Source organism: Actinoplanes nipponensis, assembly GCF_016862275.1.
GTDB classification, from domain to species: Bacteria; Actinomycetota; Actinomycetes; order Mycobacteriales; family Micromonosporaceae; genus Actinoplanes; species Actinoplanes nipponensis.
This window is the reverse complement of record NZ_BOMQ01000065.1, coordinates 1-56029: the sequence shown is the minus strand read 5'-3', so window position 1 is coordinate 56029 and position 56029 is coordinate 1. Positions and strand designations below refer to the sequence as shown.

49 protein-coding genes (1 of these 49 cut by a window edge) are annotated in these 56029 nt (G+C 73.6%); 31 read left to right on the top strand and 18 right to left on the bottom strand.

All coding sequences use genetic code 11. The features are described 5' to 3' along the window. The 3 genes from Ani05nite_RS28330 to Ani05nite_RS28320 form a co-directional block, all read right to left on the bottom strand. Positions 1-485, bottom strand: the start of a protein-coding gene (locus Ani05nite_RS28330; protein WP_203773569.1) for a type IV pilus twitching motility protein PilT. The gene continues 652 nt to the left of window position 1, outside the view; 485 of the gene's 1137 nt are visible here — the first part of the coding sequence; it begins with the start codon at positions 483-485; the stop codon falls past the left edge of the window. A 72-nt stretch (positions 486-557) separates the two neighbouring features. Continuing rightward, positions 558-2222 (bottom strand): GspE/PulE family protein, encoded by a 1665-nt coding sequence (locus Ani05nite_RS28325; RefSeq protein WP_203773340.1) that lies wholly within the window; start codon positions 2220-2222, stop codon positions 558-560. A 75-nt stretch (positions 2223-2297) separates the two neighbouring features. Continuing rightward, positions 2298-3263 (bottom strand): GlxA family transcriptional regulator, encoded by a 966-nt coding sequence (locus Ani05nite_RS28320; protein WP_239130704.1) that lies wholly within the window; start codon positions 3261-3263, stop codon positions 2298-2300. Between the two features lie 19 nt (positions 3264-3282). Here Ani05nite_RS28320 and Ani05nite_RS28315 point away from each other — a divergent pair, with 19 nt between their 5' ends. The 3 genes from Ani05nite_RS28315 (at position 3283) to Ani05nite_RS28305 (ending at position 6875) form a co-directional block, all read left to right on the top strand. Continuing rightward, positions 3283-4650: an MFS transporter gene (locus tag Ani05nite_RS28315; protein WP_203773566.1), complete on the top strand. Its 1368-nt coding sequence runs from the start codon at positions 3283-3285 to the stop codon at positions 4648-4650. A gap of 91 nt (positions 4651-4741) precedes the next feature. Continuing rightward, entirely contained in the window at positions 4742-5281 is a 540-nt protein-coding gene (locus Ani05nite_RS28310; RefSeq protein ID WP_203773336.1) for a snapalysin family zinc-dependent metalloprotease, read from the top strand. 571 nt (positions 5282-5852) lie between these two features. Further along, the gene (locus Ani05nite_RS28305) at positions 5853-6875 is read left to right on the top strand and encodes an IS30 family transposase (protein WP_203773334.1); all 1023 of its coding nucleotides are present in this window, start codon (positions 5853-5855) and stop codon (positions 6873-6875) included. An 855-nt stretch (positions 6876-7730) separates the two neighbouring features. Here Ani05nite_RS28305 and Ani05nite_RS28300 read toward each other — a convergent pair. Continuing rightward, positions 7731-8048: an STAS domain-containing protein gene (locus tag Ani05nite_RS28300; protein ID WP_203773332.1), complete on the bottom strand. Its 318-nt coding sequence runs from the start codon at positions 8046-8048 to the stop codon at positions 7731-7733. Positions 8049-8152: 104 nt separating this feature from the next. On the opposite strand from Ani05nite_RS28300, the gene fxsT reads away from it, so the two are divergent. Continuing rightward, positions 8153-10573: an FxSxx-COOH system tetratricopeptide repeat protein gene (fxsT, locus tag Ani05nite_RS28295; protein ID WP_203773330.1), complete on the top strand. Its 2421-nt coding sequence runs from the start codon at positions 8153-8155 to the stop codon at positions 10571-10573. Position 10574: 1 nt separating this feature from the next. On the opposite strand, the gene Ani05nite_RS28290 is transcribed toward fxsT, so the two are convergent. From Ani05nite_RS28290 to fxsA, 3 genes are all read right to left on the bottom strand, one after another. After that, a complete protein-coding gene (locus Ani05nite_RS28290) occupies positions 10575-12221 on the bottom strand; it encodes a putative bifunctional diguanylate cyclase/phosphodiesterase (protein ID WP_239130700.1) in 1647 nt (548 codons plus the stop codon). 77 nt (positions 12222-12298) lie between these two features. Continuing rightward, the gene (locus Ani05nite_RS28285) at positions 12299-13792 is read right to left on the bottom strand and encodes an aKG-HExxH-type peptide beta-hydroxylase (protein ID WP_239130698.1); all 1494 of its coding nucleotides are present in this window, start codon (positions 13790-13792) and stop codon (positions 12299-12301) included. Between the two features lie 8 nt (positions 13793-13800). Further along, positions 13801-14007, bottom strand: coding sequence for an FxSxx-COOH cyclophane-containing RiPP peptide (fxsA, locus tag Ani05nite_RS28280; protein ID WP_239130696.1), 207 nt, complete (start codon positions 14005-14007; stop codon positions 13801-13803). Positions 14008-14199: 192 nt separating this feature from the next. On the opposite strand from fxsA, the gene Ani05nite_RS28275 reads away from it, so the two are divergent. Both Ani05nite_RS28275 and Ani05nite_RS28270 read left to right on the top strand, forming a co-directional pair. Beyond that, the gene (locus Ani05nite_RS28275) at positions 14200-14424 is read left to right on the top strand and encodes a hypothetical protein (protein ID WP_203773326.1); all 225 of its coding nucleotides are present in this window, start codon (positions 14200-14202) and stop codon (positions 14422-14424) included. Further along, positions 14414-14809, top strand: a complete 396-nt coding sequence (locus Ani05nite_RS28270; protein WP_239130694.1) for a hypothetical protein — start codon at positions 14414-14416, stop codon at positions 14807-14809. The genes Ani05nite_RS28275 and Ani05nite_RS28270 overlap by 11 nt, the downstream gene beginning before the upstream one ends. 49 nt (positions 14810-14858) lie before the next feature. Here Ani05nite_RS28270 and Ani05nite_RS28265 read toward each other — a convergent pair whose 3' ends face one another. Further along, positions 14859-15143, bottom strand: a complete 285-nt coding sequence (locus Ani05nite_RS28265; RefSeq protein WP_203773324.1) for a DUF427 domain-containing protein — start codon at positions 15141-15143, stop codon at positions 14859-14861. A gap of 156 nt (positions 15144-15299) precedes the next feature. Here Ani05nite_RS28265 and Ani05nite_RS28260 point away from each other — a divergent pair, with 156 nt between their 5' ends. Genes Ani05nite_RS28260 through Ani05nite_RS28250 form a run of 3 tightly spaced genes read left to right on the top strand, consistent with a single transcriptional unit; the run spans position 15300 to position 18402 of the window. Then, entirely contained in the window at positions 15300-15884 is a 585-nt protein-coding gene (locus Ani05nite_RS28260) for a hypothetical protein (protein ID WP_203773322.1), read from the top strand. After that, the gene (locus Ani05nite_RS28255) at positions 15881-16942 is read left to right on the top strand and encodes a hypothetical protein (protein WP_203773320.1); all 1062 of its coding nucleotides are present in this window, start codon (positions 15881-15883) and stop codon (positions 16940-16942) included. Before Ani05nite_RS28260 ends, Ani05nite_RS28255 begins: the two co-directional genes overlap by 4 nt. Next, positions 16939-18402: a hypothetical protein gene (locus Ani05nite_RS28250; protein ID WP_203773318.1), complete on the top strand. Its 1464-nt coding sequence runs from the start codon at positions 16939-16941 to the stop codon at positions 18400-18402. The genes Ani05nite_RS28255 and Ani05nite_RS28250 overlap by 4 nt, the downstream gene beginning before the upstream one ends. On the opposite strand, the gene Ani05nite_RS28245 is transcribed toward Ani05nite_RS28250, so the two are convergent. The 3 genes from Ani05nite_RS28245 to Ani05nite_RS28235 form a co-directional block, all read right to left on the bottom strand. Beyond that, on the bottom strand, positions 18382-20187 hold the full coding sequence (locus tag Ani05nite_RS28245) for a SpoIIE family protein phosphatase (protein ID WP_203773316.1): 1806 nt from the start codon (positions 20185-20187) through the stop codon (positions 18382-18384). The genes Ani05nite_RS28250 and Ani05nite_RS28245 overlap by 21 nt on opposite strands. Positions 20188-20277: 90 nt before the next feature. Continuing rightward, positions 20278-21135: a bifunctional DNA primase/polymerase gene (locus tag Ani05nite_RS28240; RefSeq protein ID WP_203773314.1), complete on the bottom strand. Its 858-nt coding sequence runs from the start codon at positions 21133-21135 to the stop codon at positions 20278-20280. Between the two features lie 48 nt (positions 21136-21183). After that, complete coding sequence (locus Ani05nite_RS28235; RefSeq protein WP_203773312.1) at positions 21184-22197, bottom strand: beta family protein; 1014 nt, start codon at positions 22195-22197, stop codon at positions 21184-21186. Between the two features lie 109 nt (positions 22198-22306). Between Ani05nite_RS28235 and Ani05nite_RS28230 the strand changes: the two genes are divergently transcribed. From Ani05nite_RS28230 to Ani05nite_RS28195, 8 genes are all read left to right on the top strand, one after another. Further along, positions 22307-23605 (top strand): AAA family ATPase, encoded by a 1299-nt coding sequence (locus Ani05nite_RS28230; RefSeq protein ID WP_203773559.1) that lies wholly within the window; start codon positions 22307-22309, stop codon positions 23603-23605. A gap of 31 nt (positions 23606-23636) precedes the next feature. Continuing rightward, a complete protein-coding gene (locus tag Ani05nite_RS28225) occupies positions 23637-24005 on the top strand; it encodes a YbaB/EbfC family nucleoid-associated protein (RefSeq protein ID WP_203773310.1) in 369 nt (122 codons plus the stop codon). After that, positions 24002-24316: a type VII secretion target gene (locus Ani05nite_RS28220; protein WP_203773308.1), complete on the top strand. Its 315-nt coding sequence runs from the start codon at positions 24002-24004 to the stop codon at positions 24314-24316. The genes Ani05nite_RS28225 and Ani05nite_RS28220 overlap by 4 nt, the downstream gene beginning before the upstream one ends. Continuing rightward, positions 24313-25473 carry a WXG100 family type VII secretion target gene (locus Ani05nite_RS28215; protein WP_203773306.1) on the top strand — a complete coding sequence of 387 codons (1161 nt, stop codon included), beginning with the start codon at positions 24313-24315 and terminating at the stop codon, positions 25471-25473. The genes Ani05nite_RS28220 and Ani05nite_RS28215 overlap by 4 nt, the downstream gene beginning before the upstream one ends. Beyond that, entirely contained in the window at positions 25470-25796 is a 327-nt protein-coding gene (locus Ani05nite_RS28210) for a hypothetical protein (protein WP_203773304.1), read from the top strand. The genes Ani05nite_RS28215 and Ani05nite_RS28210 overlap by 4 nt, the downstream gene beginning before the upstream one ends. A 143-nt stretch (positions 25797-25939) precedes the next feature. Next, a complete protein-coding gene (locus Ani05nite_RS28205) occupies positions 25940-26359 on the top strand; it encodes a hypothetical protein (protein WP_203773302.1) in 420 nt (139 codons plus the stop codon). Further along, positions 26356-27588 (top strand): hypothetical protein, encoded by a 1233-nt coding sequence (locus Ani05nite_RS28200; RefSeq protein ID WP_203773300.1) that lies wholly within the window; start codon positions 26356-26358, stop codon positions 27586-27588. The genes Ani05nite_RS28205 and Ani05nite_RS28200 overlap by 4 nt, the downstream gene beginning before the upstream one ends. Beyond that, positions 27585-28667, top strand: a complete 1083-nt coding sequence (locus Ani05nite_RS28195; RefSeq protein ID WP_203773298.1) for a S8 family serine peptidase — start codon at positions 27585-27587, stop codon at positions 28665-28667. The genes Ani05nite_RS28200 and Ani05nite_RS28195 overlap by 4 nt, the downstream gene beginning before the upstream one ends. 3 nt (positions 28668-28670) lie before the next feature. On the opposite strand, the gene Ani05nite_RS41975 is transcribed toward Ani05nite_RS28195, so the two are convergent. Beyond that, a complete protein-coding gene (locus Ani05nite_RS41975; RefSeq protein WP_203773296.1) occupies positions 28671-29903 on the bottom strand; it encodes a hypothetical protein in 1233 nt (410 codons plus the stop codon). Positions 29904-30250: 347 nt separating this feature from the next. Between Ani05nite_RS41975 and Ani05nite_RS28185 the strand changes: the two genes are divergently transcribed. The 5 genes from Ani05nite_RS28185 (at position 30251) to Ani05nite_RS28165 (ending at position 35717) form a co-directional block, all read left to right on the top strand. Continuing rightward, positions 30251-30919, top strand: a complete 669-nt coding sequence (locus tag Ani05nite_RS28185) for a hypothetical protein (RefSeq protein ID WP_203773294.1) — start codon at positions 30251-30253, stop codon at positions 30917-30919. Positions 30920-31025: 106 nt separating this feature from the next. Beyond that, on the top strand, positions 31026-32168 hold the full coding sequence (locus tag Ani05nite_RS28180) for a polysaccharide deacetylase family protein (RefSeq protein ID WP_203773292.1): 1143 nt from the start codon (positions 31026-31028) through the stop codon (positions 32166-32168). Between the two features lie 59 nt (positions 32169-32227). Then, on the top strand, positions 32228-33238 hold the full coding sequence (locus Ani05nite_RS28175) for a 1-aminocyclopropane-1-carboxylate deaminase (RefSeq protein WP_203773290.1): 1011 nt from the start codon (positions 32228-32230) through the stop codon (positions 33236-33238). An 84-nt stretch (positions 33239-33322) separates the two neighbouring features. Beyond that, positions 33323-34945, top strand: coding sequence for an alpha-amylase family glycosyl hydrolase (locus Ani05nite_RS28170; RefSeq protein ID WP_203773288.1), 1623 nt, complete (start codon positions 33323-33325; stop codon positions 34943-34945). A 4-nt stretch (positions 34946-34949) separates the two neighbouring features. After that, positions 34950-35717, top strand: a complete 768-nt coding sequence (locus Ani05nite_RS28165) for an SDR family NAD(P)-dependent oxidoreductase (protein ID WP_203773286.1) — start codon at positions 34950-34952, stop codon at positions 35715-35717. 49 nt (positions 35718-35766) lie between these two features. Here Ani05nite_RS28165 and Ani05nite_RS28160 read toward each other — a convergent pair whose 3' ends face one another. Continuing rightward, on the bottom strand, positions 35767-36696 hold the full coding sequence (locus Ani05nite_RS28160; protein WP_203773284.1) for a hypothetical protein: 930 nt from the start codon (positions 36694-36696) through the stop codon (positions 35767-35769). Positions 36697-36796: 100 nt separating this feature from the next. On the opposite strand from Ani05nite_RS28160, the gene Ani05nite_RS28155 reads away from it, so the two are divergent. Beyond that, the gene (locus Ani05nite_RS28155; RefSeq protein WP_203773282.1) at positions 36797-41029 is read left to right on the top strand and encodes a PDDEXK-like endonuclease domain-containing protein; all 4233 of its coding nucleotides are present in this window, start codon (positions 36797-36799) and stop codon (positions 41027-41029) included. Here the strand turns inward: Ani05nite_RS28155 and Ani05nite_RS28150 are convergent. Next, positions 40977-42560, bottom strand: coding sequence for a restriction endonuclease (locus Ani05nite_RS28150; protein ID WP_203773280.1), 1584 nt, complete (start codon positions 42558-42560; stop codon positions 40977-40979). The two genes, Ani05nite_RS28155 and Ani05nite_RS28150, sit on opposite strands and share 53 nt — an antisense overlap. Before the next feature lie 378 nt (positions 42561-42938). Between Ani05nite_RS28150 and Ani05nite_RS28145 the strand changes: the two genes are divergently transcribed. The 3 genes from Ani05nite_RS28145 (at position 42939) to Ani05nite_RS28135 (ending at position 45931) form a co-directional block, all read left to right on the top strand. Continuing rightward, on the top strand, positions 42939-44705 hold the full coding sequence (locus tag Ani05nite_RS28145; protein ID WP_203773278.1) for an EAL domain-containing protein: 1767 nt from the start codon (positions 42939-42941) through the stop codon (positions 44703-44705). Between the two features lie 18 nt (positions 44706-44723). Beyond that, entirely contained in the window at positions 44724-45113 is a 390-nt protein-coding gene (locus tag Ani05nite_RS28140) for a cupin domain-containing protein (protein WP_203773276.1), read from the top strand. A gap of 356 nt (positions 45114-45469) precedes the next feature. Next, complete coding sequence (locus Ani05nite_RS28135) at positions 45470-45931, top strand: MarR family winged helix-turn-helix transcriptional regulator (protein WP_203773274.1); 462 nt, start codon at positions 45470-45472, stop codon at positions 45929-45931. A gap of 108 nt (positions 45932-46039) precedes the next feature. On the opposite strand, the gene Ani05nite_RS28130 is transcribed toward Ani05nite_RS28135, so the two are convergent. Then, complete coding sequence (locus Ani05nite_RS28130; RefSeq protein ID WP_239130692.1) at positions 46040-48214, bottom strand: TPM domain-containing protein; 2175 nt, start codon at positions 48212-48214, stop codon at positions 46040-46042. Positions 48215-48279: 65 nt separating this feature from the next. Between Ani05nite_RS28130 and Ani05nite_RS28125 the strand changes: the two genes are divergently transcribed. Together Ani05nite_RS28125 and Ani05nite_RS28120 are read left to right on the top strand one after the other, a co-directional pair. Continuing rightward, positions 48280-49365 (top strand): S-(hydroxymethyl)mycothiol dehydrogenase, encoded by a 1086-nt coding sequence (locus Ani05nite_RS28125; protein ID WP_203773272.1) that lies wholly within the window; start codon positions 48280-48282, stop codon positions 49363-49365. Next, the gene (locus tag Ani05nite_RS28120; protein WP_203773270.1) at positions 49365-49958 is read left to right on the top strand and encodes an MBL fold metallo-hydrolase; all 594 of its coding nucleotides are present in this window, start codon (positions 49365-49367) and stop codon (positions 49956-49958) included. Before Ani05nite_RS28125 ends, Ani05nite_RS28120 begins: the two co-directional genes overlap by 1 nt. 4 nt (positions 49959-49962) lie before the next feature. On the opposite strand, the gene Ani05nite_RS28115 is transcribed toward Ani05nite_RS28120, so the two are convergent. Further along, entirely contained in the window at positions 49963-51309 is a 1347-nt protein-coding gene (locus Ani05nite_RS28115; protein WP_203773268.1) for an MGH1-like glycoside hydrolase domain-containing protein, read from the bottom strand. 133 nt (positions 51310-51442) lie between these two features. Further along, complete coding sequence (locus Ani05nite_RS28110) at positions 51443-52510, bottom strand: DNA polymerase ligase N-terminal domain-containing protein (protein ID WP_203773267.1); 1068 nt, start codon at positions 52508-52510, stop codon at positions 51443-51445. A gap of 73 nt (positions 52511-52583) precedes the next feature. Here Ani05nite_RS28110 and Ani05nite_RS28105 point away from each other — a divergent pair, with 73 nt between their 5' ends. Further along, positions 52584-53249 carry a helix-turn-helix transcriptional regulator gene (locus tag Ani05nite_RS28105; protein ID WP_203773265.1) on the top strand — a complete coding sequence of 222 codons (666 nt, stop codon included), beginning with the start codon at positions 52584-52586 and terminating at the stop codon, positions 53247-53249. Here Ani05nite_RS28105 and Ani05nite_RS28100 read toward each other — a convergent pair. Further along, the gene (locus Ani05nite_RS28100) at positions 53246-53650 is read right to left on the bottom strand and encodes a VOC family protein (RefSeq protein ID WP_203773263.1); all 405 of its coding nucleotides are present in this window, start codon (positions 53648-53650) and stop codon (positions 53246-53248) included. The two genes, Ani05nite_RS28105 and Ani05nite_RS28100, sit on opposite strands and share 4 nt — an antisense overlap. Before the next feature lie 141 nt (positions 53651-53791). Between Ani05nite_RS28100 and Ani05nite_RS28095 the strand changes: the two genes are divergently transcribed. Further along, on the top strand, positions 53792-54901 hold the full coding sequence (locus tag Ani05nite_RS28095; RefSeq protein ID WP_203773261.1) for an FAD-dependent monooxygenase: 1110 nt from the start codon (positions 53792-53794) through the stop codon (positions 54899-54901). Positions 54902-55024: 123 nt separating this feature from the next. Beyond that, positions 55025-56029: cbb3-type cytochrome c oxidase subunit I (locus Ani05nite_RS28090; protein ID WP_203773258.1), on the top strand; the 1005-nt coding region annotated here is incomplete at its 3' end.

Here is a 56029-nt window from a genome sequence, read left to right as displayed (position 1 = left end):
TTGCCGGAACCGGTCGGCCCGGTCACCAGCACCAGGCCGCGGGGCAGGTGGGCGAAGCGGGACACCGAGTCGGGCATGCCCAGCTCGTCCAGCGGCTTGATGGTGTGCGGGATGGCCCGGAAGACGGCGCCGCACGAGTTGCGCTGGATGTAGAGGTTGCCGCGGAACCGCGAGACGCCGGTGATGCTGTGCGCGAAGTCCATCTCCTGCTCGCGCTCGAACGTCTGCCACTGGTGGGCGGAGACGGCGGCGCGGGCCAGCAGCACGGTGTCGGCCGAGTTGAGCTTGCCGTAGCCGGGCAGCGCGCGCAGAGTGCCGTCCACCCGGATCATCGGCGGGGAGCCGACGGTCAGGTGCAGGTCGGAGCCGCGGGCCTCGACGAGCGAGATCAGCATCTGGTCCAGCACGGCCAGGTCGTCCGGGCCGGGTCCGGCCGGGCCGACCGGTGCCGCCGGGGGCGGTACCTCATGGTCGAGCGTGTACATGAGCTGCACCGACAATCTCGTCGCGAAGTTTGACGCCACCTAGTTCGGCAGGGCGCCGGGCGGGTTTAGGAGTCAGATGGCGACGCGCGAGACCTCACGCAGCGACGTCAGCCCGCCCGCCGCCTTGGCCAGGCCGTCCGCGCGCAGCTCGTACATGCCCTGGTCGAGGGCCACCTCGCGGATCTCGTTGGAGGAGGCGCGGCGGATGGTCAGCGTCTCGATCTCCGGCGAGATCGGCATGACCTCGTGCAGCGCGATCCGGCCGCGGTAGCCGGTGTTGGCGCAGTTGCGGCAGCCCACCGGCCGGTACAGCGCATCCGGGATCTTCAGGTCCTGCACCGGCCAGCGGGCGCCCTCCAGCTCCTCCTCGCTCGGCAGGTACGCCTCCTTGCACCAGTCGCACAGCCGGCGCGCGAGCCGCTGGGCCAGCACGCAGTCCAGCGACGAGCCGACCAGGAACGGCTCGATGCCCATCTCGGTGAGCCGGGTGACCGCGCCCGGGGCGTCGTTGGTGTGCAGGGTGGAGAGCACCAGGTGACCGGTCAGCGACGCCTCGACGGCGATCTGGGCGGTGTTGCCGTCGCGGATCTCACCGATCAGCACGACGTCGGGGTCCGAGCGCAGGATCGCCGGGAGCACGGCCGCGAACGTCAGGCCGGCCTTCGTGTTCACCTGGACCTGGTTGACCCCGCGCAGGCGGTACTCGACCGGGTCCTCGACCGTGATCACGTTGATCTCCGGCTTGCTGATCCGGCCCAGGGTGGCGTACAGGGTGGTGGACTTGCCGGAGCCGGTGGGACCGGTGACCAGGACCATGCCGTGCGGCTTGGTGAAGGACTCCGCGAAGCGGGTCAGGTTGTGCTGGGTGAAGCCCAGCTTGTTCATGTCCAGGTCGATGCCGCCGGTGTCGAGCACCCGCAGCACGATCTTCTCGCCCCACACGGTCGGCAGGGTGGCGGTCCGCAGGTCCACCTGGCGGTCGCGGATCAGCGCGGTGATGCGGCCGTTCTGCGGCACCCGCCGCTCGGTGATGTCGACGCCCGACATGATCTTCAGGCGGGAGGTCAGCGCGGCCATGACCCCGCGCGGCACGGTGTCGAGCTCGTGCAGCACGCCGTCGATCCGGTAGCGCACCCGCATGTCGTCCTCGGTGGGCTCCAGGTGCAGGTCGGAGGCGCGGTTCTGGACGGCCTGCTCGATCAGGTTGTTGACGTACCGCACGATCGGCGCGTCGTCGGCGCTCTGCGCCTGGGCCGTCATCACCTGGTCGTCCAGCGAGGCGTCGGCCAGGTCGCCCAGGTCGCTGTCCTCGCGCTGCAGCCGCTCGATGATCCGGCGGACCTCGCTGCGGGCGACCACCACCGGGCGGATCGTCATGCCGGTGGAGGCGCGGACGTCGTCGAGGGCCACCACGTCGCCGGGGTCGGTGACGCCCACGACCAGCTCGCCGTCGTGCATCGCCAGCCCGAGCACCCGGTGCCGCAGCACCACGCTCAGCGGGATGCGCTTGAGCGCGGCCGGGTCGGGGGAGTAGCCGACCAGGTCGAGGGTGTTGATGCCGAACGCCGCCGCGGCCGCCTCGGTGAGCTGCTCCTCGGTGACGACCTGGTCGTTGATCAGGACTGCCCGCACCGACCGGCCGCTGCGCTGGGCCTCGTCGGCCGCGGCGTCCACCGCGACCGGATCGATGCCGATCTGCTTGAGCGCATCGAGCAGCGGGCGGAAGGTCTGGTCCATGTCATCCTCAGGGCAACGGCACGTTGGGGGTTCGTTGGTCCCATCGGCCCCTTCTGAGCATTTCTGAGGCCCTGGTCACGTCTGACGGAATGTCCGCCGGTACGCCGAGGGCGGCACCCCGATCGTCGCCTGCAGGTGCTGGCGCAGGGCGGTCGCGCTGCCCAGCCCGGAACGCCGGGCCACCAGGTCGACGCTCAGGTCGGTCGACTCCAGCAGCAGCCGGGCGTGGGCCACCCGCTGCTGGAGCAGCCAGCGGCGCGGGCTCAGCCCGGTCTCGTCGCGGAACCGGCGGGTGAACGTGCGCACGCTCATCCGCGCGTGCCCGGCCAGGTCCTCCAGGCTGACCGGCTCGGCCAGCCGGTGCAGCGCCCAGGCCCGGGTCGGCTCGGTGCCCGCGCCCACCGCCACCGGCACCGGCTGCTCGATGTACTGGGCCTGGCCGCCGTCGCGCCACGGCGACACCACGCAGCGCCGGGCCGCCTGGTTGGCCACCAGGCTGCCGTGGTCCTGGCGGATCACGTGCAGGCACAGGTCGACCCCGGCGGCCACCCCGGCCGAGGTCAGCACGTCCCCGTCGTCCACGAACAGCACGTCGAAGTCCCACGCGACCCGCGGGTACAGCCGGCGCAGCCGTTTGGCCCAGGCCCAGTGGCTGGCCGCGGCACGCCCGTCGAGCAGGCCGGCGGCGGCGAGCACCGCGGCGCCGGTGCAGATCGAGATGATCCGGGCGCCGCGCGCGTGGGCCCCCCGCAGCGCCGCGGCGACGGCCGGGGAGACCGTGCCCTCGGTCATCGCGCTGCCGCCGCTCACCCCGGGCACCAGCACGGTGTCGGCGGTGGACAGCGGGGCCAGGTCGTGGTCCGGGACGATCCGGAAGCCGCCGCGCTCGGGGCGTACCGGACCGGGGCCGTCGCCGCAGGTGGTCACCGAGTAGAGGAAGCCGTTGCCGGCGTCCCGCGCCGCGCCGAAGACCTGGGGTGGGACGCCGAGGTCGAAAGCGACCACGCCGTCGAGGGCGAGCATCGCCACGGAATGGGTCATGGCCCGATTCTTGCGCATCATGGCCTCCCGGCCACTCGTCCGTCCGGACCCGGCTCCGCACAATGATCGGGTGATCTCTCGCCGCCTCCACCCCGCCTGGCTCGTGGCCGCCGTCGCCTTCGTCGCGCTCGTCGGGGCCGCCGGCTTCCGCGCCACCCCGTCGGTCATGCTCCAGCCGCTGCACGAGGAGTTCGGCTGGTCGCTCGGCACGATCTCCGCGGCCGTCTCGGTCAACCTCCTGCTGTTCGGCCTCACCGCCCCGTTCGCCGCGGCCCTGATGGAGAAGCTCGGCCTCCGCCGAGTCGTGGCCGGCGCGCTGGTGCTGGTCTCGGCCGGCAGCGGGCTCACGGTGTTCATGCAGCAGAGCTGGCAGCTGATCCTCTGCTGGGGCGTGCTGGTCGGGCTGGGCACCGGCTCGATGGCGCTGGGCTTCGTCGCGGTCGTCGCCAACCGCTGGTTCGTGGCCCGGCGCGGACTGGTCGTCGGCGTGCTGACCGCCGGCGGCGCGGCCGGGCAGCTCGTCTTCCTGCCGCTGCTGGCCCGGCTGACCGGGGACCACGGCTGGCGGGTGGCCGCGCTCACCGTGGCGGCGGTGGCGCTGTCGGTGGTGCCGCTGGTCTGGTGGCGGCTGCGCGACCGGCCGGCCGACCTGGGCGTGACCGCGTACGGGGCCGGACCCGACGACGTCGCGTCGCTGCCGGTGGTGGCGCCGGGCAGCGCGGTGCGTACCGCCCTGAGCTCGCTGCGCCAGGCCGCCCGTACCCGGCCGTTCTGGCTGCTGGCCGGCGGCTTCGCGATCTGCGGCGCCACCACCAACGGCCTGGTCGGCACCCACTTCATCCCGGCCGCGCACGACCACGGGATGACCCAGACCACCGCGGCGAGCCTGCTCGCGCTGGTCGGGCTGTTCGACATCGCCGGCACCATCGCCTCCGGCTGGCTCACCGACCGGGTCGACAGCCGCTGGCTGCTGGCCGGCTACTACGCGCTGCGCGGGCTGTCCCTGCTGGTGCTGCCGTCGCTGTTCGCGGCGACCGCGCACCCGTCCATGGTGGTGTTCATCCTGTTCTACGGGCTGGACTGGGTGGCCACGGTGCCCCCGACGGTCGCGCTGTGCCGCGAGTACTTCGGGGCCCGCGGAGCGGTCGTCTTCGGCTGGGTCTTCGCCTCCCACCAGTTCGGCGCGGCGATCGCGGCCACCGGCGCCGGCCTGGTCCGGGACCGGCTCGGCGACTACGACGCGGCCTGGTACGGCGCCGGCGCCCTCGCGCTGACCGCGTCGCTGCTGTCGTTGTCGCTGCTGATCGGCCGGCGGCACCGCGACACCGGCCCGGCCGGCCCCGGCATCGGCCTGGCCTACCCGGCCGCCGTCATCACACGGTCGTAGGCATGAAGAGGTATGGCCGCAATCCATCGATAGACGTCGCTCTCTGGCTACGGTGTGGACACCCGTCCCACCACCCCCAGGGAGGTCCCCGATGCTGCGCAAAACACTGTCCGCCGCGCTGGCCACCATCGCCGTGCTGTTCGGCCTGCAGGTCGCCACCGCCGGCCCGGCCGCCGCGGCGCCCCGGATCCTGTACTACGACGCCAGCCAGGCCCAGGAATTCATCGCGGTCGTCAACCAGGGCGCCCAGATCTGGAACAGCCGGGTCACCAACGTGCAGCTCCAGCCCGTCCCGGCCGGCCGCACCCCGAACATCCGGGTGTACGCCGACAACGGCTGGCCCCGTACGTACTCGACGTCGCTGGGCAACGGACGCTGGTACATGGGTCGCGAGGCGGTCAACGACGGCTACTACCAGCCGCGGATCGCCGCGCACGAGTTCGGGCACATCCTCGGACTGCCGGACCGGCGGACCGGGCTGTGCGCGGATCTCATGTCGGGCAGTAGCGCGCCGGTCTCCTGCCGCAACCCGAACCCGAATGCTACGGAGGCTGCCACGGTGAACAACAACTTCCGGTCGGCGGGGGCTGCGGTGGCGGTGCCGGCTCGGGAGTATGCCTGGGTGGGTTGATTTTTCTTTCTTTTGGCTGTGGGGGTGCGGGCCTTGGTTGGGGCTCGCACCCTTTTGCTTGCACGCTCGGCGCTTGCCTTGGATTCTGCTGCCGTCCCTTCTTCGCCTCCGCCGTGCGTTCGGGGCGGTGCGCCCTTCGCTCTCTGCTGTCCGCCGCCGCCGTCCGCCGCCGCCGTCCGCCGCCGCCGCCGCCGTCCGCCGCCGCCGCCGTCCGCCGCCGCCGCCGCTGTCCGCCGTCGCTGTCCGCCGTCGCTGTCCGCCGCCGCCGTCCACCTTGCGCCGTCCGCCTTGCGCTGTCCGTTGTCCGCTGTCTGCGCCCGCCGCCGTCTGCCGTCGCCGTCCGCCTTCCTTCGCCTCCGCCTCCGGCGAATCTTGTGAAGTTGGTGGGGCGGAGCGGGCCCTCCCTTCACAAGATCGGGGCGGAGGTCGGCTGTGCGTGTGGTGCGGTGGGGCGCTGTGCGATTCGCGTGGGGGCTGCTGGTCGGCCTTAGGGATCTTGTGGAGTGGGGTGGGCCGGGGCGATTTCAAGGTCTGGTTGCAACACCCGCGTTTCTGCAGCTAGGAGTGGGTTGTGGCGAAGAGGTTGTCTGTGTGGGAGCGGGAACGGATCGGGTTGGGCCGGGCGGCGGGTGAGTCGATTCGGCAGATTGCCCGGTGTCTGGAGCGGGCGCCCTCGACGGTGTCGCGGGAGGTGGCCTGGTTCGAGAAGTACGGTCAGCGGTATCTGCCCTCGGCGGCGGACTGGGCGTGCTGGTTACGGCATCGCCGGCCGCGTCGGGTTGCCCGGCTGGCGACCGATCCGGTGTTGCGGGACCTGGTTCTGGCCGGGTTGCGCCGGCGGTGGTCGCCGCAGCAGATCGCCGCTTGGCTACGGATCGAGCATCCCGAACACCCGGAGTGGCATGTGTCGCACGAGACGATCTACCAGGCTATCTATCTGCAGGCCCGCGGGAATCTGCGCGCTGATCTGTCCCGGCAGGTGGCCCTGCGGTCCGGGCGGGCAACCCGCAGAGCCCGGCCCGCTGTCGCGGGGGCTATCCGTTCATCGCGGCCGTGGCTGGGCCTGAACATCAGCGCCCGGCCGGCCGAGGCCTGCGATCGGGCGGTGCCCGGGCACTGGGAAGGTGACCTGCTCGAGGGCACCCGCCGCGGTGGGCTGAACTCGGCGATCGCCACCCTGGTGGCACGGGCCACCCGGTTCGTCATCCTGGTCGGGCTACCCGAGGGCAAGGTCTCCGAACATGTCGTTGCCCGGTTGTCGGAGGCGATGGGCCGGCTGCCGGCGCGGCTGCGGGCGTCGCTGACCTGGGACCAAGGTTCGGAGATGGCCGCCCACCACCGGTTCAGCCTGGCCACCGACTGCCCGGTCTACTTCTGTGACCCGCACTCGCCCTGGCAGCGGGGGTCGAACGAGAACACCAACGGGTTGTTGCGGCAGTACTTCTCGAAAGGCCGCTTCGACTTCACCACCATCGACCAGGCCGGCCTGGACCAGGTCGCTGACGAACTCAACGGCCGTCCCCGGCAAACCTTGGGCTGGGCCAACCCCGCTGAGAAGATGGCCGAACTACTCGGTGTTGCAACCACCAGTTGAGCCCAAGCGGGCGTGCTACGGCTCAACAAGATCGGGCAGGGGGCAGGAGGCAGGGCAGGCAGGCAGGGCAGGCAGGCAGGCAGGGCAGGCAGGCAGGCAGGGCAGGCAGGGAGGGCAGGCACGCAGGGCGGGCAGGGCAGGCAGGGAGGGCAGGCAGGCAGGGGCAGGCAGGGGGCAGGCGGCCAGGCGGCGGGCGGGTCGAGCAAGAGGTCAAGGCGGGCGAGCTGTGCACTGAGCTGTGCGCGAGGTGTCGTGCGGTCGGTGGACGCGGCCGCGGGTCGGCTCGGGAATCTTGTGGAGCGGGGCGGGCCGAGTGGGCTGCGGCTTAACAAGATCGTGGCTGTCTCGGTGCTGGGAGGGGTGGGGCTGGGCTGTGGGGCGCTGTCGTGCGGTTGGTGGGGCGCGGCTGCGGGTCAGCTCGCGGATCTTGTGAAGCCGGGTAGGCGGAGCAGGCCGTAGCTCAACAACATCGGGACGGGCGGGCTGCGGCTCACCAAGATCCGGGGGGTCTACGTGCAGCGCGGCTCACGTGCGTGTTCCTGTGAGCGAGATCTTGAGGAGTAAGCCGGACGGAGCGGGCCGTCGCTCAACAAGATCGGTAGCTGGGGAGGTCGCGCGCCGGCGATGCGGTGAGCCGCGCCGCGCCGCGCCGCGCGGCGCCGCGCCGCGGGGACGTTGCCACGGATCGGCCTGGGCGAATCTTGTGAAGTTGGATAGCCGGAGCGGGCCCCAGCTCAACAAGATCTGAGGTAACGAGCGCTGAGCTGTCCGGGATGCAGCGCGGCGCCACGGCCCGGATCAAAGGGCGGGACGAGCCGGGCGAGTCAGCCACCGCACCGACCCGAAGCACCCTCGTCACTCCGTCAGCCCGACGACCTCCAGCAGCCCACTGAGCACCAGGATCTGCCGTACCCCCCGACTGGGGTGAGCCAGCCGGAACTCCACCCCCTCGTCCCGCGCCCGCTGGAAGCCGAAGATGATCGCCCCCAGCCCGGTCGAGTCGATGAAGGACAGCTCCGCCAGGTCCACGATGATCGCCCGGGGCCGGCCCTCCAGGGCCTCCACCAGACTGACCCGGACCTGATCGACCGTCAGGACGTCGATCTCCCCGTGCAGGCGCACGGTGACCACGTCGGCGTCGCGGTCGAGACTTGTTACGGCTTCCTCGGACACCGGGTCCTTTCCGTTCGGCGCAAGCTTCCGCTGTGGTGATGATTCCACGTACGGTAATCGGCACAACGACAGTAGATGGCCGAGTCACCAGTGGGGAGGGCGGCGTGCCGATCCGGGGTGGGCTGCCGCCGCGTAATCCGCGTTTCATCGGCCGGGAGGGGCTGCTCGCCGACGTGCGCGGGCTGCTCGGCACCGGGCCGGTCGTGTTGCTGCCCGCCGCCGAGCACCAGCTCGGCGGGACCGGGCGCACCCAGCTCGCCGTGGAGTACGCCCACCGTTACGCCGCCACCTACGACCTGGTCTGGTGGATCCCGGCCGAGCAGACCGCCGGCATGCGGGCCGCGCTGGTCGGGCTGGCCAGCGAGCTGCGGCTGCCCGAGGCCCGCGACATCAACCGTACGTTGGGCGCGGTGCGTGACGCGCTCAGCCGGGGCGAGCCGTACCGGAACTGGCTGGTCGTGTTCGAGAACGCGAACCGGCCCGAGGACATCAAGCCGTACCTGCCCAGCGGGGCCGGGCACGTGCTGGTCACCTCGCGCAATCCGCGGTGGACCTCGGAGGTCGCCCAGGCGGTGCCGGTGCCGGTGTTCGACCGGACGGACAGCGTGGACTTCCTGCGCCGGCGCTCCCCGGAGCTGTCCGCCGCGGAGGCCGAGCGGCTGGCCGAGGGCCTCGACGACGTGCCCATGGCGCTGGACCAGGCCGCCGCGGTGCGGGTGGCGACGGGCTGGAGCGTCGACGAGTACCTGCGCCGCTACCAGCGGCGGGCCGCCGAGCTGGCCTTCCCGACGCCCATCCGGGTGGCCTGGGGGCTGGCCGCGGACGCGCTGGCGGAAACCTCGCCGGCCGCCTTCCAGCTGCTCGAGCTGTGCGCGTTCCTGGCCAGCGCGCCGGTGTCGTGGGAGCTGCTCTGGGCGGCGCGCGGCGTGGTGCCGCCGGAGCTGGCCCGCACGGTACGCATCGAGCGGCGGCTCAAGGCGGCGCTGCGGCTGACCGGCCGGTACGGGCTGGCCGAGCTGGACCCGCCGGGCGACAACGTGCTGGTGCATCCGCTGGTCCGGGGCATGCTGGGCCAGCAGTTGAGTTCGGAGCGGCACGCCGCGCTGCTGCGTTCGGTGCGGGCCATGCTGGCCGCGGCCGATCCCGGCGACCCGGACAACCCCGCCCACTGGCCCCGGTACGCGGCGATCGTCCCGCACCTGGTGCACTCCGACGTGCTCGGCGCCGACGCCGAGGAGATCCGCCAGCTGGTCATCAACTGCATCCGGTTCCTGTACGCCCGCGGCGACTGGGACTCCAGCCGCGACCTGGCGGCGCAGGCGGTGGCGCGCTGGCGGGACAGCCTCGGCGAGACCGACGAGCAGACCCTCCTGGCTTCGTTCCACCTGGCCAACGCGTTGCGGGCGGTGGGGCGTACGGCCGACGCCCGGTCCCTGAACGCCCAGACGCTGCGCTCGCAGCGTGAGGTGCTCGGCGGCGACGACGAGACGACCCTGGCCACGGCCAACAGTGTCGGCGCCGACCTGCGGATCCAGGGTCACTTCGGGCAGGCCCGCCAGCTCGACGCGGACAACCTGGTGCGCTACCGCCGGCTGTTCGGCGAGAGCTTCCCGACCGCCCTGCGCTGCGCCAACAACCTGGCCGTCGACCTGCGGCTGCTGGGCGACTTCCGGGGGGCGCGGGCGCTCGACGAGCAGGTGCTCCGGCACCGGCAGATGATCTTCGTGGAGGGTCATCCGGAGACGCTGTCCTCGCGGGCCGGGCTGGCCTTCGACCTGGTCGGGCTGGGTGACTACGCCGGCGCCTCGGCGCTGCTGGCCAACGGGTACGCCGACGCGCTCGGCGCCGACCATCCGATGGCGTTGTGGGCCGGGCGGTTCGCGGCCATCGCGGCGCGCCGGCGCGGGCTGCCGCAGGCCCGCGAGCTCGCCGCGGCCAACGCGGAGCTGTACAGGCAGAAGTTCGGCGATCTGAACGTGGAGACGCTGGGCGCGCTGGTGTCGCTGGCCAACTGCGCCCGGGCGGACGGCGACCTCGACGAGGCGCACCGGCTGCTGGAGCGGGCGGTGGCCCGCTACCACGCGGTGCTGGGCGAGGAGCATCCGTTCACGCTGGCCGCGGCGGCCGACCTGGCCGGGGTGGTGCGGGCCACCGGCCGGTACGCCGAGGCCCGCACGATCGACGCCGAGGCGCTGGGCGGGTTGCGGCGCAGCGTCGGCGCGGATCACCCGTTCACGTTGAGCTGCGCGAACGGTCTGGCCGCGGATCTGCTGGCGCTGGGCGAGGCGCAGCAGGCCCGGGAGATCGCGCTGGACACCGTCGCCCGTTCCCGGTCGCTGCGCGGCGCGGCGCACCCGGACACCCTGGCCTGCGCGTTCAACGTCGCGCTGGACGCCGGCGACGAGCCGTCGATGCAGGCCGCCGCCGAGGAGCTGCAGAAGGCGTACGGCGAGGGCCATCCGCTGCTCGCCCGCGCGCTGGCCGGCGGGCGCCTGGAGACGGAGATCGAGCCGCCGCCGCTGTGACTCAGGCCGGCAGCGCCGCCTGGCGGGTCAGCAACGCGGTCAGGTCGACGGCCGGCATCGGCCGGGCGAAGTGGTAGCCCTGGGCCTGGGCGCAGTCCAGCTCGCGCAGCCGGCTGGCCTGGGTCGCGTCCTCGACGCCCTCGGCGACCGGCGCCAGGCGGAACGTCCGGGCGATCTGGAGCACCGCCTCGGCCACCGACGCCCCGTTGCTCTCCTGCATGGCCTGCACGAACGACTTGTCGATCTTCACGACGTCGACGGGCAGGGTGCCGAGGTGGCTCAGCGACGAGAAGCCGGTGCCGAAGTCGTCCAGCGCGATCCGCACGCCGAGCTGCTTGAGCGCGCCCAGCACCCGGGCCGACTCGATGAGGTCGACCAGCGCCACCGACTCGGTCAGCTCCAGCACCAGCAGCGCGGGCGGCAGGCCGGTGCGCTCCAGCACGGCGCGGACCTCGTCGATCAGCGCCGGGTTGCCGAGCTGGCTGGCCGACAGGTTGACGTTGAGCTCGAAGCCGGGGGCCTGGGCCTGCCACACCGCGGCCTGCCGGCAGGCCTCCTCGAGCACCCAGCCGCCGAGCCGGGGCAGCAGGCCCAGCGTCTCGGCCATGTCGAGGAAGGCGGCCGGCGGGAGCATGCCCCGCTCCCGGTGGTTCCACCGGACCAGCGCCTCGACGCCGACCGTGCGTTCGCCGTCCAGGTCGACGATCGGCTGGTAGTACACCTCGAACTCGCCGTCGTCGAGGGCGCGGCACAGGTCCGCCTCCTCGCGGCGGCGCTGCTCGGCCGCGGCGAACTGGGTCGGGTCGAACCGCCGGGCGACGCCCTTGCCCTCGGCCTTCGCCTGGTACAGGGCCAGGTCGGCCTCGCGCATCACGTCGTCCACGGCGGTGCCGCTGCCCTTGGTCAGGGCGATGCCGGCGCTGGCCGGGATGGTCAGCACGGTGTCGCCGACCACCAGCGGCTGGGCCAGGTCGCGCAGGATGCGGGCCGCGACGGTGTCGGCGATGCGCTCGTCCACCAGGCGGGGCAGCAGCACCACGAACTCGTCGCCGCCGAGGCGGGACACGGTGTCGTTGGTCCGGACGTTCGCGCTGAGCCGTTCCGCCGCGGTCCGCAGCAGCTCGTCGCCGGTGGCGTGCCCGTACGTGTCGTTGACCTGCTTGAACCCGTCGAGGTCGAACAGGATCACGGCGGTCGTGGTGTCGTCGGCGTCCGCGAGGGCGTCGGTGGCGTGGTCCATGAACAGCTTGCGGTTGCCGAGCTCGGTGAGCGGGTCGCGGAACGCCTGCCGGGCCAGCTGGGCCCGCTGCCGGGTGAGGTCGCGGACCAGGCCCTCGTTGGTCCGCGCGCCGAGGAACTGGCGGAGCAGGATGATCGCCGCGACGCCCAGGACGAGCCAGGTCAGCGGCCGGTCGGCGACGCCGTGCCGGGCCACCCGGTAGGCGGCCACCAGGACGGCGGCGGCGACGGGGACGTACTGCAGCAGCGGCCGGCGTCCGGCCAGGACGATCACGCCCACGCCCAGGAGCAGCACGGCGAGGCCGCCGGCGAGCACGCCGGCGGGGCCCGCGGCCATCACCGGCCACGCGAGCAGCGACAGCGACGTGAAGATCATGGTGCCGTCGACACCGCGACGCACACGATCCATGGTCTTCCCGGTCCGACCCATGACTCACCTCCGACAGGGGCACCCATCGGTGCGGCGGCGGCGGACCTGAGCGAACCTCAGGAAGAAAGCCAGCCGGCCAGGGCCAGCGGGTCGGCGCCCGGGACGTCCAGCGCGCGGTAGGCGGCCGCGACCACCTCCGGTGTGTCGCGCACCGCGGCGGGCCCGCCGGCCAGGGCGAGACCGGCCCAGGCCGCGTCGTCCCCGGCGTCCGCGACCACCCTTTCCCGGTACGCCCGCAGCGCCGCCGCCGGGTCCCCCCGCAGGTAGGCCAGGTCGCCTGCGGGCGTACTGCCCGGCGCGGGCTGCCCGCGCAGCGTGGCGTGGACGAGGTCGAGCCGGCTGCTGGCCTCCAGCGCCCGCCGCGGGGCCGCACGCAGCTCGGAGGTGATCCGGGGCGCGGGCCGGCCCTGCGTCCAGGCGTCCGCGAGCAACCGGGCGTCCCCGGGTGACACGTGCCGGTTGCGCAGCCGCCAGCGCAGTCGGTGATCGGCGTTGGCCCCGGCGGCCAGCCGGGCGACCCCGGCCGGCAGCGGCTCGGCCAGCCACGGTTCCACCTCGGCGCGCAGCGCGGTCACGAACCGGGTGCCGGCCGCGGTCAGCGTGCCCCCGGCGAGGAGGTCGCTCGCCGCGGTGTGGACCGCCGCGCGCCAGCGGGCGAACTCGAACGCCGCCACGGGATCCGCGCGCCGGGACCGCCAGAACCGGGTGACGGTCAGGTAGGCGTACGCGCCGTGCAGGATGCCGGCGGCCGGGCGGGGGTCGTCGCGCCACGGCGAGTAGCCCAGCCGGTCCGGCTGCTCGTGCAGGTCGAAGAGGTACTGCACGGCGTTCAGCAGGCTGTGCCGGGTCTCGTGCAGCAGGCCGACCGCGAGGGCGGTGGCGTCGGCCGGCTCGGACATCGCCACCGCGCCGAACGCGTCCGCCGAGGTGGCGCTGATGCCGCGGGCGGCCGGATCGGTCCGGACCGGCACGACGCAGTCCAGGACGGCGGCCAGCACCTCGGCGTCCGGGCGGAGCCGCTCGACCAGCGGGCGCCAGGCGCCGGTCAGGGTCTGCTGCCAGCGGTCCCGTTCGGCCGGGGTGAGCGTGGGAGCCGGGGTGAGCCCCAGCCCGGCCCGCAGCGGGTCGCGGTCCTCGACGCGTACCGAGATCGACAGGCCGTCGTGGGCGGCGGTGAGCGGCGGGGTCGCCGGCCCGGCGTCGCCGGTGAGCGCGGCCAGGTGGCCCAGGGGCACCTCGGCCCGGGACGCGCCGGCGCGCAGGGCGGTCAGGCAGCGGGTGGCCCACACGCCGACCAGTGGACGGGCCAGCAGCGCCCGGACTCGCGCCGGATCCTGCCGTTCGGCCGCCACCAGGGCCGCGTACCCGGGGACCGGCACGGCCGCGTTGATCTCCCGGAGCAGCAGCAGATGCCGGCTGAGCTGGGCGCGGCGCAGCTCGTCGACGGTCGCGGCGTCCGGGCGGCCCGCGCCCAGCGCGGCGAACGCCGCGTCGCTGAGCCGGTGCACCCGCAGGCCGGCCGGCGGCCGGGACGCGAGGGTGTGCGGCACGGCGGCGCTCAGAGGGCCGAGTTGAAGCCGGCGATCGGTTCGCCCGGCCGGGCCAGGTCGTCGGCCAGTCGCCGCAGGCAGCGGGCCAGCGCCGACTCGTCGGCCGGGTCCGGCGGGCCGCCGGCGGCGAGCTCGGCCAGGGACAGCCCGGAGACGTCGACCATGGCCGACCGCCACTCGGATGTCGCACCGGTGGTGCTCGTATCCCCGTCCACGGCACCTACCCTCGGTCAGGGCCGGCACTGCGGGCCGACCGGCCACGATCAATGTATTGCCGCCACATTACGGTGGGTCGCCGGGTCGGGTGACGTCCGGGCGTGGGGGCGGACGCTGCGCTCGCCGGGGTTGACGCGGCGTGATCTCATAGGACCGCCAACACAGCGAAAGTCGGCAACGGAGGACAAACTGTGCTGGGACGGAAAGTGGAGGGCGACACGAACCCGGAGGACGAGGTGCGCGATCAGATCGACGCTGCGGTCGAGGAGGCCGACGACGCCGAGCACGGTTCCGCGCCACCGGACGCCCCGGTGATGCCGGCGCCGCCGTTCCCGACCTTCTCCAGCCGCCCCACCCTGCCGCACCAGGTGCCGGGAGTGGGCTTCGAGAGCGGGCGGGACAGCCGTGCCCGCTGACGACTCCCGGCCGCGGCTGCCGCGCCGCGGTCCCGCGCCGCCCGTCGACCGGATGGACAACGCCGAGCTGGCGCGGCTGGTCGAGGCGGAACACCCGTACCGGGGCAAGGCGCTGTTCGAGCTGTCGGACCGGATCGCGGCCGACGACGACGCGGCGACGAAGGTGGCGATGCTGAGCCGGCTCACGTCGCTGCGGACCGCGCGGCTCTTCGACCGGGTCTCGCTGGCCTGGTCGGCGATCATCGCGCTGCTCGCGGCGGAGACGCCGCACTCGCGGTCCTCGGCCTACGAGGCGTTCTACGCCCTCGGCGAGGCCGAGCAGCGGGACATGCTCGACTACCTGGAGGTCACGGCGATCGAGGACGCCCACCCGAGGATCGGGTAGGCCCGGGTAGGCGGCGCGGACCCCTGCGGGCCCGCGCCGGCGGCGATCCTCAGACCTCGACCTTGACGCCCTTCCAGAAGGCGACCCGGTCGCGGACGGCCTTGGCGTCCGGCTTGGGCTCCGGGTAGAACCAGACCGCGTCCCGCGTGACCTGCCCACCCGATTCGAGGGTGTAGTACGACGCCTTGCCCTTCCAGGGGCAGACGGTGTGCGTGTCCGAGGGGCGCAGCACGTCCTCACGCAGCGATGAGCGCGGGAAGTAGTAGACGCCCTCGACTACCACGGTGTCGTCGCTCTCAGCGATGATCTCGTCGTTCCAGATGGCCTTCGGCATACCCCGAACGTAGCGCGCCACCCGAGGCACTGTCCGATACGCGCGGTTTATTCGCCTCCCGTGGGTGAAACGTGGTGAGTCGTCCGCACATTGCCGGGGTGCTGTACGACGATCTAGAGTCGATCCGCCAAGCCCCCCGGATGGAAGCGGCCGCCCATGACCCGCTTGAGCACGCTGCCGAGCACCCGCGAGCAGGCCCGCCGCGCCCTGCTGCTGATCGGCGCGCCCGCCTCGTGCCGCCTGGTCGCCGACGTGCACGGCGCGCTGTTCGACGGGGATCTCACCGTCGCCGCCCTCGTCGCGCTGCTGCGGGAGGAGGAACGCGCGCACCCGGCCGGCGATCCCACGGCGTGGCGCATCTGCCCGGCGCTGCGACCCGACCTGACCGCGGCCCGGGGCCAGCTCACGCTGTCGGCCTGGCCGGTCGAGGGCCGGGTCGCCACCCCGCCGGCCGACCTGCTGGCGGCGATCGTCCGGATCGCCGAGTTCGTCGCCATGCGCGAGGCCGCCGGCCTGGCCGCCACCCGTCTGCTGCGCCGCCTGGCCGACGAGGTGCCCGGCGGCCCGGAGGCGTACGCGGTGCAGCACCCCGCCGCGCTCGCCGACGCCGCCCGCACCGCCCTCGCCGCCGTCCCGGAAGTGCCGCTGGCCGCCGAGACCGTGCAACGCTGGGCCGCCCTGGACGAGCGACAGCGGCTCTTCGGCGTGCCGCGGGTGCCGCACCAGCGGGGCCGCGCGTGACCGCCGGCCTCGACCGACTCCGCGGCGGCACCCCGCCGAAGCGGCACAACGCCCGGACCATCGCCGCGCTCACCGGCAACCCCGGCTGCACCCGGCGGGCCGTGCTCGACGCGGCCGGCGTCGACAAGCCGAAGCTGGCCCAGCGGATCGGCTTCCCGGGCAGCTTCGGCCAGTCCCGGTTCGCCCTGGCCCGGGGCAACGGCTTCGAGGCGATGCTCAAGGCCGACGACTGCGCCCTGCTGCGCAAGGTGCTGACCGAGTGCCTGCAGCTGGACGCCGCCGGCGGGTACGACGACCTGGGCGAGGACGACGACGACACGCTGACGGCCCGGCACCGGCGTACCCGGGAACTGCTCGCCGGCGCGGCCGGCGCCGCCCTGATCGACCACCCGCTGCTCACCCTCGACGTGGCCGGTCAGCGGGTCTTCCTGGAACCGGACCTGATCGCCCTGCAGATCGAGGGCCGGCTGCACGTAGTGGAGATCAAGTCGTTCGCGATCGTGGACGGGCAGGCCGACAGCGCCAAGGTCTCCGCGGCGGCCGTGCAGGCGGCCGTCTACGTGCTCGCGTTGCGCCGGCTGCTCGCCGAGCTGGGCCACGACCCCACGCTGGTCAGCCACGACGTCGTGCTGGTGTGCACCGAGAACTTCTCGCTCCAGCCGGCCGCGGTGGTCCTCGACGTACGCAAACAGCTGTCCACCCTGCAGCGCCAGCTCGCCCGGCTGGCCTCGGTGTCCGAGCTGGCCGCCGCCCTGCCCGGGTCGGTCAGCTTCGACCTGGCGCTGGGCCCGGCCGACCTGACCGCCGCGCTGCGCCACGTCGAGGCCCGCTACGCCCCCGAGTGCCTGTCCGCCTGCGAGCTGGCGGTCTACTGCCGGCACGAGGCCGCGGGCAGCACCGCCGCGCTCGGCCGGCCGGTCCGCGACGCGCTCGGCGGCGTGGACACCGTGGCCGAGGCGCTGGCGCTGGCCGCCGGCACGGCCGAGCCGGCCGAGGACCAGGTCGAGGCGGCGGCGCTGCTGCGGGCCGCGGCCCGGCTGCGGGCCGAGCTGGCGTGAGTACGCTCACCGCCCTGGCCCGCGCCCAGGCCTACGCCGACGGCCGCGCCCAGCCCATCGCCACCGTCCGGCACCTGCACGTCCACCCCCGGCCGCTGGTGCTGATCCCGCTGGCCATGGCCGGGGAGGCGCACGCCCCGCTGGCCGCGCTGGTGGGCGCCGAGCGGTCGGCGCCGCGGCTGCTGATCGTGGCCCAGCCCCGCAACCGCGACCACCGCTTCGCCTTCGCCGCCGAACTGGCCGGCATCGTGCTGCCGTACGTGGACAGCTTCACCGCCGCGACCGAGGCGGTGGCGGTCGACCGGGGCCGGGACGTGCGGCACCGGTTCACCGACGCGCCGCAGCTCTGGGTGCCGAACACCGGTGGCGTCGACTTCCTGCGGCTGTTCGGCCGGTCGACGCGCTTCCGCAGCATCGACGGTGAGTACGCGGTGCCCCCGTCGGTCCCGCTGCTCGGGCGCTGGCTCACGTTCTTCGCCCACGCCGCCGAGATGCCCGGGTCGTCGTTGCTGCTCAACGCCGTACAGGCGCTCGGCCTGCACTGGGCGACCGGGCAGAGCGGCGCGGAGGACGCCCAGCTCGCGGCCCTGCTCGCCTGGATCTCGCCGCCGCCCGGCCGCACCGGCGCCGAGGCGGCCCGGGCGGCCGAGGATCCGGCGCTGTCCCCGCCGGCCGGGCCGGCCACCGACCCGGCCTTCGACAACCACGTGCTGGCCCCGCTGATGTCCACGGCCGAGCCGGACGTCGCGGCCCTGACCGAGGTGCTGCGCGCGCAGTTGCTGCCGACCTGGGAGCTCATGTGGCGCACCCTCGACCTGCTGCGGGAATTGCCGGCCGGCGCCCGGGTGGCGGGCCGGTGGGACAGCGACCGCGACACGTACTCCGGCTTCGTGCAGCACCTGGCCGAGGGCGGCCCGCCCCAGCCCCGCCGCGACGGCGCGGTGGCGGCGGCGGCCCGCCTGCACCGGCTGGAGAGCGCGGCCACCCGGTACGCGGTCCAGCGGGCCTTCGACGACCCCCTGGTGATGGCGGAGTACCGGCTCGTCGGCGCGGCCTTCGCGGGGGAGGTGACCCTGGCCAATGCGGACCGGATCGACGACACCGGCAAACGGCCGGTGCTGCGCCCGCGCATCATGGTGGTCACCGGCGAACCGGTCCGGGTGGAACCGGGCGCCACGCTGACCTCGCCGCAGCGACCGAGCCAGAAGGCCCTGGTGATCTCGGTGACGGCGGCCGGCGCGGACCGGACCGAGGTGCTGCTGGAGCTCTCCGGCGGCATGGGCCGCAAGTTGGTGGCCGAGCCCGGCAGCGTGCCCGCGGTGGGTGAGCGGGTGCTGCTGACGACGCTGAGCGAGGCGTACCGGCCGGGCGGGGCGTTTCCCGACCCGGACCAGACGCCCTGGACCCACGGCGGGCCGCCGCCGGCCTTCACCCCGGGGTCAGAGCAGGCGGATCAGTAGCAGGGCGATGTCGTCGGCGCGGCGGCTGGCCGCCTCGAGCAGCCGGCTGCACAGCTCCTCGCCCGGCACTGCCGGGTTGTCCCGCAGCACCTGCTCGATCAGCGCGATGCCGTCGTCGAGCAGCCGGCCCGGCGCCTCGACCAGGCCGTCGGTGTAGAGCACCAGGGTCGCGCCCGGCGGGATCGTGCGCCGGTGGGTGGCGCGCTCGTGGCGCGAGACCAGGCCGAGCAGCGGTTCCGGCGTGGTCCACCACACCTCCACCGAGCCGTCGGGCATCAGCACCAGCGGGGGCGGATGACCCGCGTTGGAGAACGCCAGCGTGTAGCGGTCGTCGTCGCGGCGCAGCCGGGCCAGCACGACCGTGGCGGCGGCGGGCACCCGCAGCCCGCGCAGGGCCTTGTCGAGCTGACTGAGCAGCGGGCCAGCCTCGTCGTCGCGGCCGAACGCGTCGCCGCGGACCAGGTTGCGCAGCTGCCCCATGGTGGCGGCGGCCTCGATGTCGTGGCCCGAGACGTCGCCCACCGCCAGCATCACCGACCCGTCCGGCTGGGCGAAGGCGTCGTACCAGTCGCCGCCGACCGCCGCGCCGTCCTGCGCGGGCAGGTAGCGGGCGTGCAGCTCGATGCCGCTGATCGTCGGCAGCTCGGTGAGCATGCTCTGCTGGAGCACCTCGGCGACGTGCCGCTGCTGGCGGTAGAGCCGGCTGTTGTCGATGGCCAGCCCGGCGCGGCGGCCGATGTCCGTGCCGGTCCGCTCGTCGCCCTCGCTGAACGCCGCCCGGGACGGCCCGTTGACCAGCGTGAGGGAACCCAGCACCCGGTGGCTCACCGGCGCCGTGATCGGCGCGACCAGGAACGAGGCGTAGCCCAGCCGCTCCGCCAGGGTGGCCAGCTCGGCATCGGTGGTGCGCTCCAGGATGTGCGCCGCGGTCTCGCCGTCGCGGCGGATCGGCCGGCCGGTGCGCTGGACCGCCAGCACGATCGACTTGGCGTTGAGCCCGGTGGCCATCAGCTCGGCGAAGCGCTGCACGTCGCCGGCCCGCTCCGGATCGCGGTGGGCGGCGGAGACGTGCCGGGGCATGCCGTCCGGGCCGATCAGCGAGATCAGGCACCAGTCGGCCAGCCGGGGGGTCAGTGCGCCGCCCAGCTCGCCCAGGGCCACGTCGATGTCGGTGGTGGTGGCCAGCGTCTCGGTCAGCTCGGCCAGCATCGCGAGCTGGTCGTGCGCGCCCTCGGCGTACCGGCGGGCCTCCTCGGCGAGCTCGCGGGAGATGCGCAGGCGCAACTCGGACGAGCACGCCTGGGCCAGGTCGCGCAGCGTCTCCAGCTCCGCCTTGCGCCAGGCGCGGGGCTTGGTGTCGATGGCGCAGAGCGAGCCCAGCGTGCGCCCCTCGGCGTCGGTCAGCGGCATCCCCGCGTACGCGACCACGCCCAGGTCGGGGATGGCCAGGTTGTCGCGGACCTGCGCGTAGATCCGCGCGTCCGGGAACACCTTGGCCTCGCCCTCGATGACCACGTGCTGGCAGAACGAGTGCGACAGCGGCGTCTCCCGCTTGGCGCTCCACGGCTCGGCCAGCCCGACCTGGCCGGGGAAGAACTGGCGCTGGTCGTCGACCAGGGAGACCAGCGCCACCGGGACGTCGAGCAGCCGCTTGACCAGGCCGGCGAACCGGTCGAAGGCCTCGTCGGGCTCGGCGCCGACGCAGACGCGCTGCAGGGACCGCAGGCGGGCAGGATCGCTCAGACCGTCCGCTTGTGCCGCGGCAGCCTCGACGTCCTCGGCCATGCACCCTCCACCCGTCGCCCCCCGACAGTCCGACAAGCCAGATTACCCGCCGTTCGCCGGGTCGGCAGTTCGGCGAACGGCGGCCGGCGGTCACGCCACGCTGCGCCGTCCCGGGTCCAGCGGCTGGCGGCGGCCGGCGGTCAGCCCGGAGCGGATGGTGCGGGTGGTCTCGGTCCGGCCCAGCCCGGCCCGGCGGGCCGCCGCGGCCAGTTCGCCGGTCACCAGCGCCGGGTCGAGCAGGCCCGCGCCGACCAGCCGGCCCAGCGCGAAAGCCGCGCGGTTGAGGGTGTCGTTGCGGGTGCCGACCGGCGCGCGGGCCACCCGGTCGGCCTCGGCGGCCAGCGCCACGGACGCGTACCGGTCGGGGTGGACGATCCCGCGCCGGTCGCCGCCGCCGGGCCGGCCGGGCGGCTCGGGGCCGGCGACCAGCTCCCGCAGCGCGGCGGGCGCCTCGGGGGGTGCGGCGCCGGGGCCGGTGACCCAGTAGTACGTGGTGCGGTCGGCGTGCCGGGACGGGGGCGCGACGACGTAGCCGCCCGCGCCCCGCCAGTCGACGCCGGGCAGCAGGCCGACGCGGTTGCCGTACCCCAGCGGCCGGAACCAGAAGTGCCAGCCGCCGCCGCCCGTGCGGACCTGCGGGCCCACCGGCATCGCGTCGCCGAGCAGGTGCCGCAGGCCGTGCCAGCCGCCCGGCGAGTCGACGTCGGCGACGTCCATCACGATGCCGGTGCGCAGCCCGACGTTCGCCGCCGGCCAGCGGGCCCACCACATCTCGATCCGGCGCGGGTCGACGCTGGCGTCGGTCAGGCCGTGGCGCAGCCGCGGATGCTTGCCCGGGCGCTCGCACTCCGGCCGGGCGCAGGAGCAGGAGCCGTCCGCCGCAGGCGAGTGCACCGGCAGGACGGGAATCCCGTGCCGGGCGTACGCGAGCGCGGCGTCGAGCAGCATTGGCACAAGTGTACGAACAAGAAGCCGGCGGCGCAGCCCGCGACGGGATCAGGCGGCCTCCGACGGCAGCGCCCGCAGCACGTGGGCGATGTGGTGGGAGGTGCTCCAGGCGATCCAGTTGGCCGCGCTGCCGCCGCCGCGGGCGCTGCGGGCCTGCCGGGCGATCTGCGCGTCGCCCCAGGAGAAGCGGGCGCCGGCGGACGGCCACTGCGCCGAGCCGACCAGCGTCCGGCACAGGTCGTGGCAGCGGTCGTCGCTGCGGGCGCCGCGCCGGGCCCACCGGTAGATCCACCAGTCGCGCTCGGCGGTGTAGCGCAGCGTCGGGAGCTGGCGGTGGCTGATGCCCAGGCGCCGTACCGGTGAGGTGACGCCGTAGTCGGCGTAGCCGATGCCCGGCTCGGACAACCGCGCCCACACCTGGGCGTCGAGGCGGCCGACCGGCACCGCCTCGTCGGTGGGCAGGTCGTCCAGGTTGGGCGGCATCGCCCCGGCGGCGACGCTGATCGAGCGCCATGGCGCGGTCCGGGCCCAGCGCAGCACGTGCCGGGCCCGCTCCTCGAACCGGTTGGCGTGCGCGGCGCAGGCGGTCTCGGCCAGGTCGATCACCAGGTCGACCCGCTCGGCGTCCAGGCCGGCCCCGGTCAGCAGCCGCTCGGCGGTGGCGGTCGCGGTGGCCGGATTGTGGGCGTCGCGGTGCGGCTGCAGCCGCAGCACGGCCCGCCCGAGGTGCATGCGCGCGGCCAGCCCGTGCTCGGCCAGCCGGCGACGGCTGTCGTACGCCCGCAGCACCGGCAGCATGGCGACGCCGAGGTCGGCGAGCTCCTCGGCGAGATCCAGCGGCGGCGAACAGAGCGGGTCGGCGGGCTCGTCGGCCGCGCTCAGGTCGACGGCGATGGCGCCCGTGCGGGGCGGCATCTGCCGGAGCAGCTGGGGCAGGCGGTCGCCGGGGGAGAGCTCGATGATCGGCATGACCCGGCCCGCGGCCACGGCGTCGAGGTGGTGCAGGGCGGCGAGTTCACCCCGCCGGGGCCGAAGAATCGGACGGTACACCCCATCGGTCATTCACTTAAAGTAGCGTCGGATATCCGACGAGTGACATTGTGGAGCGATTTAATCACCTTGGGGGAAGATCCGGGGTCCCGGGATGACCGGATACGGTGCGTCGGTGACCATGTCCCCCGAGCCCCCGGCCGCGGCGGCCGCCCGCGTCGTCGACGCGGTGCTGCGCGACCTCGCGACCTGCGAGCAGCGCGGCGTGGTGGTCGACTCACCGCCCGGCGCGGGCAAGAGCACCCTGGTGGTACGCGCGGCCGGCGTGCTCGCCGCCACGGGCGCGTCCCTGATGATCGTGGCGCAGACCAACGAGCAGGTGGACGACCTGATCGAACGGCTCGGGGCCAAGCACCCGGAGCTGCCGGTGGGCCGGCTGTCGGCGGTCGACTACGTGGCCTCGGAACGTGTCCGCCACCACCCGTCCTGCCGCGTCGGCGCGAAGGTCCCGGACCTGGGCGGCCCCCCGGTGACCATCGGGACCGCGGCGAAGTGGGCCACGGTCACCGAGGGCACCTGGCCGTGGGCGATCGTGGACGAGGCGTACCAGATGCGCTCCGACGCCCTGCTGCGCGTGGCGCCCCGCTTCGAACGCGCCCTGTTCGTCGGCGACCCGGGCCAGCTCGATCCGTTCTCGACGGTCGAGGTGGACCGGTGGACCGGCCTGAGCTGGGATCCCATGCAGAGCGCGGTGGCGGTGCTGCTGCGCCACAACCCGACGCTGCCGGTGCACCGCCTGCCGGTCTCCTGGCGCCTGCCGGCGTCGGCGGCGCCCGTGGTGGCGGCCGCGTTCTACCCCTTCACCGGCTTCCGCTCGGGCACCGGCCCGGCGGACCGCCGGCTGACCTTCACCGAGCCGGCCACCACCGAGCTGGACAGGGTGCTCGACGTGGCCGCGGCGACCGGCTGGGGCCTGCACGAACTGCCGGCCCGCTTCACCGTCCGCACCGACGCCGAGGCCGCGGCGGCCTGCGCCCTGATCGCCGCGCGGGCGCTGGCCCGCGGCGCGCTGGCGGAGTCGGAGACCGGCGCGGCGCCCCTGACCGCGGACCGGATCGCGATCGGCGCGGCCCACCGCGACCAGGTGGCGGCGATCCGCTCGTTCCTGCCGGCGTCCGCCCGCGAGATCACCGTGGACACGGCCAACCGCCTCCAGGGCCGCGAGTACGACCTGACAGTGGTGCTGCACCCGCTGTCGGGCCGCCGCGACGCGACCGCGTTCCACCTGGAATCGGGCCGGCTGTGCGTGCTGACGTCCCGGCACCGGCACGCCTGCGTGGTGGTGGCCCGGGCCGGGATCGCGGAGCTGCTGGACGCCCACCCGTCGACCGAACCGGTGCACCTGGGCGTGCCGGTGAAGTTCCCGGACGGCTGGGAGGCCAACCAGTCCGTGCTGGCCCACCTGGCCACCCTTTCGTGAACTGTCGTACCGGGCGTTTACGGTGGGGTCCATGTTCGATGGACCGGACCTGGACGCGGCCGAGCGCCGCGTCGACGACTGGCAAGCCGGCTTCGAGCAGCGCGCGGCGCAGGCCCGCGAGCTCGCCGGCCGGCTGGCCCAGCTGACCACCTCGGCCCGCAGCGACAACGGCCTGATCACGGTGACCGTCGGGGCGAACGGCGCGCTGACCGGCCTGGAGCTCGACGAGGGAGTGCGCCGGCAACCGGCCGCGGAGACCGCCCGGCAGATCCTGGCCACGCTGGCCGCCGCCCAGCAGGAGCTGACGGAGCAGGTCACGGTGGTCACCGACGAGACTGTCGGCGCCGACTCCGAGACCGGCCGGGCCGTGATCGCGTCGTTCCGCCGGCGGCAGCCGTGACCGGCGAGTTCGGGGTACGCCCCCAGGACCTCACGGCCCACGCCGGCCACGTCGAGGCCATCGCCGACCAGGTGACCACGGCGGCGGAGGCGGGCGCGGCGGTCCGGCCGGGCCCCGACGCGTACGGGAAACTCTGCGTCATGGTCCCGGTCATGCTGGGCGCCCTGCAGGACGTCGTGGTCGACGGCATCCGCGAGGCGGCCGCCGCGCTGGACGACACCGGCGCCCGCCTGCGCACCACCGCGGCGGAGTACGAGGCGACCGACGAGAGCCGCCGACAGGCGCTGCTGGGGATCCGGGACGCCATGTGACGGTCAACCCCCTGGTCGCGAGCAGCATCGACGAGCCGAGCCCCTGGGCGGGCGTCTGGATCGCCGAGGACATCGATTTGGTCGCGCAGGGGGTGCACAACGGCAGCTGGCTGGCCGGCACGCTCGGGCTGGCCGGCGCCGGCCTCGACGCCCTGGCGCTGGTGTCCGACCCGGTGGGCGCGCTGCTGCAGTACGGGATCGCCTGGCTGATCGACCACGTGCGACCGCTGTCGGAGGCCCTGGACTGGCTGGCCGGCGACCCGGCCCGGATAGCGGCCGAAGCGGCGACCTGGCGCAACGTCGCGGGATCCCTGACCGCCGAGGCGGAAGCGCTGGCCCACGCGGTCGAGGCGGACCTCACCGAGTGGTCCGGGGCGGCCGCGACGGCATACCGGGAATGGTCCGGCCGCCGCGAGCTGACCCTGCGCTGCCTGGCCCGGGCGGCGGAGACGACGGCCACGATCACGGCAGCGGCGGGAACGCTGATCGGCACGGTCCGCCTGCTGGTCCGCGACGCGGTGGCGACGGTGGTGTCGCGGCTGATCGCGTATGCGGGGGAGCTGATCGCGACGGCGGGGCTGGCTACGCCGCTGGTGGTGGAGCAGGTGACGAGCCTTTGTGCGGCTTGGGGGGCTCGGATCGCTCGGTGGTTGCGGTCGCTGATCGCGAGTCTGCGCCGGCTCGGGGAGGCCGTGACGCGTTTGGGTCGCGACGTCGACGACCTCAAGGGGGCGTCCCCGGGCAAGGGCGCCGGCACCGGGGAGCCGGTCAAGAGGCCGGAGGAGCCGTCGCGCAACGAGGAGGAACGGCTGCGGGCGCTGGGCATGGACCCGGCCGTCGGAAAGCTCCGACCCGAGGAAGTCGAAACCGCACAACGCGTTGAGCAGGCACTCGGGATCGAGCTGCGGCGCTCCGAGGACCCGAATGTGGATTGGGTCGACGCGGAGGGCAAGACATATGATTCTGTCGGCAATTTCGATGCTCGGTTCTTCGACCCGCAGTGGGAGAACCTCCAGAGCAAGATCATGGATCATTTGGAGAAGGCCGACGTGGTGCCTGTCGATGTGGCTCGATTCACTCCGGAGCAGGTGGCGAAGGTGGAGCGCTTCATCGCGGACAATCAGCTCGGGCCCCGCTGCTTCATTGTGGGTCGATGATGGCAGGCACGATCGCCGTGACGCCACAGGTCCGATGGTCGGCGGCCGGCTGGCTGTTCGACTGGACACTCGGGTTCCTGGCCGAACGAGTGACCGATCCCAAGGTCGCTGCCGGTATCAAAGAGGTCGTCAGCGAAAACCTCGGATGGCTCGGCCTGGAGGACTTCGGGCCCGGGGCAGCGCGGGAACTCCGCACGCTGATCGGTGAGCACCTCTTGACCGCGGCAGAGCAGGAACTGCCGGCAGAACTGACCAGCCGCTCCCAAGCGCTGAACCTCCTCGGCGAACTCGTCTCCGACGTGGGCGGCGTCAAACCGGCCTGAACCAGTGAGAGCCCTCGGACGTGTCCATGTCGGAGAGCGGCCGTGAGCGCGGGGTGACGGAGTGTCGGCCCGCGCCGGTATCCTCTTCGGGTTCGCGGCTCGAACGGTTCGGGTTCGCGGCTCGAACGGCGAGGGAGGCAGCGATGAGCGACGGCTCGATAGACGTGGAGACCGGCGGCCTCACCGAGTTCGCCGGCGACGTGCGGTTCTACGCCGAAGAGGTCGATCCGCTGGACGTGGACCGGACCCGGCAGTCGTTCTCCGCGGGGATCACCTTCGGCACCAGGAACGCCAGCGAGGTGGTGCTGGCGACCAAGGAGAACTACGCCCGGGCGCTCGCCAACTCGCTCACCAACCTGACCCGCTTCGTCGAGGCGGCAAAAATTCTGGCCGAAGCCGCCGAGCAGGCGGCCAACGACTACCGGGCCGTGGACGACCAGTCGGCCCGCAGCCTCAACAACATCAACTATCTGCTGACGACCGCGACGCGGCAGGCGCAGGCGGCCCGGCACTCCGGTGGCCGCCCGGTGCCCGACGTCCGGTACGACGGAGAAACGCCATGAGCGACGGCACGTTCCTTCCGAAGGGGGCGACGCCGTGGTCGTCCTACAACACGCCGCGGATCTGGGCGATGGTCGAGAACGAGGACGACCCGGAATCCTGGCGGCAGGTGGCCGCGCTGGGCTCGATGGCGGGCCTGCTGAAGGACCAGCGGTCGCGGCTCGAAGCGGCCAAGCAGAAGCTGATCGAGGCGTGGCCGCCGGAGCAGAACAAAGCCTCCGCCGCCTTCGTCGACCTGATGGACGATCTGCTCTTCAACATGGCGGAGAACAAGAAGATCGCCGATGCCAACGCCGCCGCCCTGGGACAGGTTCTTGAGGCATTGCGACAGGCGAAGGCGAAGATCGAACCGCTTTACCAGACTTACCGGGAGAAGAGCGACGACTGGGTGCCCGGGTGGTGGGACCACGCCGAGGACGAGCTCGACGAGAAGGCGCGCGAGCAGATGCGTCACGTCGAGCGGATCGTGGCTGAGCCCGACAACGTCATCGTGGCGCCCGATATCTACGAGTTCGGACCTCGGACCTACGTGGACCGTCCGATCGGTGGCCCCGGCGGTCTTGGGCCAGGGGCGAGCGCGACGCCGTTTGCCGCAAGCGGGTCCGGTGGTGGTCGCGTCGAGGTGCCACACAGCCCTCCTCCTCCGCTACCGGATCCCGGCACCGCGGGTCAGGGTGGTGAATCGCTTCCTGGTCCCGCCGACGTGACACCGGCGCCAGCCGGACCCTCGCTGGCCGGAGTCATCGCGCCGGCACCCGCTGTGTCGCCGGTTGCCAGTGCGCCGCTGCCGCCGGTCGGGACCGGGTCCGCGATCGTCCCGACCGTTCCGGGTCTGGTCATCGGCGGCACCGGGGGTGCCGGCGGACGGACCGCCTTCGGGGGCGGAGGACGGGTTCTTCCGGGGTCCGGGTTCGGTGGCAGCATGCCCGGCCGAGGCGGTGCCCCGGCCGTGAAGCCCGCCCCGCCTTCCTGGCTTCCGCCGGCGGCCGGCCAGCCGAATGCCCGGGGAGCCCGCGGCTCGGCTGGCCGTGGCGCCCGGACGCAGAACTCGATGATCCCGGGGACGCAGGCGCCGGGAAGTCGTGGCCGAAACGCAGAACATGGCCGGGAAGCCGGATTCGATCCCGACAATCTCTGGGCCACCGAGCAGGGCGTCACGCCGGTGATCGAGCCTTCCCGGGTGCGGTACCGGCATGATCCTGGCCCGGGCGTGATCGGGTGGCGGCAGTGAGGGCGGTCGCCGGGCGTCGACTGGCGGCCGCGACGTCCATCGGCCTGGCGATCATCCTGGCGGCTCCCGCGCCGGCCTCCGCGGATCAGCACCGCGACGAGCAGTGGTATCTGCAGAGTCTCCGCATCGCGCAGGCTCATCGCATCACCCAGGGAGAGGGCGTCACGGTTGCCGTTATCGACAGCGGCGTCTGGGCGGGGCACCCGGATTTGAAGGGTGCCGTGCTTCCCGGTTACAACGTGTTGGGAAAGGGCGACGGTCGGGAAGATCTGGAGGGCCACGGGACCGGGGTCGCCGGCATCATCGCGGCTAGAGGGCGTTCCGGAAATCGAGGCGTGCTCGGTGTCGCGCCCGCAGCCAAGGTTCTGCCTGTCTCGCCGGCCGGGAGCCCTCTGGTGGTTGCCAAGGCGATCGACTGGGCGGTCGAGCACGGCGCCAAAGTGATCAACATGTCGTTCCTCACAGCGGGGAGCGACGGGCTGGCGGCGGCGGTCAAGCGGGCGGCTGATTCCGACGTGGTGCTGGTCGGCGGGTCCGGCAACAACGATGAGGTCGGGACCGACAGCGAGTACCCCGCCGCTTACCCGGAGGTCCTCGCGGTCGGGGCGACGGATCGGGCCGGCAAGGTGGCGGCCTTCTCGCACCGGGGTCCGCAGCTGGATCTGACTGCGCCCGGCGTCGACATCGCCGTGGCCAACGGTGATCCCGGCCGGGAGTATCAGCGGGTCGAGGGCACGAGCGTCTCCACCGCGATCGTTTCCGGGGCAGCCGCTCTGATCAGGGCCGAGTACCCCGCGCTCACCGCCGCCCAGGTCGTCGATGTTCTCGAGTCGACGGCGGTCGACAAGGGAGACCCGGGGCGCGACGACGCCTACGGCTTCGGCGAGCTCGATGTGGTGGGCGCGCTCTCCGCAGCAGCAACTGTTGCGCCCGGCCCGACCACGTCCGCCGAGCCGGACGTCATAGCCGGATCGCGGGGCGGTGATGAGGGTCTGCCGCGCCTCGCGATCGCCGGCCTCGGCGTCCTCCTGCTGGCCGGCGTAGTGATCGCCCTGGTCGCCGGGCTGCGTCGCCGGTGACCGTCACGGCTTGAGCCAGGCCAGGATCTTCGGTCGGCACGTGCTCTCGACCTGCTCCCACCCCACCCCCAGCGCCGCCTCCGCCGCCTCCGCCGGCGCCGCGCCCTCCCGCACCACCCGCGTGAAGAACCCCAGCATCCGCGGTTCCCCGTACGTCTCGCCGAGGCAGCGCATCGCCAGGAACGCCATCGCGTAGTAGCCGAACCGTTCCGCCGGCTCGGCCGACCACTCCAGGTCGAGCCGGCCGGTCCAGTTCCGGTGTTCGACGTGCCAGCGGGCGTCGTCGACCAGCTCGTACGACCGTACCGGCGTTCCCGCGTACGCGATGTACTCGGCCAAACCCTCGACCGCCCATTCGTCGCGGTTGCCGAGCGTGCCGAGCAGGGTGGCGATGTGGCCGAATTCGTGGCGCAGCAGCCGTTCGTCGTCCGGGTCGGCGCCCAGGGCCGTCGCGTCGATGATGGCGAAGGCCGTTTCCTTGCTGGTTCTGTCCACGAAGGCCGCTGCGTCGCGGTCCTCGCCGACCGCTTCGCGCCAGTGTTGTTCGCCGGCCAGGAAGACGACGTACCGGCCCGGTCGCGGCCGGGTCACCGCGTAGCGGTCCGCCACCTGCGCCGCGCGTTCCGCCGCCGGCAGCCACGCCTGCGGTTGCGTCTCCTTCAGTTCTTCCACGGCGGCCACCACCACGCGCCGGCCCGTGGCGAAGGTCAGCGCCGCTCTCTTCCACGGCACCGAGCCGTCGGCGCCGGTCTGGTCGAAGGCCGTCAGGACGGCCCGGTCGCCGGAGATGAGCCATTCGGTACGGGCGGAGATGACGTCCCCGGCCGGCACGTACGTCTCGGGTGTCCGCGGGCAGGCCGGCGTCGAGAAGCACACCCGGATCTGGACGTCCGCCGACCATCTCGGACCCGTCCGTACCTGGCGGGCCCGGGGCAGCCAGCCCGACACCTGCAGCCCGCGCAGGTTCGCGTACAGCCGCAGCAGGTCCGCCGACAGGGCCGGGTCGACGTCGCGCAGCCATCCGCCGCGGTCGCCGTGCAGCAGCGCGGCGCCCTGCCGGTCCAGCGCCGTGCGGATGATGCGCAGCGCGTGCTGTTCGCGTCCCGCCAGGGCGCGGTTGCGGGCCATGCTGACCGCGAAGACGCCTCCGCACAGCAGCGCCAGCACGCCGAACAGCGCCAACCAGCGGTCCGTGCGCCGGGGCGGCGCCGCGGTGGTGCCGGCCGGGTCGATCACAGCCGGGCACGTTACCCGCTGGCGGGCCCGCCGACGAGGCTTGATCACTGTCGGTTGCTGTTCGCGGACCCGTCATCGTTTCGAAATATGGGAGAGCTTCACTGTCAAATAGAGGACTGACCGAGGTGGCGGGCCTGCAACTTGCACGGCGGTTCGGCCTGCAAGTTGCACGTTTCCTCGGTCACGGACCTGCTGCTCCAATGACGCCGCAACGGTTTGGTCTTCCGGCCCGCTTTCATTCATGGACGTTTTTAAGATCTCGGGGGAATTGTCTTCCTGTCGATCTCCGTGAGTGGAACTCTTCTAGCCAGAAGTAGCGCCAGCGACACGGACGGTGGTGGTACCGCATGCGCCCAGACGTTCTGGTCGGTCCGAGCGAGTGGGTGGTCGAGCAGTTCGGTGACAAGGTCGCCGCTGAGCTCTGGACCCGAGTTCCCGAAGCGTTGAGCACCGCAATCGACCGTGAGGTCAATGCTCACCCCGCCATGACGACGACCACCGAACGAATGCTCGCCAACCCACGGTGGCCGCTGCCGTACGAGGAGCTGGTCCTCTTTCTCGGCACCCTGCCGGGCGCCGAGATCATCAGCGTGCCGCGGTCGGTCTACCAGCTCGTCGTCATCAATGGCCACGTGGTGGTGCCGTGGTGCTACGGCCAGTCGGCCCGCATGTCCATGGCGGACGCCGAGGTGGGACGCTCCTTCGGCCGGCTCGCCCGCGAGCTGCTGCGCCGGTTCGGACCGCCCTGGCGGCGCTCGCAGGCCGAGGCGCCGCTGCCGCTCGACGCCGTCGACGAGCGGGAGGTCGCCAAGATCTGCGCGGCGATCTCGCGGATCGATCCGACGCCGGAGGTGGTGATCGCCGGGTTCGCCGGGGCGCCCAACCTGGGTCTGCTGCGCGCCTGCCTCGGCGAGATCAAGTCGACCGACAACGGCTCGCTCAACTGGAGCCACCTGGCCGACCTGCCGCTGCCGCCGCCGGTGATCCCGCGGCCGCGCCGCATGCAGTTCCCCTGACGCACGCCCCCCATCCGGCCCGCCGCCCGCGTCCCCCGCAGGCGGCGGGTCGCTTTGTCGCGGCCCCGGCGCTAGAGTCACCGATCTTGATCTCGGGGGAGTCGTCGTGCGCCGTTCCAGGGTTGTCACCACGTTGGCCGTCGCCGGCCTGCTGTTCGCCGTGGCCGGCCACGGCGTCGCGGCGGGCGGCACGATCAGCGCCCAGCGGGCCACAGCCGGGAGCGCCCAGCGGGCCTCAGCCGCGCCGGCCGCCCCGCCCAAGCGGGTCCAGCGGGCCGCGCCCGCGCCCGCGGTCCAGCAGGCGGCGGCGAAAGCCGACCTGCGGATCGGCGTCGGCGCACCCCAGTACGACAGCCCCGGCGGCACCGTCCCCACGATCGTGACCGTCTACGGCGTACCGAAATCCGCCAAGGTCGCGGTCTCCGCGACCGGCACCGGCGGCAGCACCGTCACCTGCGCCGGCCCGGTCTGGCGCAATCCTGTCCGCAGCACCGCCAGTCGCACCTGCTACCTGCGGCTGCCGGCCACGCCCGGCAGCTACCGGGTGCGCGGCAGCGCGGTCGTGACGACGGGCCGCGTGGTGCGAAAGGTCTCCGGCACCGGCTCGCGCCCCGTGGTCGCCGACGGCGTGGCCTCGCCCGAGCCGATGACCCCGGCGGACCTGCAGCGGATCGAGCGCTGCGGTAACACCACCGGCAACGTCTGGCTGACGTTCGACGACGGCGGCAGCACGGCCCAGGTCACCTCGATCCTGGCCACCCTGAAGCGCAACAACGTCAAGGCCCGGTTCTTCTTCCGCGGCGACTGGGCCCGCCGGAACCCGGCGCTGTTCCGCTCGATCAAGGCGGCCGGGCACGTCATCGGCAACCACACCGCGACCCACCCGGCGCTGAGCCGGATGGGCCGGACCAAGCTGGTCCAGCAGATCGGCGGGGGCACGGCCGCCACCGGTACGCCGAAACTGCTGCGACCGCCGTTCGGCGCCGGCGCGTTCACCACCCGCCTGCAGAACGTCGCCCGCGGCCAGGGGTACGAGCTGTGCCGCTGGACCATGGACACCTACGACTGGGACGGGCCGTCGGCCGCCGTGATGGCGGAGCGGATCAAGTACGGCGACCACCGCTCGCCGCCGGTCGGCGCGGGCGGCGTCATCCTCATGCACGGCCACGGCAAGCACACCGCGGCCGGCCTGCAGCGGATCATCGACACCGTGCGCGGGAAGAAGCTGAAGCTCCAGCCGCTCAAGTGACCGCGCGCGCACCGGAAGCGCTGGCAGCATGGTCGGCAGGACCCGACTGAGGAGCTGCCATGCCGCTTGACGACTTCGACCGGTACCCGCTGCTGTTCGGGCCGTCGCCCGTGCACCGCCTGGACCGGCTCACCCGCCATCTCGGCGGCGCGGCGATCTGGGCCAAGCGCGAGGACTGCAACTCCGGCATCGCGTACGGCGGCAACAAGACCCGCAAGCTGGAGTACCTGGTCGCCGACGCACTGGCCCAGGGCTGCGACACGCTCGTGTCGATCGGCGGCGTGCAGTCGAACCACACCCGCCAGGTCGCCGCCGTGGCCGCGTACGCGGGGCTGAAGTGCGTGCTGATCCAGGAGAGCTGGGTCGACTGGCCGGACAGTGTCTACGACAAGGTCGGCAACATCCTGCTCAGCCGGCTGGCCGGCGCCGACGTGCGGCTCGTGCGGGCCGGCTTCGGCATCGGCTTCAAGGAGAGCTGGGACCAGGCCATCGCGGAGGTGGAGGCGCGCGGCGGGAAGCCGTACGCGATCCCGGCCGGCGCCTCCGACCACCGGCTCGGCGGCCTCGGCTTCGCCGGCTGGGCGCGGGAGGTGGCCGAGCAGGAGGCGCAGCTCGGGGTCTTCTTCGACACGGTGGTGGTCTGCTCGGTGACCGGCAGCACCCAGGCCGGGATGATCGCCGGTTTCGCGGCGCTCGGCGACGACCGGCCGCGGCGGGTGCTCGGCATCGACGGGTCGGCCAAGCCGGCGGAGACCCACGACCAGGTGGCCCGGATCGCCCGCGCCACGGCCGCGCTCATCGGGGTGGGCCGCGACCTGCGCGACGACGAGATCCTGCTGGACGACCGCTACCACGCCGGCATCTACGGCATCCCCGACGAGGCCACGCTGGCGGCGATGCGGCTGGCCGCCCGCACCGAGGGCATGATCACCGACCCGGTGTACGAGGGCAAGTCGATGGCCGCCCTGATCGACCTGGTCACCCGGGGCGAGATCGGCCGGGACGCGACGGTCCTCTACGCCCACCTGGGCGGCCAGCCGGCGCTGAACGCGTACAGCGCCATCGTCTGAAATCGGCGGCGGCCGGGCCCGGAGCGGGTCACGCTGCCCGCTTGTCCCCGTGACCGGTCACCCGGCGTGGTTACCATGGCGCCCATGGGTGGTGACTGGCTGGCGGATGCGGTGATCTACGAAATCTATCCGCAGTCCTTCGCCGACTCCGACGGCGACGGCATCGGGGACCTGCGCGGCGTCATCGACCACCTGGACCACATCGCGTCGCTCGGCGTGGACACCGTGTGGTTCAACCCGTGCTTCGTCTCGCCCTTCGTCGACGCCGGCTACGACGTGGCGGACTATCTCACCATCGCGCCGCGGTACGGCACCAACGACGACATGGTCGAGCTGGTGGCCCGGGCGCGCGAGCGCGGCATCCGCGTCCTGCTCGACCTCGTGGCCGGGCACACGTCCATCGAGCACCCCTGGTTCCGGGCCGAGCTGGCCGCCGACGGGCCGGACCCGGCGGGCGACCGCTACATCTGGGTCGACGACCTGCCGGCCCGGGAATGGGCCGTCGACATCCCCGGTACGCCGGCCTGGGTGCGCTCGCCCGGGCCGCGCAAGGGCTGGTACCTGAAGAACTTCTACGACGAGCAGCCCGCGCTGAACTTCGGCTGGGTCGCCCGCCCGGACAACGAGCCGTGGCGCGCCGCGATCGACGCGCCGGGGCCGCGCCGCAACCGGCAGGCGCTCCAGGACGTGATGGCCTACTGGCTGGACCGCGGCGTGTCCGGCTTCCGCGTGGACATGGCGTTCTCGCTGGTCAAGGACGAGCTGTGGGCCGAGGGCGTGGCCCAGTCGGCCGCGTTGTGGCGCGAGATCCGCGAGTGGCTGGACGTCGCGTACCCGGAGGCGGTGCTGCTGCCCGAGGGCGCCGAGCCGCGGACCGGCCGGCCGCTCGCCTTCCACGCCGACTTCTTCCTGGTCATCCTGGCCGAGCACGCCAGCCTCTTCGACAACCACAGCGCCGGGCTGCTGCCGTTCCAGGAGCCGCGGGAGCCGTTCTTCGACGCGGCCGGCCGGGGCAGCACCCGGCTGTTCCTCGACGCCTGGGCGCGGGCCCGCGAGGCGGACCCGGGCCGGCCGATCGTCCTGGCCACCGCCGATCATGACTTCAACCGGCTGCGCACCGGACCCCGGACGCGCGAGCAACTGGGCGCCGCGCTGACGTTCCTGTTCACCTGGGGCAGCGTGCCGTCGCTGTACTACGGCGACGAGATCGGGATGCGCTATCTGCCGGGGATGCCCGATGTGGAGGGTGCGATCTGCAACCCGGCCTACAACCGGGCGGGGTGCCGCACCCCCATGCAGTGGGGCGACGGGCCCAACGCCGGCTTCTCCACGGCCGACCCCGAGCGGCTGTACCTGCCCGTCGACCCCGATGCCGACCGGCCCACGGTCGCCGCCCAGGAGGACGATCCCTCCTCGACCCTGGCCCTGGTCCGTGAGCTGGTGGCGCTGCGCCGGGCCACCCCGGCGCTGGGTGGCCGCGGCAGCACGCGCGTCGTCCACGAGGGATATCCGCTGGCCTACGTGCGCGGGGAGGCGTACCTGGTCGTCGTCAACCCGCGGCGTGAGGCCGCGACACTGACCGGACCCGACACCGTGGGCGTCACTCCGGTGTGGACCTCCGGGGTGCGGGTGTCGCCGGACGGGCTCACCGTGGCCGGCTTCGGCTACGGCGTCCTGGCCCTCGCCTCCGTCGGTTCCCCGGACTGACGGCGTGGCCTCCTACGTGGTGACCGGCGGCGGGCGCGGGGTCGGCCGGGCCCTGGTCGAACGGCTGGCCGGCGAGCACGACGCCGTGGCGGTGCTGGAGTTCGACCCGGCGGCGCTGGACTGGGTCGGCGCGCACCCGGCGGCGGACCGGATCCTGCCGGTGCTCGGCGACGCCGCCGACCCGGACGTGGCCGAGCGGGCCGCCGCCGTCGCCGAGGCGGCCGCCCCGCTGGCCGGCTGGGTCAACAACGCGGCGGTGTTCCGCGATGCGTGGCTGCACGAGGCGGGCCCGGCCGAGCTGCTCGCCCTGATCGGGCGCAACCTCGACCCGGTGGTGACCGGCAGCGCGGTGGCGGTCCGGCACTTCCTGGCCCGCGGCGGCGGCGCGATCGTCAACGTCTCGTCGCACCAGGCGCAGCGCCCGGTGCGGGGCGCGCTGGCGTACGCCACCGCCAAGGCGGCGATCGAGGGACTGACCCGGGCGCTGGCCGTCGACTACGGACCGCGCGGCATCCGGGTGAACGCGGTGGCGCTGGGTTCGATCGCCACCGAGCGCTCCGCGGAGCACGTCGCCGGGCTGGACGCGGCGGGGGCCGAGCACTTCGCGCGGGAGATCCGGCTGCTGCACCCGGTGGGCCGGATCGGACGGGCGGCCGAGGTGGCCGACGCGGTGGCGTTCCTGCTGTCGGAGGCGGCGAGCTTCGTCAACGGGGTGGTGCTGCCGGTGGACGGCGGCCGGGCCGCCCAGGGTCGCGATCCGGAGGAGGCCTGACGTCGGCAGCGCCAGGCCACCCGGCCCGCCGAGTCTCGGCAGCGGCCCCTCAGGCGGCGCCCGGCACCAGGTTCGCCGTGGTGAACGGCTCCCGGCGGGCGCGCATGTCGGCGTACGTCGTCACCGCGAGCGGAATCAGGAACACCCCCGCCAGCAGCGTGTACCCACCCTGCAGGATCGCGTTGATGACAGTGGCCGTGGTGTTCGGGGCGGACAGGCCGCCGCCGATGGTCACCGAGACCAGCGTGGTCAGCAGGTTCAGCACCACGCTGGACGCGAAGCTGAGGCCGAACAGCGTCGCGATGCGGCTCACCGAGACGCCCAGGTCGGCGTGGAACAGCTGGAAGCAGCGGCCGATCCCGGCGCCGCGTTCCAGCAGGACCACCAGCGGCAGCACGGCGAGCGCCGCGGCGACGTAGATGACCGGGAAGAAGCACAGCACGGTGGCCACGATCACGACCGGTACGGCCAGCAGGTACCAGCCCAGCATCGCCGGGAGGCGCTTGAGCCCGGCCAGCAGGGCCGGGCCGATCGGGTTGCCCCGGCGGCCGGTGGCGGTGAACACCACGATCTGGGCGTTGGCCAGGTGACCGACCACGTAGAACAGCCCGGCCGCGGCGGCCGCCGGCATCAGCGTGGTGAAGCCGGCGAAGATCAGCGAGAAGTCCGGCGGGCCGCCGGCCTCGATCGAGTTCTGCAGGCTGTCCTGGGCGGTCCGCTGCTCCTTCTGGAAGGCCACCAGGGCCGGCACCAGCAGCGCCAGGGTCGGCACGGCGATGAGCAGCTGGACCAGGGCGATCGGCCGCCAGGTGGCCTTGATCAGCGCGATGCTGCGGCGCCACCACCCGTTGTAGTCACCGCTGACCAGAGGGTCGGCGGGGTCGAACCCCACCGGTTGCGGGTAGGGGTACGGCTGGGGCTGGGGCTGGGGTGTGGCGGTCCAGTCCTGCCAGGCGCCCTGCTGCGGATCCTGCGACATGTTTCCCCCGGTAGCGTCGAGACGGCGGCGAAACCATAGCGGTGCGGGCGCCTCCCGCGCCGCCCCGTCCCGGCTGCGGACATCGGATAACCTGCGAAGAATGTCCGCGCCGCAGTCCGAGTCGCCCACCGTCATCCGGGACCGGGCCGTCGCCGTCGCCGTCTATCTGCTCGCCGTCCGCGCGCACATGGAGCGCCCGGCGCGGGTGGTGCCGGCCGACGCGTACCGTCTCGACGCCCTGCCGGCGCACCCGGCCTGCGAGGTCGGGCCCGCCGCCGACGGCAGCGGCTGGCTGCGGGTCGGCCTGCCCGAGCTGCCCGGCCCGGTCGCGGTCCCCGCCGAGCTGCGCCGCCGGCTCACCGAGATCAGCCCGGCCGACGAGCCCAAGGCCGACGGGCCGGACTTCGAGACCTGGCGGGAGACGGTGTGGCGGCCCTGGTCGGTCGCCAGCGCCGAGGCGGAACGGGTCCGCGTGCTGCACCGGCAGCTCTTCGACCTCATGCACCAGGTCGACATGGCCGCCGCCACCACCGAGCTGGTCTGGGGCCACGGCCTCCTGGAGACCGTCGTCGCCGGCCACCGGGTGCGCTATCCGCTGGTCGCGACGCCGGTGCTGATCGGCTACGACCCGGACCGCTCGCTGATCACCGTCTCGCCGCAGGGCCCGTCGCGGCTGCAGACCGACGCGCTGGCCGGCCTGGACGAGCGGTATCTGGGTCAGCTGCTGGCCCTGGCCGGCCCGGCCGGCACCCTCGAGGTGGACCTCTGGGACGACCTGGAACGCCGGGAGCTGTACGAGCGCGCCCTGGGCCGGCTCGGCTACGACCGGCGGGTGATCGCGCCCGGCGAGACCGCCACCGGTCCGCACCTGGTGGACACCGGCGTGCTGTTCGCCCGGCCCCGGCAGCGGCAGCTGCGCGGCTTCCTGGAGAGCCTGCGCGACCGGCTGCTGGCCGGCGACACCGCGGCCGTCGGCGCGCTGGCCGCGATCGTCGCGCACGAGCCCAGCAAGCTGCGGATGCCCGACGACCGGCCCGAGGCGTGGCGCCGGGTGGGGGAGCGGCTGCTCATGCCGCTGCCCACCAACGAGGCGCAGGAGTCGATCGCCCGCCGGCTCGCCCTGCACCGCAACGTGGCCGTGCAGGGCCCGCCCGGCACCGGCAAGACCCACACCATCCGCAACCTCATCTGCCACCTGATGGCCAACGGCAAGCGGGTGCTGGTCGTGGCCCAGAAGGAGGACCCGCTGCGGGTGCTGCGCGACGGCCTGCCGGCCGAGGTGCAGGCGCTCTGCCTGGCCGTGCTGGGCCGCACCACGGACCAGCTCGTGCAGCTGCAGCTGGCCGCGCGGGAGCTGTCCGACCGGGCGGCCACCCTGGACCAGCCCGCCGAGGCGGCCCGGGTCGAGCGGCTCACCCGCCGGCTCGAGGACGCCGAGCGGGAGCTTGCGGCGGCGCTGGGCGGGCTGCGCGCGATCGCGGAGAACGAGGCCGCGACGTACCGGATCGACGACGTGCGTCTCTCGCCGGCCGACGTGGGCGCCTGGCTGCGGGAGCGGGCCGCCGCGCACGGCGGCATCCCCGACCCGGTGACGCCGGCCGAGCGGCCGCCGCTGTCCGCGGACGAGTTCGCGACGCTGGTGCAGCTGGCCGCGCGGATCACGCCGGCCGACCGGGTGGCCGCGCTGCGCCCGCTGCCGGAGGTCGCGGCCCTGCCCGACGCGGCGACCGCGAGAAGCGCGCGGGCCGAGCGGGAGTCGGCCGCCGACCGCGTCGCCCGCCTGGAGCCGGCCGGGGTCGACACCGATGCGGTACGCGCACAGGGCCCCAGCCTCCTGCAGCAGCTGCGGGAGGGGCTGAAGGACGCGGTCGCGTGGCTGCACCGGCGCGAGGGCACGTGGACCGACCGGCTCGGCCGCCTGGTGGCCGACCCGCACTGGGCCCGGGTATGGACGGATCACGTGACGGCGACCGGTGACCTGCAGCGGTCGCTGGCCGAGCTGGCCCGCACGCTGGGCGGGCACCGGGTCACGGCCGCGGGCGCGCTGGCCGCCGAGCCGAAGAAGCTGCTGGCCGGCCTGGCCGAGCTGCGCGACCGGTTCGCCGCCGGCAAGGGCGTCAACCGCCTGCTGCAGGCCGGGCTGTACCGCGTCGCCGACGAGGTCCGGGTGGACGGCGAGCCGCTGCGCACGGTCGAGGACGCCGACCTGGCCACCGCCTGGGTCCGGCGCGGCCAGGCCCGGCGGCGCCTGGGCGAGCACTGGACCGAGTGGATCCAGCGGCTGGACATCCCGCCCCGGCCGGGCGACCCGGAGGTGTGGGCGGGCACGCTGCTGGCCGAGGCGGAACAGTCGCTGGGCTGGGATGCCCGGGACTGGCCCGAGTTGTCGGCGCGCCTGCGGGTGCTCGTACCCCAGGAGGAGCTGGACCTCGACGCCGGCCGGCTGGCCGAGGTCGCGGCCCTGCTGGACGACAGCCCGGTCGTCTTCGTGCTCGACGAGCTGGAGGCCCGGGACCAGGCGGTCGCCGACAGCCTGGTGCCGTGGCCGGCGCTGGCCGCCGCCTGGTTCGATCCGGAGCTGGCGGAGTGGGACGGCCGGGTCGCCGAGGCGCGCCGCCTGGCCGGCCTGCGCCCGGAGGCGGCCCGCCAGGTCGCGCTGCGCGACCGCCTCGCCGAGGTGGCGCCGGAGTGGGCCGCCCAGGTCGACGCCGGGCTGGTGCCGGCGGTGTCGGGCGAGCTGTGCCTGCGGGCCTGGCAGTGGCGGCAGGCCCAGACGTGGTTCGACCAGGTCGTCGGCAGCGTCGACCCGGCCGTGCTGAACCGCCGGGTCGAGCTGGCCCGGGACCGGATCCGCCGGCTCACCGGTGAGCTAGTGGTCGCCTCCGCGTGGCTGGAGGTGTCCCGCGCGCTCGACGACCGGCGGCGGGCCGCGCTGGCCGACTGGACCACCGCCCTGCGCAAGATCGGCAAGGGCACCGGCCGCAGCGCCGCGGCCTGGCAGGCCCACGCCCAGCGGGCCATGGAGTCGGCGGTCGAGGCCGTGCCGGTGTGGGTCATGTCGGTGGACCGGGCGATCGAGCAGTTCGCCGGGGGCGCCCACTTCGACGTGGTGATCGTGGACGAGGCGTCGCAGGCCGACCTGTTCGCGCTGCCGGTGCTGGCCCTGGCCGAACGGGCCGTGGTGGTCGGCGACGACCAGCAGATCGGCCCCCAGCTGGGCTTCGTCGGCTCGGTCGCCGGGCTGATCCACAGCCACCTGGACGACGTGCCGTCGGCCGAGCACTTCGACCCCGAGTCGTCGCTCTACGACCACGCGGTCCGCCGTTCACCGGAGCGGATCCTGCTCACCGAGCACTTCCGCTGCGTCCCGCAGATCATCGAGTTCTCGTCCCGGCACTACTACGACGGCAAGATCCAGCCGCTGCGCGCGGACCGCTCGCTGTTCGACCCGGTGCGGCCGGTGTTCGTCCCGGACGGGACCCGGCAGCCGCTGCCGCCGTACGGGGACGTCAACGTCGCGGAGGCCGACGCCCTCGTGGCGCAGGTGTCCGCCCTGGTGGCAGATCCGGCTTATCTCGGCAAATCGCTCGGCGTCATCAGCCTGCTGAGCACCAGCGGGCAGGCGTCCTACCTGCTGGCGGGCCTGCGCGAGGCGATCGGCGAGGACGAGATGGAAACGCGCCGGCTGCGGGTGGGCGACGCGTACACGTTCCAGGGCGACGAGCGCGACGTGGTGCTGGTGTCCATGGTCGTCTCCGACAACGACGGCCGGCCCGCGGCGTTCACCAAGCGCGAGTACCACCGGCGGATCAACGTGGCCGCGTCCCGGGCCCGCGACCAGCTCTGGATCTTCCACTCGGTACGGCCGTCGTCCCTGCTGGCCGACGACGCCCGGGCGCTGCTGCTGACCTACGCGCTGAACCTGCCGGTGCCGACCGCCGCCCCCGACCTCGAACTGCTCTGCGAGAGCGACTTCGAACGCGAGGTGCTGCGCCGGCTGGTCGGGCGCGGCTACCGGCCGACCCCGCAGTTCCGGATCGGCGGCTACCGCATCGACTTCGTGCTCAACGCCCCGGACGGGCGCCGGCTGGCGATCGAGTGCGACGGGGACGCGTACCACGGGCCGGAGCAGTGGGAGAGCGACATGCGCCGGCAGGCGGTGCTGGAACGGGTCGGCAACTGCGTGTTCGTGCGGATCCGGGGGAGCATCTTCGCGCGGGAGCCGGAGGCCGCGCTGCGCCCCCTCTGGCAGCGCATCGAGGAGCTGGGCGTGGCACCCTTCACGCCGCCTCGATCCGCGCCTTCAGACCCGAGTGCTCGGCCAGCAGGTTGAGCAGCGCGGGCCCGTCCAGCAGCTCGATCGGGCGGCCGGCCACCGCCTCGTGCGCCTCCACCTCGTACCCGTCGATCGCGACCAGGATGCCCTTGGTCGCGCCCGCCGCCGCGACCTCCTCGGCGAGCCCGGCCGCGGTGGCCGCGCTGACCGGCTTGCCGCGCTCGGCGTAGATGACGACCGCGCCGCCGAACAGCGGGCGCGGGTCGGTGGCCAGCCAGCGCGGGCCCTCGGCGGCCTCGCCCATCTCCAGGCCCATGTTGCCGAACAGGTCGCTGAGCAGCTGCTCGTAGTCGGCGTCGGGCAGGGTGGCCAGGTTGGGCCGCTCGTCGATGTCGGCCAGCACGTTGAACTCGCCGGTGTAGTCCTGGCCGGCCGCCCGGTCGAAGTCGAGCACCGGGGTGACCCCCTCCAGCTGGTCCGGCTGCGCGGAGAGCCCGGCGTGCAGGTGCTTGAGGCAGGCGACCGGGTCGACCCGGCGCAGCTTGATCGCGGCGAAGGTGTCGCGCTCGGCGCGCACCGAGACCAGGCAGGGGCGGATGAACTGGCCGGTGCGCCGGTCGACCGTGTCCACGATGCCGTTGAACAGCACCTCGCCGACCAGGCCGCCGCGGTCCGCCTCGATGATCTCGTGGATGGTCCGCAGCGCGACCATCGCGATGATCTCCGTGTACCGGCGGCGGATCTCGCCCTCGTCGCGCGGCACCGCCAGCACGTCGTCGTGCACCCGGTCGTAGCGGTACTCCTTGACCGCCGGGATCACCTCGACCGGGGGCAGGTGGTACTCGACCAGCAGCCGGCGCTGCTGCGCCACGAACGCCAGCCGGAAGTGCTGCGGGAAGTCGTCCGGGTAGACCGAGTTGCCCAGCACCATCGCGAAGTACTCGACCACCGACTCGGGGTCGGCGCCCGCCACGGCCGCCGCGAAGCGGTCCACCTCGGCGTTGTACGAGATCAGCTTGGCCTCGTAGCGGCTGCGGTTCTGCTCGTACTGGACCTCCCGGGCGGCGAGTTGCCGCAGCCGGCGGGTCTCGGCGTCCACCCAGCGGGCGCGGGCATCCTGATAAGCCCGTTTTGCGGCTTCCACCTGTTGCTGATGAATCCGCTCGCCGCCGAGGATCTTGCCCACCCCGCGGGGCTCCGGCGGGGCGAAACTCTCCCAGGCCGGCTCGGGTAGCGGCCGGCCCAGCTTGCCCGGGTCGAACGGCGGCACCTGCACCGGCTTCTTGAACCGGTCCAGGTCGATGTGGTCGTCGACGTCCAGCGTGGACAGCAGCAGCCCGTCCAGGTCGGACAGCCGGGCCCGCACGTCCGCGTTCGCCGCCGCCGCGTCGGCGGTGCGCGCCTCGGCGTACAGCCGGCGGTGCTCGCGCTGCTGCTCGGCGTCGGCGGCGGCCCGCTGGGCGGCCGCGGCCGCCAGGTCGGCGTTGCGCCGGATCAGCTGGCGCTGCTGCTCGGCGGCCGTCTGGGCCCGCTGCTCGGCGGCAGTCTGGGTCGCGTGCGCCCGCTGCATGTCCCGAATGATGCCCATGCGTCGTCGTCCTCGCTCACGTGTCCGAACAGCCACCATATCCACCGTCTCCGGATCTCGTTACACGGCGCACGCTTGTCGCGCCTTTGCGTGCATGTTGATCGTGGAAGGCGGGTAGGGGTCGCACAAGGTTCCACAGTCGGCACAGCAAGTAACTGTCCGTCATGGATTCGACGGTGACGCAGGGGGCGACGGACGTGGCGGAGCGGTCGACCGATCGGTCAATTTCCGGCCCTGAACGGTGGAGAACCTGCTGTTTGTTGTTTTGTTGGGCGAGCTGCGAAAACATTGTCGCGGGTGCCCACTGTTACATCGACCCGTGACGGGTCGTAATAGGTCAGGGGCACAGTTCACCGGGAGGGGAGGTAGCGGCGGCGCATGACGGCACCCGACGAACGCTTTCCCCGTCCCCGCGCCCTGCGCGACCGCCTCTCCCGTCGCCCCCGGCTGAGCCCCAACCAGGGTCCCCAACTACCCCTGCCCGAGCCCCGGACGCCGCCCGACGACGAGGCCTGGTTCACGTACCTCGGCGCCGGCGAGGAGATCGTCTGGTCGGACGCGCTCACCGGCCTGCTCGGCCGGCCGCCGGCCGGCGGCGAGCAGAGCCAGCAGATCCTGGCCCGGCACGTGCACGTCGACGACCACGCCAAGGCGCTCGGGGCGATCACCCGGGCCTGGACGACCCGCGAGCCCGTGCGCACGACGGTACGGCTGATGCGCGACGACGGCGGCTGGTTCGACGTGGACTGCCGGCTCGAACCGATCGTCGGCCCGGAGAGCACCGTGGTCGGCATGCACGGAACCCTGCGCGACGTGTCCGCCCGCGAACGCGCCCGGCGGGAGGTCGCCCGGCTGAGCCGCCGCGGGGAGACGGTGCAGGCGTCCGTCGTCGAACGTGACCCCGCCACCGGTCTGCTGACCCGCGCCCGCTTCGCCGACGAGGTGGACCGGGCGCAGCGCCGCGGCGGCGGTGCGGTGCTGGTGGTCCGGGTGGAACCGGACCGGGCCGAGGGCGCCGGCGCCGGCCGGCACGCCGACCTGCTGCAGCGCGCTGCCGGCGTACTGGAAGGGCTCGCCCGGCCCGACGACCTGCTGGGCCGGGCCGGCCCCAACGAGATCGCCGTGCTGCTGGCCGGCGCCTCCTGGGTGATGGCCCGCCGCCAGGCCGACCTGTTCGTGGAGGCCCTGCGCTCGCAGCCGTTCGTGCTGCCCGACGCGTGGCTGCGCGCCCGGGTCTGGGCCGGGCTGGTCCGCTTCCGCGCCGGTGGCGAGGCCGACAGCCACGACCTGCTGATCGACGCCGAACAGGCCTGGCGCCAGGCCCGCGACGCGGACCGGCCGCTGACCCTGGTCGCCGACCCGGTGCCGGCCCGCGACCGGCAGGGCACCTACCGCGACCGGGTCGCCGCCGCGCTCGGCACCGACCGGTTCACGCTGTTCGCCCAGCCCATCCTGGAACTGCAGACCAACCGGGTGCTGCGGCACGAGCTGCTGCTGCGCGTGCTGGACGAGGGCGACCACCCGCAGTCGCCGGAGCAGGTGCTGCAGGTCGCCGAGCGGCTGGACACGATCTACGACATCGACCTGTGGGTGGTCGAGCGGGCGATGCAGCTCGCGGCCGAGCGCACCGACCTCTGCGTGCAGATCAACCTGTCCGGCCGGTCGGTGGGCGACCCGCGACTGACCGCCGAGGTCGAGAACCTGATCGAGCGGTACGCGGTGAACCCCGAGCAGCTCACCTTCGAGATCACCGAGACGGCGCTGATCGGCAACCTGAGCGAGGCGCGCTCGTTCGCCGACCGGATCCGGGACCTGGGCTGCCAGCTGGCCCTGGACGACTTCGGCTCGGGCTACGCGTCGTTCCGCTACCTGCGGCTGTTCCCCATCGACCTGGTCAAGATCGACGGCGAGTACGTGGTGGACCTGGTCCGCAACCCGGAGGACCAGGTGCTGGTCCGGGCGTTGGTGCAGGTCTGCCAGGCGTACGGCATCCACACGGTGGCCGAGTACGTGCAGGACGAGGCGACGCTGCGGATGCTGCGCGAGTTCGGCGTCGACTTCGTGCAGGGTTACCTCATCGGCCGCCCGGCGCCGGTGGAGGAGTTGCGGCCGGCCCACCGGCTGCGGCGTTCAAACTTGCAGTGATCCGGGTACGTGACCGGTATGGAGCACTACACGATCGCCACCGTTGCCGAGAAGAACCCGGACTTCCGCCGCGTGCTGTGGACGGGCAAGCACACCCAGCTCGTGATCATGACGATCCCGCCGGGCGGCGAGATCGGTGAGGAGGTCCACGAGGTGGACCAGATCCTCACCTTCGTGAGCGGCGTCGGAGAGGCCAAGGTCAGCGGCCAGACCCGCCAGGTCAGCCAGGGCGACCTGGTGGTGGTCCCGGCCGGCCACAAGCACAACTTCACGAACGCGGGCCCGAACCCGCTCGTGCTGTACACGGTCTACGGCCCGCCCGAGCACGCCGAGGGTGCGGTGCACAAGACCAAGGAGCAGGCGGACGCGATGGAAGAGGCCGGCAAGGACGAGCCGCCGGCTTCCTGAGGCCCGGTCCGCGGAGATTTCGGTCGGAGACGGCCGCGCTGAGGTTGTCGAGCGCGGGCCGTCTCTTGCCGTGCCCGCCGGTTCTCCACTCCGGGCAGGTCGGCTCGGGCGTTCAGCCGACGTCGTCGGTGCCGGAGCGACACAGCGCCGGGACCGGCTGAGCCCCCCAGCCAGCCGGTCCCGGCGCCGCGCCGGAGGAGAAAGTCCCCGGCGACGATACTCTTGAGGCTTCAATAAAGTCGATCGAGCTGCCCGAATGTTCATCGCTCGTTTCCCCAAGGGGGGTCGGCGGCTCGTGGGCGGGTCCGCACGACCCGGGCGACCTTGCGCTACGCACGTCCAACTAACCTTCTGCCATGGTGGAGCCGCGGTGGTTGACCGACGACGAACAGCAGGCCTGGCGCCGCTTCATCGAGGTCCTCGTCAAGCTGCCGGCCGCGCTCGAGGGCCAGCTGCAACGGGATGCCGGCCTGACCCACATGGGCTACCTGGTGCTGGCCACGCTCTCCGAACGCGAGGATCGTCGCCTGCCGATGAGCCACCTGGCCCGCAAGGCCAGCGCCTCGCTGTCCCGCCTGTCCCACGTGGTGGCCCGCCTGGAAGCGCAGGACCTGGTTCGCCGCGAGCGTGACCCGGACGACGGCCGCGTGCAGATAGCGGTCCTGACCGACGCCGGCTTCGACAAGATCGTGGCGACGGCGCCCGGACACGTGGAGGCCGTGCAGCTGCTCGTCTTCGACCGGCTGACCCCGGCGCAGATCCGCCAGCTGGCCAAGCTCTGCGACGCGCTCCTGGAGGACCCGACCCCGGTCGAGTGAGCCCGCCGCGGCTGCGGGAGGCCGTCGGCGTCCGTCGCCGTTGCGGGAGGCCGGCGGCGTCTGCCGCCGTTGCGGGAGGCCGGCGGCGTCTGCCGCCGTTGCGGGAGGTCAGAAGCGTCCGCCGCCGCCCCGGCGTCCGCCGCCACCGCCGCCGCCCGACCGGCGACCCCGGCTGGCGCTGCCGCCGAAGCCGCCCCCGCCCCAGCCGCCCCCGCCCCAGCCGCCGCCGTAACCACCACCGCCGCCGCGGAACCCGCCGCCGCCGGCCAGGATCCCGCCGAGCACCGCCCCGGCGAACGCTCCACCGTCGAAGCCGCCCTGGCCCCCGTAGCCACCGCCGTACCCACCCCAGCTCTGCACGTCCGCCCGCGCGGCGTGGCCGGCGCTGGCCGCCAGCTGCTGGGCCTGCTGGGCCTCGGTCAGCGCGGCCGCCGGATCCGACGCGGCCAGGCCCTCGGCCAGCGCCAGGTGCCGTTGCGCCTCCGACAGGGAGGCCCGGGCGCCCGCGTCGACGGCCCCGCGCCGGGTGGTGATGAAGTCGCTCGCGGCCGCCACCTCCGCGCGCGCCACCGGCAGCGCCTGGGCGAGCAGGTTGCGGGCCCGCGCCGCGCGCTCGGCGGCGTCCCGGGCCTCGGCCAGCGCCCGGTCCAGTCCCGCGTCGGCTGCCTGCAGTGTCGCGACGGCCGTGACCGGGTCGGTCTGCGCCCCGGAGAGCTGGCGGCGCACCTCGGCGACCGCCTGCTCGGCGCCCGTCACCGCCGCGGCCAGCCCGGGCGGCACAGCGCCGCCGCCGGCCAGCGCGGCCCGGCCCGCGGCGATCTCCGCGTCGAGCTCGGCGATCAGGGCGTCCGCAGCGGCGCGCGCGGTGGACAGGTCGGAACCGGCCCGCTGAACCGCGGCCACCAACTGCTCGGCCTGCCCGACCGCCTGCTCGGCGGCCCGCACGGCCAGCGCCGCCTCGGCCCGGCTCCCGCCCGGCACCCCAGCCCGCCCGGCGCCGGGCAATCCGGCTCCAACCGGGTCCGTGCCCGGCCCGCCAACCGGCTCGGTGCCCGGCCCGCCAACCGGGTCCGTGCCCGGCCCGCCAACCGGCTCCATGCCCGGCGCCCCGGCCGGTCCGGTGTCCGGGACCCCGCCCGCGGAGTCGCCGGTCACCGCCGGGTCACCGTCGGCCAGCGCCGCCCGCGCCCGCCCCACCGCGTCAGCCGCGAACTGCAGGCGTTCCCGGGCCTGGTCGATGTTGGCCGAGATCGCGGTCACCGCCCGCCCCGCGTACCGGTGGGTCAGGTCCTCCAGCGCCGTCCCCGCCGCCGGCAGGGCGGCCTGCACCGCCTGCCGGCGGCGTTCCACCTCGTCGGCCACCTGGGCGGCCCGGCCCTCCAGGTCGCGCAGGCGGTCGAACGCCTCGGACTCCGCGTCCAGCCGCTCGTCGGCCGCCCGGCACTTCGCGATGATCTCGCCCAGCGTGCGGCGGCGGGTCTCCTCGTCAGGGGCGGGCTCCTCCTCCAGGGTCATCCGCAGCCGGAACGCCTCCGCGACGTCCTGCCGGGAGGCGTCCAGGGCGGTCCGGAAGGGCGCCGTGGCCTCCGCGCCGTACTGCGCCGCGGCCAGGGCCAGCTCGCTCTCGCTGGCGCGCAGGTCGTCGTCCAGCTCGATCAGCAGGGCGTTCGCCGTCGCCGTGAGCTCCTCGGTGGGCGGGCCGGTGACCGGGGGCGGGGTGGGCCGGGCGCGGCGGCGCCGGCGCAGCAGCACCCAGACCAGCGCGCCCGCGATCACCACCGCGAGGATGATCAGGACCCAGGCCAGCGAGCCGCTCGAGGACGATCCCGTGGCCGCCTCGGCATAGCCATCGGTGGCCGCGATCACGGCGCCCGACCAGTCGCCGCGGGCCAGGGCGGGCTCGATGTCGTCGTCCGCCACGGCGGCCAGCTCGGCGTCGGAGAGCCGGGAGTCCTGCGCGAACGAGTACGCGTACGACCGGTCGCCGGTGGCCACCGCGAGCAGCGCGTCGCGGTCGCCCAGGTCGCTCAGCCGGGCCGTCTCGTCGGTCCACTGCTGGGCCGGGGTGCCGTCGAACGAGTCGACGAACACCACGAAGAGCTGGATGCCGGTCTCGGAGCGCAGGCGGGCGAGGGCCGTGTCGACCGCGGCGGCGCGGACGCCGAGCGCGCCCGCCTCGTCGGTCACCTGGGTGGGCAGTCGCATCGGCGCGTCCGCCCGGGCCGGCGCGGGCACCAGGAGCAGGGCCAGGACGGCGATCAGCGTGCGGAGCGCGACAGTCACCTGCCCAACTTAGAACCTGGGTCCGACAGAACGCGCGCCGAGCCGGAGGTGAGAAGGTGGGAACCATGAGCCAGCGAGTCAACGGAGTCATCGCCCGGGCGAAGGGCGCGCCAGTCGAAGTTGCCACGATCATCGTGCCGGATCCCGGCCCCGGCGAGGCCGTGGTCAAGATCCAGGCCTGCGGGGTCTGCCACACCGACCTGCACTACCGCGAGGGCGGCATCAACGACGACTTCCCGTTCCTGCTCGGCCACGAGGCCGCCGGGATCGTCGAGTCGGTCGGCGCCGGGGTCACCGACGTGGCGCCGGGCGACTTCGTGGTGCTGAACTGGCGCGCGGTCTGCGGCGACTGCCGCGCCTGCCGCAAGGGCAAGCCGTGGTACTGCTTCAACACGCACAACGCGGCGCAGAAGATGACGCTCGAGGACGGCACCGAGCTCTCGCCCGCGCTGGGCATCGGCGCGTTCGTGGAGAAGACGCTGGTGCACGCCGGCCAGTGCACCAAGGTCGACCCGCGGGCCCGGCCCGCCGCCGTCGGCCTGCTCGGCTGCGGCGTGATGGCCGGCATCGGCGCGGCGATCAACACCGGCGGGGTCACCCGCGGCGACTCGGTGGCCGTGATCGGCTGCGGCGGGGTCGGCGACGGCGCGATCGTGGGCGCCGCGCTGGCCGGCGCAACCACGATCATCGCCGTCGACACCGACGAGCAGAAGCTCGAGTGGGCCCGCAAGTTCGGCGCGACGCACACCGTCAACGCGCGGGACAAGGACGTGGTGGCCGCCGTGCAGGAGCTGACCGGTGGCCACGGGGCCGACGTGGTGGTCGAGGCGGTCGGCCGCCCGGAGACGTACAAGCAGGCGTTCTACGCCCGCGACCTGGCCGGGACGGTCGTCCTGGTCGGTGTGCCGACCCCGGAGATGACGGTCGAGCTGCCGCTGCTGGACGTCTTCGGCCGCGGTGGGGCGCTCAAGAGCAGCTGGTACGGCGACTGCCTGCCGACCCGCGACTTCCCGATGCTGACCGAGCTCTACCTGCAGGGCCGGATCGACCTGGACGCGTTCGTCTCGGAGGAGATCCGCCTGGACCAGGTCGAGGAGGCCTTCGCCAAGATGCACAAGGGCGGCGTGCTGCGTTCGGTGGTGCTCTTCTGATGCGGGTCGATCACGCGGTCACCCACGGGACCTTCTCGCTGGACGGCGAGACGTTCGACGTCGACAACAACGTCTGGGTGGTCGGCGACGACCGGGAGTGCGTGGTCATCGACGCTCCGCACGACGTCCGGGCCATCCTCGACGCGGTCTCCGGCCGGCGGGTCGTCGCCATCGTGCTCACCCACGCCCACGATGATCACGTACGGGTGGCTCCCGAGCTGGCCCGGCAGACGGGCGCGCCGATGCTCCTGCACCCCGAGGAGGAGGTGCTGTGGAAGCTCGTGCACCCCGGTGAGCCGATGCCGGCGCCGCTGGCCGACGGCGACGAGATCGCTGTCGCCGGCGGGACGCTGCGGGTGCTGCACACGCCCGGGCACAGCCCCGGCGCGGTCTGCCTCTACGCCCCCGCCCTGGGCTGCGTCTTCACCGGTGACACCCTGTTCCAGGGCGGTCCGGGCGCCACCGGCCGCTCGTACAGCGACCGCCCGACGATCGAGCGCTCGATCCGCGAGCGGCTGCTCACGCTGCCGCCCGAGACCGTGGTGCACACCGGCCACGGCGCGGACACGACCGTGCGGGCGGAGGTCTTCTGAGGGCTCAGGCGGCCCGGGCGTAGGCCGGCACGCTGCGGTCGGCGAGCAGGTCCAGCGCCAGGGCGGCGGTCCAGCTGAACGCCGGGGCGCCGATGCCCGCGCCGGTCCGCGGGTGGTAGTACTCGAAGTGCCCGGAGGCGTGCACCAGGCGGATCATCGCCAGCCGCAGCTCCTCGGCCTCGTCCCGGAAGCCGTGCACCAGCATGCCGCGCCGCAGCAGCCAGTTCGCGTTGATCCAGATCGGCCCGCGCCAGTAGCGCAGCGGGTCGAAGTCGGTGGCCGTCCGGTCGTAGCTGGGCAGCGGCAGGCCGGTCTGCGCCGGCAGGCCGAAGCGTGCCGACCGGGCCTCGGCCATGATCGCCCGCGCCTGCCCGGCGGGCAGGTCGGGCAGCAGCAGCGGCATCAGGCCGTTGATGCACCGGGCCGGGCTGAGGGTACGGGTACGCACGTCGCGGGACCGGAACGTGCGGGTCGCCGGGTCGAACAGGTGCCCCGAGATGGCCGTGGTGATCCGTCGCGCCCGTTCCCGGTGCTGCGCGGGATCGGCGCCGACGACCTTGGCGATCTGCACCAGGGCCAGCTCGGCCGCCGCGAGGATCGCGTTGAACGACGGGCACTCGACCACGAAGCCGTGGCGGTGGGCCAGGGCCGTGTCCGCGTAGCCGCCGTCGCGGTAGCCGGCCGCCAGGCCGACGTACCGGGCGTAGTCGATGTCGGTGGGCCGGTGCGCCGCGTCCGCGTTCTCGATGTCCCGCCGCCGGAAGCGCTCCAGCAGCGCCGGGTCGGCCGGCACGGCCGCCAGGGCCGCGTCCCAGGACGGGCTGTTGTCCAGGCCCGACTCCCACGGGTGCACGACGCTGGCCAGGCCGTCGCCGCCGGCGTCCCGCCGGCCGGTCAGATACTCCTGCTGGGCGACCAGGCGGGGGTAGAGCCAGGCGAGCTGCTCGCCGGACTCGCGGGCGCAGACGGCGCCGTGCGCCACGGCCCGGCGGTAGACCTCCCACGCGGCGACCGCGTGCAGCGGCGGCTGCACGAGGCCGGTGCTGCCGCGGGCGGGGCGGCCGCCGTACGCGGGGACGTCCCAGAAGCCCGGCCCGGGGAAGTAGTCGTCCTCCGCGGTCCGCGGGTCGAAGACGATGTGCGGCACCCGGCCGTCGGGCCACTGGGCCGCGAACAGGCTGCGCAGGTCGCGCCAGGCCCGGGTCGGGTTGACCGAGGCCAGCCCCACGGCGATGAAGGCGGTGTCCCAGCTCCACTGGTGCGGGTACAGGCCCCGCGAGGGCACCATGTGATCGGTGGACCAGTTGGTCTCGAGGACTCGGACGGCGGAGTTCCAGAGGTCAGCAGACATATCCGTCTTCACAGCGCTGGGTGGAACGAGCTTCGGGCGATGCATCTGTCTCTAGCCCTTTCCGCCGCCGGGATCGGTAAACCAGCTCGATCGGCTGTCCCGGCCCCCGCTGAAGAAAAACGGCGGCCGGGATTCAGGCGTCGATCGAGAGCCACAGCCGGCTGCGGCGGCCCGGCAGGTAGGGCGAGTCCAGGCGCTTCGCGACGACGCCGGGCAGGCCCTGGGCCCGGGCGGTGTCGAGCGCGAACGAGCCGCCGCCCGGGAAGTACGGCGGGGTCTGCCAGTGGTCGCCGCTGACGTTCAGCCCGTCGAGCAACTCCCGGCGCTCGGCGTAGCGGACCAGCTCGACGGTGGAATGCCCTTCCAGCCAGAGCAGGTCGTACGCCAGGAACTGCACCGGCGTCCGCTCGGCGGCCCGGCGCGCGGCCGCCGAGTCCCGCGGCGCCTTGCGGCGTTCCAGCAGCTCGGGCGCGATCCGGGCGCCGTCGAAGGCGACGATCTCGCCGTCCAGTACGGCTTCCAGCGGGGCCAGCGCCTCGCCCAGCGGCCGCAACTCCGGGTACCACGACGTCACGTCCGTGCCGTCGGCCGCGGCGAGCCGGACCCGGCCACCGGAGACGTACCCCAGGATGCGGCGGCCGGCCCAGCTCAGCTCGTACCCCCAGTCCTCGTCGTCGGGCGGCAGCCCGGCGGACCGGACCGCCAGCATGGGCTCGACGGTCTCGGGCATGGCCTGCCAGCCGGGCTCGGGCGGGTCCATCCGGCGGACCATCCAGTCGTTGCCGCCGGTCCGGAAGAAGACGTACCGGCCGTTGGTGCGCTCGCCGTGGAAGGTGACGCCGATCTCGTCGTCGCGCCACTTGTCGCTGGAGTAGGTGCCGTGATCGTGGATCGACATCCGGCCCCCGCCGTACTCGCCGGCCGGGATCTCGCCCGCGAAGGTGAGGTACTCCAGCGGGTGGTCCTCGGTGTGTTTGGCCAGGTTGTTGCGGCCCCGGTCGCGCGGCAGCCCGCGCGGGACGGCGAACGAGACCAGCACGCCGTCGCGCTCCAGCCGGACGTCCCAGTGCAGGCTGCGGGCGTGGTGCTGCTGGATGACGAACCTGTCGCCGCTGCTCGGCCGGGGTCGGCCGCGGGGCACGGGCTCCGGGGTACGCCGGGCGTCTCGCTTGCGCCGGTACTCCTCCAGCTGGTCGGTCACGGGCCAATTGTCCGCCCGAGTTACACGGTTGTCATTCGGAGAAGTTGTCACACCCTCGTGTCAGGGTCGGCCCATGTACGTCGAATGGGCCGCGCAGCTCCCGCACGTCGTCGCCTGGCGCAGCACGGTGCCGCCGGGCCGGCCGGTCAAGCGGATCCTGCCCGACGGCTGCCTCGACCTGATCTGGCACGAGGGCTCGGTCTTCATCGCGGGCCCGGACACCACCGCTCAGCTCGGCACGGCCCCGCCGGGCGCCCGGTTCGCCGCCCTGCGCTTCGCCGCCGGGACGGGCCCGGGCGTGCTGGGCGTCCCGGCCGATGAGCTCACCGATCAGCAGGTGCCGCTCGACGCGGTGTGTCCGGCGGCGGAGGCGCGTGCGGTGGCCGAGGCGGCGGATCCCGTCGCCGCGCTGGAGGCGTTCGCGCTCCGGCGCTGGCAGGAACCGGACCGGGCGATGGTGGCGGTGGCGGCCGCCGCCCGGGCCGGCCGCCCGGTCGGCGCGATCGCCGACCGGTGCGGCCTCAGCCCGCGCCACCTGCAACGACGGTGCCGGAGCAGCTTCGGGTACGGCCCCAAGACGCTCGCCCGGATCCTGCGGTTGCAGCGGGCCGTGGCCCTGGCCCGCGCCGGCCGCCCGTTCGCCGAGGTCTCGGTGTCGGCGGGCTACGCCGACCAGGCCCATCTCTCGCGGGACGTGCGGGCGCTGGCCGGGGTGCCGCTGGGTGAGCTGGTCGGCTAGCCGGGCTCGCGGTTGCCGCCGGGCAGCGGGGCGAACAGGTCGATGAAGGTCCCGTCCGGGTCCAGCACGACGGCGTAGCGCTGTCCCCACGGCGCATCCCAGGGCGCTAGGTGCGAGCGGTGACCCGCGCCGACCAGCTCCGCGTGGGTCCGGTCCACCTCGGCCGGGTCCGCGCAGCGGAAGGCCAGCGTGCCGCCCGGGTGCGGCGTGAAGGACGGGTCGAAGGAGCGCATCGTCTCGTGCGTGTCGACCAGCAGCCGGAGCCCGCCGGCGAGTTCCGCCTCGACGTGCGGTTCCTGGTCGGCGCCGGCCGGGAAACCGATGCCCAGCCGGCGGTAGAACGCGAGTGACTTGCCCATGTCGGCCACTGTGAGGCCGATCGCAGCGAAGGTAGGTGCCATGGCAGCGACGCTAGGCGTGACCCGAAGCGCCCGTCTTGAACAATTCGGACGCACCCATGATCGCGACTTTCGCGCTCCGGTGGCGGCCTGTAGTGTCTTGGCTCCGACGCGTATCGACCACCCCTCGGAGGCGTTGCCGCGATGACCTTGCGCATCCTCGTAGTGGGCGCCGGCATCAGCGGCCTCGCGGCGGCCCGGGGTCTGCGGGTCGCGGGCTTCCGGCCCGACGTGGTCGAGGAGCTGCCCGCCACCACCGTCCCGGGCGCCGGCATCTTCCTGCCGGGCAACGCGTCGCGGGCCATCCGCCAGCTCGGCCTCGACGCCCCGCTGCGCCCCCTCGGCGACCTGATCTTCCGGCAGGTGTTCCAGGATTCCGCCGGCGACGAGCTGTTCGAGGTCGACCTCGCGGCGTTGTGGGCGGGCGTCGGCGAGAGCCGCGCGCTCTCCCGGGCCGACCTGCAGCAGGTCCTGCTCACCAGCGTCGGCGGCGAGGTGAGATACGACACCGCGGTCCGCGAGCTGGAGATCGTCGACGGCGGGGTCAAGGTCGAGTTCGGCGACGGCGCCATCGCCGAGTACGACCTGGTGATCGGCGCGGACGGGCGGCGTTCCACGATCCGGGCCAAGGCCGGGCTCGGCGCGGCGGCGGTCCCCACCGGCCAGATCGTCTACCGCAGCGTGGTCAGCGGCGGCCCGTCCCTCAGCGACTGGACCTGTCTGCTCGGCCGGCGTTCCCAGTTCGTCGCGATGCCGATGGGTGGGCGGCGGCTGTACGTGCACGCGGACGAGACGGTCGATCCCGGGACGCCGAACCCGCCGGACCCGCTCGCGCACGTGCGGGAGCTGTTCGCCGACTTCGGCGGCGCGGTGCCGGCCGTCCTCGCCGCGATGGAGAAAGTGCAGGTCGCCCGCACCGACGAGGTCGTGCTGGACGGCTGGACGAGGGGCCCGGTGCTGCTGGTCGGCGACGCGGCCCACGCCACCGCGCCGACCCTGGCCCAGGGCGCGGCGATGGCGCTCGAGGACGCCGTGGTGCTCGGCGAGGTGCTCAAGGCCACCCCGCACGACGTGCCGGCCGCCCTGCGGGCCTATGAGCAGCGCAGACGGGATCGCTGTGCCCAGGTCCGGGAGCACACCCGCGAACGGGACCGGACCCGTGACGTTCCTCCGGCGCAGCGCGACCCTATGCTGCGGAGGCGGGGTCAACGGATCTTCGCCGATCAGTACCGGGGACTCGTCGAGCCGTTCTGAGACCCGGGTGCACTTTGGTCACCCCGCGCCCGCCGGGGGTCGGCGGGCGGCTATTCTGCCTGCGAGGTACGCCTTCGAACTCGGGTGTACGCAGTGGGACGAACGAGACACCGGAGGCTATCCGTGACGACCGTTGCGCCTAAGCCGATCGTGACCCGGCCTTGGCCGGTACGGCAGCAGGTCAAGGGCTCGGCCCTCGCGCGGATCCTGCGGACGACGGACGCGAAGCAGATCGGGATCATGTACATGATCACGGCCTTCGTGTTCTACATCCTCGGCGGATTCATGGCCCTGCTCATGCGCACCGAGCTGGCCCGCCCGGGCATGCAGGTGCTCTCGCCGGAGCAGTACAACCAGCTGTTCACGATGCACGGCACGATCATGCTGCTGTTCTTCGCGACGCCGATCGTGTTCGCCTTCGCGAACTTCGTGGTGCCGATCCAGATCGGCGCGCCCGACGTGTCGTTCCCGCGGCTCAACGCGTTCGCGTACTGGCTGTACCTGTTCGGCGGCACGCTCACCATCAGCGGCTTCCTGACCCCGGGGGGCGCGGCCGACTTCGGCTGGTTCGCGTACACCCCGCTCAGCAACTCGCTGCACTCGCCGGGCATCGGCGGCAACATGTGGGTGGTGGGCCTGGCGCTGTCCGGCCTGGGCACCATCCTCGGTGGCGTCAACATCATCACCACGATCATCACGCTGCGCGCCCCGGGCATGACGATGTTCCGGATGCCGATCATGACCTGGAACATCCTGGTCACCAGCCTGCTCGTGATCATGGTGTTCCCGTTCCTGGCCGCCGCGCTGTTCGCGCTGGCCGCCGACCGGGTGCTCGGCGCGCACGTCTTCGACGTGGACACCGGCGGCCCGATGCTGTGGCAGCACCTGTTCTGGTTCTTCGGCCACCCCGAGGTCTACATCATCGCGCTGCCGTTCTTCGGCATCATCACCGAGGTCATCCCGGTGTTCAGCCGCAAGCCGGTGTTCGGCTACAAGGGTCTGGTCGGCGCGACCCTGCTGATCGCGGCGCTGTCGATGAGCGTGTGGGCGCACCACATGTTCGTCACCGGCCAGGTGCTGCTGCCGTTCTTCAGCTTCCTCAGCTTCCTCATCGCGGTCCCGACGGGT

Excerpts from the sequence above, each read along its gene's own strand:
- Ani05nite_RS28200 (WP_203773300.1), top strand. The coding sequence starts at position 26,356 with ATGAGCGACGGCACGTTCCTTCCGAAGGGGGCGACGCCGTGGTCGTCC.
- Ani05nite_RS28245 (WP_203773316.1), bottom strand. The coding sequence starts at position 20,187 with ATGGCCGAGGACGTCGAGGCTGCCGCGGCACAAGCGGACGGTCTGAGC.
- Ani05nite_RS28310 (WP_203773336.1), top strand. The coding sequence starts at position 4,742 with ATGCTGCGCAAAACACTGTCCGCCGCGCTGGCCACCATCGCCGTGCTG.
- Ani05nite_RS28315 (WP_203773566.1), top strand. The coding sequence starts at position 3,283 with ATGGCCTCCCGGCCACTCGTCCGTCCGGACCCGGCTCCGCACAATGAT.
- Ani05nite_RS28140 (WP_203773276.1), top strand. The coding sequence starts at position 44,724 with ATGGAGCACTACACGATCGCCACCGTTGCCGAGAAGAACCCGGACTTC.
- Ani05nite_RS28105 (WP_203773265.1), top strand. The coding sequence starts at position 52,584 with ATGTACGTCGAATGGGCCGCGCAGCTCCCGCACGTCGTCGCCTGGCGC.
- Ani05nite_RS28325 (WP_203773340.1), bottom strand. The coding sequence starts at position 2,222 with ATGGACCAGACCTTCCGCCCGCTGCTCGATGCGCTCAAGCAGATCGGC.
- Ani05nite_RS28115 (WP_203773268.1), bottom strand. The coding sequence starts at position 51,309 with ATGTCTGCTGACCTCTGGAACTCCGCCGTCCGAGTCCTCGAGACCAAC.
- Ani05nite_RS28095 (WP_203773261.1), top strand. The coding sequence starts at position 53,792 with ATGACCTTGCGCATCCTCGTAGTGGGCGCCGGCATCAGCGGCCTCGCG.
- Ani05nite_RS28160 (WP_203773284.1), bottom strand. The coding sequence starts at position 36,696 with ATGTCGCAGGATCCGCAGCAGGGCGCCTGGCAGGACTGGACCGCCACA.
- Ani05nite_RS28150 (WP_203773280.1), bottom strand. The coding sequence starts at position 42,560 with ATGGGCATCATTCGGGACATGCAGCGGGCGCACGCGACCCAGACTGCC.
- Ani05nite_RS28175 (WP_203773290.1), top strand. The coding sequence starts at position 32,228 with ATGCCGCTTGACGACTTCGACCGGTACCCGCTGCTGTTCGGGCCGTCG.
- Ani05nite_RS28235 (WP_203773312.1), bottom strand. The coding sequence starts at position 22,197 with ATGACCGATGGGGTGTACCGTCCGATTCTTCGGCCCCGGCGGGGTGAA.
- Ani05nite_RS28225 (WP_203773310.1), top strand. The coding sequence starts at position 23,637 with ATGTTCGATGGACCGGACCTGGACGCGGCCGAGCGCCGCGTCGACGAC.
- Ani05nite_RS28155 (WP_203773282.1), top strand. The coding sequence starts at position 36,797 with ATGTCCGCGCCGCAGTCCGAGTCGCCCACCGTCATCCGGGACCGGGCC.
- Ani05nite_RS28260 (WP_203773322.1), top strand. The coding sequence starts at position 15,300 with ATGACCCGCTTGAGCACGCTGCCGAGCACCCGCGAGCAGGCCCGCCGC.
- Ani05nite_RS28240 (WP_203773314.1), bottom strand. The coding sequence starts at position 21,135 with ATGCTGCTCGACGCCGCGCTCGCGTACGCCCGGCACGGGATTCCCGTC.
- Ani05nite_RS28230 (WP_203773559.1), top strand. The coding sequence starts at position 22,307 with ATGTCCCCCGAGCCCCCGGCCGCGGCGGCCGCCCGCGTCGTCGACGCG.
- Ani05nite_RS28125 (WP_203773272.1), top strand. The coding sequence starts at position 48,280 with ATGAGCCAGCGAGTCAACGGAGTCATCGCCCGGGCGAAGGGCGCGCCA.
- Ani05nite_RS28170 (WP_203773288.1), top strand. The coding sequence starts at position 33,323 with ATGGGTGGTGACTGGCTGGCGGATGCGGTGATCTACGAAATCTATCCG.
- Ani05nite_RS28145 (WP_203773278.1), top strand. The coding sequence starts at position 42,939 with ATGACGGCACCCGACGAACGCTTTCCCCGTCCCCGCGCCCTGCGCGAC.
- Ani05nite_RS28100 (WP_203773263.1), bottom strand. The coding sequence starts at position 53,650 with ATGGCACCTACCTTCGCTGCGATCGGCCTCACAGTGGCCGACATGGGC.
- Ani05nite_RS28265 (WP_203773324.1), bottom strand. The coding sequence starts at position 15,143 with ATGCCGAAGGCCATCTGGAACGACGAGATCATCGCTGAGAGCGACGAC.
- Ani05nite_RS28320 (WP_239130704.1), bottom strand. The coding sequence starts at position 3,263 with ATGACCCATTCCGTGGCGATGCTCGCCCTCGACGGCGTGGTCGCTTTC.
- Ani05nite_RS28135 (WP_203773274.1), top strand. The coding sequence starts at position 45,470 with ATGGTGGAGCCGCGGTGGTTGACCGACGACGAACAGCAGGCCTGGCGC.
- Ani05nite_RS28205 (WP_203773302.1), top strand. The coding sequence starts at position 25,940 with ATGAGCGACGGCTCGATAGACGTGGAGACCGGCGGCCTCACCGAGTTC.
- Ani05nite_RS28185 (WP_203773294.1), top strand. The coding sequence starts at position 30,251 with ATGCGCCCAGACGTTCTGGTCGGTCCGAGCGAGTGGGTGGTCGAGCAG.
- Ani05nite_RS28210 (WP_203773304.1), top strand. The coding sequence starts at position 25,470 with ATGATGGCAGGCACGATCGCCGTGACGCCACAGGTCCGATGGTCGGCG.
- Ani05nite_RS28120 (WP_203773270.1), top strand. The coding sequence starts at position 49,365 with ATGCGGGTCGATCACGCGGTCACCCACGGGACCTTCTCGCTGGACGGC.
- Ani05nite_RS28290 (WP_239130700.1), bottom strand. The coding sequence starts at position 12,221 with ATGGATCGTGTGCGTCGCGGTGTCGACGGCACCATGATCTTCACGTCG.